59 protein-coding genes (2 of these 59 only partly in view) are annotated in these 55,999 nt (G+C 64.6%); 27 read left to right on the plus strand and 32 right to left on the minus strand.

Translation table 11 applies throughout. The features are described 5' to 3' along the window. From RJ527_10480 to RJ527_10500, 5 genes are all read left to right on the plus strand, one after another. Nucleotides 1-118 carry the 3' portion of a 2-aminoethylphosphonate--pyruvate transaminase gene (locus RJ527_10480; GenBank protein WND74472.1) on the plus strand. The gene continues 1,016 nt to the left of window position 1, outside the view, so only the last 118 of its 1,134 coding nucleotides appear in the window; its start codon lies beyond the left edge, outside the window; the stop codon is at nt 116-118. A gap of 9 nt (nt 119-127) precedes the next feature. Continuing rightward, nucleotides 128-2,581 (plus strand): FAD-dependent oxidoreductase, encoded by a 2,454-nt coding sequence (locus tag RJ527_10485; GenBank protein WND74473.1) that lies wholly within the window; start codon nt 128-130, stop codon nt 2,579-2,581. A gap of 183 nt (nt 2,582-2,764) precedes the next feature. Then, nucleotides 2,765-4,036, plus strand: a complete 1,272-nt coding sequence (phnA, locus tag RJ527_10490; GenBank protein WND74474.1) for a phosphonoacetate hydrolase — start codon at nt 2,765-2,767, stop codon at nt 4,034-4,036. Between the two features lie 51 nt (nt 4,037-4,087). Then, nucleotides 4,088-5,539, plus strand: coding sequence for a phosphonoacetaldehyde dehydrogenase (gene phnY / locus RJ527_10495; protein WND74475.1), 1,452 nt, complete (start codon nt 4,088-4,090; stop codon nt 5,537-5,539). A 163-nt stretch (nt 5,540-5,702) separates the two neighbouring features. Next, entirely contained in the window at nt 5,703-7,415 is a 1,713-nt protein-coding gene (locus RJ527_10500) for a Na/Pi cotransporter family protein (protein WND74476.1), read from the plus strand. Nucleotides 7,416-7,419: 4 nt separating this feature from the next. On the opposite strand, the gene RJ527_10505 is transcribed toward RJ527_10500, so the two are convergent. Genes RJ527_10505 through RJ527_10520 form a run of 4 tightly spaced genes read right to left on the minus strand, consistent with a single transcriptional unit; the run spans nt 7,420 to nt 11,855 of the window. Beyond that, the gene (locus RJ527_10505) at nt 7,420-8,328 is read right to left on the minus strand and encodes an ABC transporter permease (protein ID WND74477.1); all 909 of its coding nucleotides are present in this window, start codon (nt 8,326-8,328) and stop codon (nt 7,420-7,422) included. Between the two features lie 9 nt (nt 8,329-8,337). After that, entirely contained in the window at nt 8,338-9,615 is a 1,278-nt protein-coding gene (locus RJ527_10510) for an ABC transporter permease (GenBank protein WND74478.1), read from the minus strand. Between the two features lie 22 nt (nt 9,616-9,637). After that, nucleotides 9,638-10,729, minus strand: a complete 1,092-nt coding sequence (locus RJ527_10515; protein ID WND74479.1) for an ABC transporter substrate-binding protein — start codon at nt 10,727-10,729, stop codon at nt 9,638-9,640. 34 nt (nt 10,730-10,763) lie between these two features. Next, on the minus strand, nt 10,764-11,855 hold the full coding sequence (locus RJ527_10520; GenBank protein ID WND78048.1) for an ABC transporter ATP-binding protein: 1,092 nt from the start codon (nt 11,853-11,855) through the stop codon (nt 10,764-10,766). Between the two features lie 389 nt (nt 11,856-12,244). Between RJ527_10520 and rpsD the strand changes: the two genes are divergently transcribed. Then, nucleotides 12,245-12,859, plus strand: coding sequence for a 30S ribosomal protein S4 (gene rpsD / locus RJ527_10525; GenBank protein ID WND74480.1), 615 nt, complete (start codon nt 12,245-12,247; stop codon nt 12,857-12,859). A 99-nt stretch (nt 12,860-12,958) separates the two neighbouring features. Continuing rightward, nucleotides 12,959-13,375 (plus strand): ester cyclase, encoded by a 417-nt coding sequence (locus RJ527_10530; protein WND74481.1) that lies wholly within the window; start codon nt 12,959-12,961, stop codon nt 13,373-13,375. 45 nt (nt 13,376-13,420) lie between these two features. Here RJ527_10530 and ahpF read toward each other — a convergent pair whose 3' ends face one another. The 7 genes from ahpF to RJ527_10565 all read right to left on the minus strand — a co-directional run bounded on the left by ahpF (nt 13,421) and on the right by RJ527_10565 (nt 20,401). Further along, the gene (gene ahpF / locus RJ527_10535; GenBank protein WND74482.1) at nt 13,421-15,007 is read right to left on the minus strand and encodes an alkyl hydroperoxide reductase subunit F; all 1,587 of its coding nucleotides are present in this window, start codon (nt 15,005-15,007) and stop codon (nt 13,421-13,423) included. Between the two features lie 99 nt (nt 15,008-15,106). Beyond that, complete coding sequence (gene ahpC, locus RJ527_10540; protein ID WND74483.1) at nt 15,107-15,670, minus strand: alkyl hydroperoxide reductase subunit C; 564 nt, start codon at nt 15,668-15,670, stop codon at nt 15,107-15,109. A gap of 279 nt (nt 15,671-15,949) precedes the next feature. Next, nucleotides 15,950-16,285 carry a Grx4 family monothiol glutaredoxin gene (gene grxD / locus RJ527_10545; GenBank protein ID WND74484.1) on the minus strand — a complete coding sequence of 112 codons (336 nt, stop codon included), beginning with the start codon at nt 16,283-16,285 and terminating at the stop codon, nt 15,950-15,952. A 64-nt stretch (nt 16,286-16,349) separates the two neighbouring features. Beyond that, a complete protein-coding gene (locus RJ527_10550) occupies nt 16,350-16,586 on the minus strand; it encodes a BolA family transcriptional regulator (protein WND74485.1) in 237 nt (78 codons plus the stop codon). 139 nt (nt 16,587-16,725) lie between these two features. Further along, a complete protein-coding gene (locus RJ527_10555; protein ID WND74486.1) occupies nt 16,726-17,214 on the minus strand; it encodes a hypothetical protein in 489 nt (162 codons plus the stop codon). Nucleotides 17,215-17,314: 100 nt separating this feature from the next. Beyond that, entirely contained in the window at nt 17,315-19,519 is a 2,205-nt protein-coding gene (gene purL / locus RJ527_10560) for a phosphoribosylformylglycinamidine synthase subunit PurL (protein WND74487.1), read from the minus strand. A gap of 93 nt (nt 19,520-19,612) precedes the next feature. Continuing rightward, nucleotides 19,613-20,401 (minus strand): rhomboid family intramembrane serine protease, encoded by a 789-nt coding sequence (locus tag RJ527_10565; GenBank protein ID WND74488.1) that lies wholly within the window; start codon nt 20,399-20,401, stop codon nt 19,613-19,615. 226 nt (nt 20,402-20,627) lie between these two features. Here RJ527_10565 and RJ527_10570 point away from each other — a divergent pair, with 226 nt between their 5' ends. From RJ527_10570 to RJ527_10580, 3 genes are all read left to right on the plus strand, one after another. Continuing rightward, nucleotides 20,628-21,653: a TauD/TfdA family dioxygenase gene (locus RJ527_10570; GenBank protein WND74489.1), complete on the plus strand. Its 1,026-nt coding sequence runs from the start codon at nt 20,628-20,630 to the stop codon at nt 21,651-21,653. Between the two features lie 31 nt (nt 21,654-21,684). Continuing rightward, entirely contained in the window at nt 21,685-23,100 is a 1,416-nt protein-coding gene (locus tag RJ527_10575; GenBank protein WND78049.1) for an MmgE/PrpD family protein, read from the plus strand. 85 nt (nt 23,101-23,185) lie between these two features. Beyond that, nucleotides 23,186-23,506 carry a PilZ domain-containing protein gene (locus tag RJ527_10580; protein WND74490.1) on the plus strand — a complete coding sequence of 107 codons (321 nt, stop codon included), beginning with the start codon at nt 23,186-23,188 and terminating at the stop codon, nt 23,504-23,506. On the opposite strand, the gene RJ527_10585 is transcribed toward RJ527_10580, so the two are convergent. The 5 genes from RJ527_10585 to RJ527_10605 form a co-directional block, all read right to left on the minus strand. After that, nucleotides 23,503-24,948, minus strand: a complete 1,446-nt coding sequence (locus tag RJ527_10585; GenBank protein ID WND74491.1) for a TrkH family potassium uptake protein — start codon at nt 24,946-24,948, stop codon at nt 23,503-23,505. The genes RJ527_10580 and RJ527_10585 overlap by 4 nt on opposite strands. Nucleotides 24,949-24,997: 49 nt before the next feature. After that, a complete protein-coding gene (gene purQ, locus RJ527_10590) occupies nt 24,998-25,699 on the minus strand; it encodes a phosphoribosylformylglycinamidine synthase subunit PurQ (GenBank protein WND74492.1) in 702 nt (233 codons plus the stop codon). Between the two features lie 9 nt (nt 25,700-25,708). Further along, a complete protein-coding gene (gene purS, locus RJ527_10595) occupies nt 25,709-25,954 on the minus strand; it encodes a phosphoribosylformylglycinamidine synthase subunit PurS (protein ID WND74493.1) in 246 nt (81 codons plus the stop codon). A 1-nt stretch (nt 25,955) separates the two neighbouring features. After that, nucleotides 25,956-26,723 (minus strand): phosphoribosylaminoimidazolesuccinocarboxamide synthase, encoded by a 768-nt coding sequence (locus RJ527_10600; GenBank protein ID WND74494.1) that lies wholly within the window; start codon nt 26,721-26,723, stop codon nt 25,956-25,958. A gap of 120 nt (nt 26,724-26,843) precedes the next feature. Beyond that, on the minus strand, nt 26,844-27,602 hold the full coding sequence (locus RJ527_10605) for an NRDE family protein (protein ID WND74495.1): 759 nt from the start codon (nt 27,600-27,602) through the stop codon (nt 26,844-26,846). Nucleotides 27,603-27,729: 127 nt separating this feature from the next. Here RJ527_10605 and RJ527_10610 point away from each other — a divergent pair, with 127 nt between their 5' ends. Beyond that, nucleotides 27,730-28,053, plus strand: a complete 324-nt coding sequence (locus RJ527_10610) for a DUF1476 domain-containing protein (protein ID WND74496.1) — start codon at nt 27,730-27,732, stop codon at nt 28,051-28,053. Nucleotides 28,054-28,058: 5 nt separating this feature from the next. On the opposite strand, the gene RJ527_10615 is transcribed toward RJ527_10610, so the two are convergent. Together RJ527_10615 and purB are read right to left on the minus strand one after the other, a co-directional pair. After that, nucleotides 28,059-28,355 (minus strand): hypothetical protein, encoded by a 297-nt coding sequence (locus tag RJ527_10615; GenBank protein WND74497.1) that lies wholly within the window; start codon nt 28,353-28,355, stop codon nt 28,059-28,061. 16 nt (nt 28,356-28,371) lie between these two features. Further along, a complete protein-coding gene (gene purB, locus RJ527_10620; protein ID WND74498.1) occupies nt 28,372-29,763 on the minus strand; it encodes an adenylosuccinate lyase in 1,392 nt (463 codons plus the stop codon). A 137-nt stretch (nt 29,764-29,900) separates the two neighbouring features. Between purB and RJ527_10625 the strand changes: the two genes are divergently transcribed. The 7 genes from RJ527_10625 to RJ527_10655 all read left to right on the plus strand — a co-directional run bounded on the left by RJ527_10625 (nt 29,901) and on the right by RJ527_10655 (nt 35,684). After that, the gene (locus tag RJ527_10625) at nt 29,901-30,899 is read left to right on the plus strand and encodes a hypothetical protein (protein WND74499.1); all 999 of its coding nucleotides are present in this window, start codon (nt 29,901-29,903) and stop codon (nt 30,897-30,899) included. 104 nt (nt 30,900-31,003) lie between these two features. Beyond that, a complete protein-coding gene (locus RJ527_10630) occupies nt 31,004-32,371 on the plus strand; it encodes a Gfo/Idh/MocA family oxidoreductase (protein ID WND74500.1) in 1,368 nt (455 codons plus the stop codon). Between the two features lie 86 nt (nt 32,372-32,457). Further along, nucleotides 32,458-32,952: a CBS domain-containing protein gene (locus RJ527_10635; GenBank protein WND74501.1), complete on the plus strand. Its 495-nt coding sequence runs from the start codon at nt 32,458-32,460 to the stop codon at nt 32,950-32,952. Between the two features lie 129 nt (nt 32,953-33,081). Further along, entirely contained in the window at nt 33,082-33,258 is a 177-nt protein-coding gene (locus RJ527_10640; protein ID WND74502.1) for a hypothetical protein, read from the plus strand. A gap of 110 nt (nt 33,259-33,368) precedes the next feature. Further along, nucleotides 33,369-33,977, plus strand: coding sequence for a diaminobutyrate acetyltransferase (ectA, locus tag RJ527_10645; GenBank protein ID WND74503.1), 609 nt, complete (start codon nt 33,369-33,371; stop codon nt 33,975-33,977). 22 nt (nt 33,978-33,999) lie between these two features. Next, nucleotides 34,000-35,280: a diaminobutyrate--2-oxoglutarate transaminase gene (ectB, locus tag RJ527_10650; GenBank protein ID WND74504.1), complete on the plus strand. Its 1,281-nt coding sequence runs from the start codon at nt 34,000-34,002 to the stop codon at nt 35,278-35,280. Nucleotides 35,281-35,297: 17 nt separating this feature from the next. Further along, nucleotides 35,298-35,684, plus strand: a complete 387-nt coding sequence (locus RJ527_10655) for an ectoine synthase (protein ID WND74505.1) — start codon at nt 35,298-35,300, stop codon at nt 35,682-35,684. 177 nt (nt 35,685-35,861) lie between these two features. On the opposite strand, the gene RJ527_10660 is transcribed toward RJ527_10655, so the two are convergent. The 3 genes from RJ527_10660 to RJ527_10670 form a co-directional block, all read right to left on the minus strand. Further along, nucleotides 35,862-36,296, minus strand: coding sequence for a hypothetical protein (locus RJ527_10660; GenBank protein WND74506.1), 435 nt, complete (start codon nt 36,294-36,296; stop codon nt 35,862-35,864). An 87-nt stretch (nt 36,297-36,383) separates the two neighbouring features. Beyond that, nucleotides 36,384-37,025, minus strand: coding sequence for a flavin reductase family protein (locus RJ527_10665; protein WND74507.1), 642 nt, complete (start codon nt 37,023-37,025; stop codon nt 36,384-36,386). Between the two features lie 33 nt (nt 37,026-37,058). After that, nucleotides 37,059-38,264: an MFS transporter gene (locus RJ527_10670; protein ID WND74508.1), complete on the minus strand. Its 1,206-nt coding sequence runs from the start codon at nt 38,262-38,264 to the stop codon at nt 37,059-37,061. A gap of 121 nt (nt 38,265-38,385) precedes the next feature. Between RJ527_10670 and RJ527_10675 the strand changes: the two genes are divergently transcribed. Both RJ527_10675 and RJ527_10680 read left to right on the plus strand, forming a co-directional pair. Then, nucleotides 38,386-39,633, plus strand: coding sequence for an adenylate/guanylate cyclase domain-containing protein (locus RJ527_10675; protein WND74509.1), 1,248 nt, complete (start codon nt 38,386-38,388; stop codon nt 39,631-39,633). Between the two features lie 81 nt (nt 39,634-39,714). Then, on the plus strand, nt 39,715-40,263 hold the full coding sequence (locus RJ527_10680; GenBank protein ID WND74510.1) for a DUF2062 domain-containing protein: 549 nt from the start codon (nt 39,715-39,717) through the stop codon (nt 40,261-40,263). On the opposite strand, the gene RJ527_10685 is transcribed toward RJ527_10680, so the two are convergent. From RJ527_10685 to RJ527_10710, 6 genes are all read right to left on the minus strand, one after another. After that, on the minus strand, nt 40,260-41,435 hold the full coding sequence (locus RJ527_10685; protein WND74511.1) for a cyclic nucleotide-gated ion channel: 1,176 nt from the start codon (nt 41,433-41,435) through the stop codon (nt 40,260-40,262). The two genes, RJ527_10680 and RJ527_10685, sit on opposite strands and share 4 nt — an antisense overlap. A gap of 82 nt (nt 41,436-41,517) precedes the next feature. Next, on the minus strand, nt 41,518-42,240 hold the full coding sequence (gene radC / locus RJ527_10690; protein WND74512.1) for a DNA repair protein RadC: 723 nt from the start codon (nt 42,238-42,240) through the stop codon (nt 41,518-41,520). Between the two features lie 14 nt (nt 42,241-42,254). Then, complete coding sequence (map, locus tag RJ527_10695) at nt 42,255-43,076, minus strand: type I methionyl aminopeptidase (protein WND74513.1); 822 nt, start codon at nt 43,074-43,076, stop codon at nt 42,255-42,257. 105 nt (nt 43,077-43,181) lie between these two features. Next, the gene (gene sfsA, locus RJ527_10700; GenBank protein ID WND74514.1) at nt 43,182-43,889 is read right to left on the minus strand and encodes a DNA/RNA nuclease SfsA; all 708 of its coding nucleotides are present in this window, start codon (nt 43,887-43,889) and stop codon (nt 43,182-43,184) included. 58 nt (nt 43,890-43,947) lie between these two features. After that, the gene (locus RJ527_10705) at nt 43,948-44,625 is read right to left on the minus strand and encodes an O-methyltransferase (GenBank protein ID WND74515.1); all 678 of its coding nucleotides are present in this window, start codon (nt 44,623-44,625) and stop codon (nt 43,948-43,950) included. A 48-nt stretch (nt 44,626-44,673) separates the two neighbouring features. Next, complete coding sequence (locus tag RJ527_10710; protein ID WND74516.1) at nt 44,674-45,630, minus strand: methyltransferase domain-containing protein; 957 nt, start codon at nt 45,628-45,630, stop codon at nt 44,674-44,676. A 9-nt stretch (nt 45,631-45,639) separates the two neighbouring features. On the opposite strand from RJ527_10710, the gene RJ527_10715 reads away from it, so the two are divergent. The 4 genes from RJ527_10715 (at nt 45,640) to RJ527_10730 (ending at nt 48,879) form a co-directional block, all read left to right on the plus strand. Then, nucleotides 45,640-46,476, plus strand: coding sequence for a ComF family protein (locus RJ527_10715; GenBank protein WND74517.1), 837 nt, complete (start codon nt 45,640-45,642; stop codon nt 46,474-46,476). A 113-nt stretch (nt 46,477-46,589) separates the two neighbouring features. Further along, complete coding sequence (gene grxC / locus RJ527_10720) at nt 46,590-46,853, plus strand: glutaredoxin 3 (protein WND74518.1); 264 nt, start codon at nt 46,590-46,592, stop codon at nt 46,851-46,853. Between the two features lie 8 nt (nt 46,854-46,861). Continuing rightward, complete coding sequence (locus tag RJ527_10725; GenBank protein ID WND74519.1) at nt 46,862-47,704, plus strand: carbon-nitrogen hydrolase family protein; 843 nt, start codon at nt 46,862-46,864, stop codon at nt 47,702-47,704. 107 nt (nt 47,705-47,811) lie between these two features. After that, the gene (locus RJ527_10730; protein ID WND74520.1) at nt 47,812-48,879 is read left to right on the plus strand and encodes an outer membrane beta-barrel protein; all 1,068 of its coding nucleotides are present in this window, start codon (nt 47,812-47,814) and stop codon (nt 48,877-48,879) included. A gap of 68 nt (nt 48,880-48,947) precedes the next feature. Here RJ527_10730 and RJ527_10735 read toward each other — a convergent pair whose 3' ends face one another. Continuing rightward, entirely contained in the window at nt 48,948-49,511 is a 564-nt protein-coding gene (locus RJ527_10735; protein WND74521.1) for a hypothetical protein, read from the minus strand. 183 nt (nt 49,512-49,694) lie between these two features. Beyond that, on the minus strand, nt 49,695-50,585 hold the full coding sequence (locus tag RJ527_10740) for a TauD/TfdA family dioxygenase (GenBank protein WND74522.1): 891 nt from the start codon (nt 50,583-50,585) through the stop codon (nt 49,695-49,697). A 149-nt stretch (nt 50,586-50,734) separates the two neighbouring features. On the opposite strand from RJ527_10740, the gene RJ527_10745 reads away from it, so the two are divergent. Together RJ527_10745 and RJ527_10750 are read left to right on the plus strand one after the other, a co-directional pair. Then, nucleotides 50,735-51,646, plus strand: coding sequence for a LysR substrate-binding domain-containing protein (locus RJ527_10745; protein WND74523.1), 912 nt, complete (start codon nt 50,735-50,737; stop codon nt 51,644-51,646). Nucleotides 51,647-51,716: 70 nt separating this feature from the next. Beyond that, entirely contained in the window at nt 51,717-52,856 is a 1,140-nt protein-coding gene (locus RJ527_10750; GenBank protein WND74524.1) for a hypothetical protein, read from the plus strand. A gap of 4 nt (nt 52,857-52,860) precedes the next feature. On the opposite strand, the gene RJ527_10755 is transcribed toward RJ527_10750, so the two are convergent. Then, nucleotides 52,861-53,463 (minus strand): SAM-dependent methyltransferase, encoded by a 603-nt coding sequence (locus RJ527_10755; GenBank protein WND74525.1) that lies wholly within the window; start codon nt 53,461-53,463, stop codon nt 52,861-52,863. 169 nt (nt 53,464-53,632) lie between these two features. Here RJ527_10755 and RJ527_10760 point away from each other — a divergent pair, with 169 nt between their 5' ends. After that, nucleotides 53,633-54,064 carry a DUF1178 family protein gene (locus tag RJ527_10760; protein WND74526.1) on the plus strand — a complete coding sequence of 144 codons (432 nt, stop codon included), beginning with the start codon at nt 53,633-53,635 and terminating at the stop codon, nt 54,062-54,064. A gap of 24 nt (nt 54,065-54,088) precedes the next feature. Here RJ527_10760 and RJ527_10765 read toward each other — a convergent pair whose 3' ends face one another. Together RJ527_10765 and RJ527_10770 are read right to left on the minus strand one after the other, a co-directional pair. Beyond that, nucleotides 54,089-54,967, minus strand: a complete 879-nt coding sequence (locus RJ527_10765; GenBank protein ID WND74527.1) for an NAD(P)-dependent oxidoreductase — start codon at nt 54,965-54,967, stop codon at nt 54,089-54,091. A 156-nt stretch (nt 54,968-55,123) separates the two neighbouring features. Further along, nucleotides 55,124-55,999, minus strand: the 3' portion of a protein-coding gene (locus tag RJ527_10770) for a HAMP domain-containing sensor histidine kinase (protein WND74528.1). It continues 636 nt past the right edge of the window; only the last 876 of its 1,512 coding nucleotides appear in the window; its start codon lies beyond the right edge, outside the window; the stop codon is at nt 55,124-55,126.

Raw genomic sequence — 55,999 nt, forward strand, 5'->3', positions numbered from 1 at the left:
CCGCGTCGGCTGCATCGGACATCTGGGGGCGGCGGAAATGAAGGCGGCGCTCAAGGCCATGTCGGAAGTCCTGAACGAAATGGGCGTGAAGACCGGCGCGCCCCAGGCCGCCGAATAGGCCGCATCGGTGACCGACGCCGCCAGGACGCCGCCGGCATCGTGTGAGGTCGTCGTCATCGGCGGCGGGGTGATCGGCTGCTCCATCGCCTATCACCTGACCAAGATCGGCATCGCCGATGTGGTGCTGCTGGAACGGCGCAAGCTGACCTCCGGCACCACCTGGCACGCGGCGGGGCTGATCGGCCAACTGCGCGGCAGCGCCAACATGACGCGGCTGGCCAAGTACACGGCGGAACTGTACCGCGAACTTGAGGGCGAGACCGGCCAGGCCACGGGCCTGAAGCAGAACGGATCCGTCTCCGTCGCCCTGCACGCAGGGCGCATGGAGGAATTCCGCCGCAACGCCTCCATGGCCAAGGTGTTCGGCCTACAGGTCGACATCATCACCCCGGAAGAGGTCAAGGAACGCCATCCTCTGGTCAACGTCGGCGACGTGCTGGGCGGCACCTGGATTCCGTCGGACGGGCAGGGCAATCCGGCCGATATCACCCTGGCGCTGGCCAAGGGGGCCCGCATGGGCGGTGCCCGCCTGTTCGAGGACACAAAGGTCACGGAGATCATCGTCGAGAACGGCCGCGCCGTCGGCGTTCGGACGGACACGGGCGAGGTGCGGGCCCGTTGGGTCGTCCTGGCCACGGGCATGTGGGCGCGCGACATGGCGGCCAAGGTCGGCGTGACCCTGCCGCTCCATGCGTGTGAGCATTTCTACATCGTCACCGAGCCCTTCGACGGCATGACGCCGGACCTGCCGGTGCTGCGGGTCTATGACGAATGCGCCTATTACAAGGAAGACGCCGGCAAGATGCTGATCGGCGCGTTCGAGCCCAAGGCCAAACCCTGGGGCATGGACGGCATTCCGGACGACTTCGAATTCGACCAATTGCCCGACGACTTCGATCATTTCGAACCCATTCTGGAAGCCGCCATGGCGCGTCTGCCGGCGCTCGAGAACGCGGGCATCCAGACCTTCTTCAACGGCCCGGAAAGCTTTACCCCCGACGTGCGCTACAACCTGGGCCCGGCCCCGGGTTTGGACGGCCTGATGGTGGCGGCGGGGCTCAATTCCATCGGCATCCAGTCGGCGGGCGGTATCGGCCGCGTGGTCGCGGACTGGGTCAAGTCGGGCCACGCCCCCATGGATCTGTGGGAAGTGGACATCCGCCGCCAGATGCCGTTTCAGGCCAACCGCGCCTATCTGCGGGAAAGGGTGTCGGAAAGCCTGGGCCTTCTCTACGCCACCCACTGGCCGTTTCAGCAGTACACCACCGGGCGCGGCCTGCGCCGCTCACCCCTGTATGAGCACCTGAAGGCCGCCAACGCCTGCTTCGGCGAAAGTGCGGGGTGGGAGCGCGCCAACTGGTTCGCGCCCGCGGGAACGGAGCCGAAATACGAATACAGCTACGGCCGCCAGAACTGGTTCGATGCGTCCGCTGGCGAACACCGCGCGGCGCGGGAAGGCGTCGCCCTGTTCGACCTCACCTCCTTCGCCAAGTTCCGGGTCGAGGGTTCGGACGCGGCCAAGGTTTTGGGCCGGGTCTCCGCCAACGATGTGGCGGGCGAGACGGGCCGCGCCGTCTACACCCAATGGCTGAACGATCGTGGCGGGATCGAGGCCGATCTGACCGTGACGCGCCTGGCCGAGGACGCTTTCCTGGTCGTCACCTCCGGGGCCTGTCAGGTGCGGGATTTCCATTGGCTCAAGGGCCATGTGCAAGACCACGAGCGTTGCACCGTCACGGACGTGACCTCGGGCCATGCGGTGATCGGCGTCATGGGCCCCAGGTCGCGGGATCTGCTGGTTAGGCTGACGCCGGAAGATCTGTCGAACGACGCGTTTCCCTTCGGCGCCAGCCGCGAGGTCGAATTCGCCATGGGCCTCGCCCGCATGACCCGCATTTCCTATGCGGGCGAACTGGGCTGGGAAATCATGGCGCCGACGGAATTCGCGGCCCATGTCTATGAGGCGGTCGTCGCGGCGGGCCGGGATTTCGGCCTGGTCCACGCGGGCATGCATGCCATGAACTCGCTTCGCATCGAAAAGGCCTACCGCCATTGGGGCCACGACATTTCCGACGAGGATACCGTGCTCGAGGCCGGGCTCGGATTCGCCGTCGCCTGGGACAAGCCGGGGGGATTCATCGGCCGCGACGCGCTGCTGAGGCAACGCGAAGCCGGGGTGACGCGCCGCCTGCTGCAATTCCTGGTCGATGACCCAACCCCCCTGCTTTACCACAATGAGCCGATCTGGCGGGATGGCGCGATCGTCGGCAAGGTCACGTCGGGCATGTACGGGCACACCCTCGGCGGGGCCGTCGGCATGGGCTATGTGGCTGTACCGGACGGCGGCCCGGCGGGCCTCGATGGCCACGCCTACGAAATCGAAATCGCCGGGGTGCGTTATCCGGCCCAGGCGTCGCTCCGGCCTCTCTACGATCCCGCGTCGTCCCGCCTACGCGGCTGATTTCCCCCGTTAATTGGTGCCGTTTGATGCTCGATCCTGTCCCGGATCGGAGGGACGTCATATTGATTTAACCTATCAATCACATAGTTATTAGCGATTTGACATATCCTTGGCCGCTCACGAGAATTCCCGAAACCCAGGCACGGACCTGCGTGCCGGACGATTTCAAAGGTGAGCAGCATCATGGATCAGACCCAGTCCCATCCCCGCAGCGTTTCCGTCAACGGCCGCACCTATGCCTGGCCCAGCCAGCCCTTGGTGGTGGTCTGCATCGACGGGTCGGAGCCCGATTACATCGAACAGGCCATCGCCGGCGGGCACATGCCGTTCCTGGAAAAGGCGCTGAAGGGCGGATCGGATCTGCGCGCCGACTGCGTGGTGCCCAGCTTCACCAACCCCAACAACCTGTCGATCGTCACCGGCGTGCCGCCCAAGGTGCACGGCATTTCCGGCAACTTCTTCCTGGACCCGGACACGGGCGAGGAAGTGATGATGAACGATCCCAAGTTCCTGCGCACGGACACCATCTTTAAGGCCTTCCACGACGCCGGCGCCAAGGTTGCCATCGTCACCGCCAAGGACAAGCTGCGCCGCCTGCTGGGTCACGGCCTTGATTTCTCGTCGGGCCGTGCCGTCGCGTTTTCGTCGGAAAAGGCCGATGAAACGACCCTGGCCGAGAACGGCATCGCCGACGCCCAGGCCCTGGTCGGCCGGCCGATCCCCGACGTCTATTCGGCGGACCTGTCGGAATTCATCTTCGACGCGGGTGTCAAGCTGATGGAAACCATGCGCCCCGACATCATGTACCTGTCGACCACCGATTACATCCAGCACAAGCACGCCCCCGGCACGCCGGTGGCCAATGCCTTCTACGCCATGATGGACGGGTACTGGGCCAAGCTGGATGCGCTCGGCGCCGTGCTGGCCTTGACCGCCGACCACGGCATGAACGCCAAGTTCGGTGCCGACGGCCAACCCGACGTGATCTACCTGCAAGAAGTGCTCGACGGCATTCTGGGGGCCGGCAAGGCGCGGGTGATCCTGCCGATCACCGACCCCTATGTCGTGCACCACGGGGCCTTGGGCTCCTTCGCCACCGTCTACCTGCCGCCGGACGCGGATACATCCGCCATCATCACCAAGCTGGCCGCGGTTTCCGGCGTGCAGAAGGTTTACGACAGGAAACACGGCTGCGCCGAATTCGAGCTGCCGGAAGACCGCCTGGGCGACCTGATCGTGGTGTCCGACAAGGCCAAGGTGCTGGGCACCTCGTCCGACCGCCACGACCTCAGCCAGTTGAAGGAGCCCCTGCGCTCTCACGGCGGGGTGACGGAACAGAAGGTGCCGCTGATCGTCACCCGCACGGCCTCCGTCGACAGCGGCCGGCGGCTCCGCAACTTCGACATCTTCGACGTGGCGCTCAATCACACGGCGCTCGCCCAGAATGCAGCCTAACTGAAGCCGCTTTAATCAAGACCCCCACCGGGGCGTTTGGAGGAAAATTCCATGGACAGTGCCGCTCTCAAAAACGAAGTGATCCACGAAAAACTCCGCATCGTCGGCGACAGCGGCGTGCGCGACGAGCGCATCGAGGTCATGAACCCCTACACCAACAAGGTCGTCGGCACGGTGCCGAAGGCGTCGGTCGCCGACGTCAAGAAGGCGTTCAAGACCGCCGCCGAGTACAAGCCGACCCTGACCCGGCATGAGCGCGCGGAAATCCTCAAGAAGACCGGCGAAATCCTCTATTCCCGCCGCGAACAGGTGTCCGACCTGATCACCGCCGAATGCGGTCTGTCGAAAAAGGATTCGATGTACGAAGCCGGGCGTTCCAACAGCGTGTTCAACCTGTCCGCCGCCCTGACCCTGATGGACGACGGCGAGGTGTTTTCCTGCGACGTGTCGCCCTCGGGCCCGAAGCGCAAGATCTTCACCACGCGCCAGCCGCTGCGGGCGATCAGCGCCATCACGCCGTTCAACCATCCGCTCAACCAGGTTGCGCACAAGATCGCGCCCTCGGTCGCGACCAACAACTGCATGGTCCTGAAGCCGACGGAAAAGACGCCGCTGACGGCGCTGCTGCTGGCCGACGTTCTTTATGAAGCGGGCCTGCCGCCGGAAATGTTCCAGGTCGTCACCGGCGATCCCAAGGACATCGCCGACGAGATGATCACCAACGAACACGCCGATCTGGTGACCTTCACCGGCGGCGTCGCGGTCGGCAAGTACATCGCCGAACACGCGGGTTACCGCCGCATGGTGCTGGAACTGGGCGGCAACGATCCCCTGATCGTCATGGAAGACGCCGACCTGGAAAAGGCCGCGACCCTGGCCGTCGCGGGCGCCACCAAGAATTCGGGTCAGCGTTGCACGGCGGTGAAGCGCATCCTGGTGGTCGATGCGGTCGCCGACGAATTCGTCAAGATCGCCCTGGAAAAGGTCAAGGCCATCAAGTACGGCGACCCCATGGACCCGGACACGGACGTCGGCACGGTGATCGAGGAAAAGGCCGCCATGCAGTTCGAACGGCGGGTCAACGATGCCGTCGCCAAGGGGGCGGAGCTTCTCTACGGCAACAAGCGGGACGGGGCGCTCTATTCGCCGACCCTGGTCGACCGCGTGCCCTTCGATTGTGAACTGGTGCGCGAGGAAACCTTCGGTCCCGTGGTGCCGATCATCCGCTGCCCCAACGACATCGCCGAGGTCATCAAGATCTCCAACTCCACCGCCTTCGCCCTGTCGTCGGGTGTGTGCACCAACAACATGGAATACATCACCCGCTTCATCGACGGCCTGGTCGTCGGCACGGTCAACGTCTGGGAGGTTCCCGGCTTCCGTATCGAAATGTCGCCCTTCGGCGGGATCAAGGATTCGGGGCTCGGCTACAAGGAAGGCGTGATCGAGGCGATGAAGAGCTTCACCAACGTGAAGACCTTCTCCATGCCTTGGCTCAGTTAGTAGACGTATTTCCATAGTCATCCGATTGTAGAGACCGGAGTTTCAGGCTATAAGCGCACTCAGTGCGTCTATTGAGGGGTGGTCGAGTGTTACGGCGGCCGCCGGGTGAAACGTCTGTCCGGTCCCGCCGCCCTGAAACCTGCACTGGAAAGCGCGACAGCACGTGGAAACCATCATCAACATCGTCGGCGGCGTCGCCCTTCTGTTGTGGGGCATCCGCATGGTGCGCACGGGGATCACCCGGTCCTTCGGCGCCGATCTGCGCCATGCGTTGGCGGCGTCATCGCGTAACCGGGTGACGGGGCTGGCCGCCGGTTTCGGCGTCACCACCATCCTGCAAAGCTCGACCGCGACGGCGTTGATCGTCTCGTCCTTCGCCGGGCAGGGGCTGTTGGGCGGTGTTGCCGCGCTCGCCATCATGCTGGGCGCGGACGTCGGTTCGACCATGATCGTGCAGGCCCTGTCGCTTGACCTGCAGTGGCTGTCCCCGGTGTTGATTTCCGCCGGCGTGTTCCTGTTCCTGTCGACGGAGGCAAGCCGCCGCCGCGCCATCGCCCGCGCCCTTCTCGGGCTCGGCCTGATGCTGCTGTCCCTGCGCCTGATCGCCATGGGCTCCCTGCCGTTCCGCGAGAGCGAGGCCATGGCCGTCCTGGTTCATCCCCTGACCAGCGAGCCGCTGCTGGCCGTGGTGTTCGCGGCCGCCCTGACCTGGGCGTCCCATTCCTCGGTCGCCGTGGTGCTGTTGATCCTGTCGCTGGCCGGCATGCAGGTGCTGAACGTGCAATTGGCCATGACCATGGTGCTGGGCGCCAACCTGGGCGGCGCCTTGGCCGCCGTCGGACTGACGGCCAAGTCCCTGCCGGCCGTGCGCCGGGTGCCGCTCGGCAATCTTTTGATGCGCATGGTCGGCGTGTTCGCCGTGCTGCCCTTCGTGCCTTATCTGCAACCCTATCTGGCGGTGCTGGGCGACACGCCCGCGCGGCTGCTCGCCAATTTCCACACGGGCTTCAATCTGGCCCTGGTCGTGGTGTTTCTGCCGGCCCTTGCCCTGGTCGACTGGGCTGCCCGGCGCATCGCCCCCGACCGCCCGGCGACCGACGATCCCGGCAGTCCCCGATACCTGGACGAAGGGGCGCTCGACACGCCCTCCGTCGCGCTGACCGGGGCGGCGCGAGAGGCCCTGCGCATGGGCGACGCCGTGAAATCCATGCTGTCCGCCACGCGCGACGTGCTGCGCACCAACGATGCGACCCTGCGCAAGACGGTGGAAGCCCAGGACGACGTGGTCGACCGCCTGCACGAGGCGATCAAGCTTTACCTGACCCGGCTGACCGAAGAGGAAATGGACAAGGCGGAAAGCCAGCGCAGCATCGAAATTCTCAGCTTCACCACCAACCTGGAACATGTTGGCGACATTATCGACAAGAACCTGATGGAACTGGCGGGCAAGAAGATCAAGGGCCACATCAACTTTTCCGACGAAGGCTACCGGGAGTTGGAAGCCTTCCACAACCGCATCATGCAGAACCTGGATCTGGCGCTGCACGTGTTCGTGTCGGCCGACGAGGACGCGGCCCGCCGGTTGCTGCACGAGAAGACGGAAATCCGCGATCTGGAACGCCGCTATGTGGAAAATCATTTCCGCCGCATGGGCGAACGGCGCCCGGACACCCTCGATTCCAGCGCCCTGCATCTGGACGTGCTGCGCGACCTGAAGCGGGTCAACAGCCACCTGACCTCGGTCGCCTATCCGATCCTGGAACGCATGGGGGCACTCACGGAAAGCCGCCTGATCGAGGACGCGGCGGAAAAGCAGAGCCGGGACAGGGACACGGCCCTGCCCCTGGGGGTCCAGCCCAGGCGCGAAGACGGCTGACCGTCTAGCCGGACAGCCCGCGCAGGCGTTCCGTGCGCCGGCGCAGCAGTTCCAGCGTCGTCAGCAAGGCAATCGAAAACAGGATCAGGATCGTCGCCGCCGCCAGGATGGTTGGCGATATCTGTTCACGGATGCCGTTCCACATCTGTAACGGGATCGTCTGCTGGTCGTAGGACGCGACGAACAGGACCACGACCACCTCGTCGAACGAGGTGACGAAGGCGAACAGCGCCCCTGAAATCACCCCGGGCAGGATCAAGGGCAGGATCACCTTGCGGAAGGTCGTCACGGGCGAGGCCCCCAGGCTGGCCGCCGCATGGATCAGCGAGCGGTCGAAGCCGGCGAGCGTCGCCGTCACGGTGATGATGACGAACGGGATGCCCAGCATGGCATGGGCCAGCACGATGCCGACGTAGGTATGGGCCAGCCCGGCCTTTGAATAGAAGAAGAACAGCCCCGTCGCCGAGATGATCATGGGCACGATCATCGGCGAGATCAGCAGCGCCATGACGGCGCGGCGAAACGGCATTTCCGGGCGTGACAGGCCGAGCGCCGCGAGCGTGCCCAGCCCCGTCGCGATCAGGGTCGAGGAAATGCCGATGATGAAGGAATTCTTGGCCGCGTGAATCCACTGCGAATTGGCCCAGGCATCCGCCCACCATGCGCCGTCGCGTACCGCGTCGGGCGCGGTCATGCCATAGGTCAGCAGCCGGTCGTACCAGCGCAGGGAGAACCCGTCGGGGTCGAGCGCCAGCATGTCACGGGTGAAGGTGAAATAGGGCTCGGCGTTGAACGACAGCGGCACGATGACGATGATGGGCGCGATCAGGAACAGGAACACCCCGGCGCAGAACGCCAGATACAGGCGGCGCCAGATGCGTTCGAACGTCGTCGCGTGCGGGGGCATCGCCATGACCGTTTCCTAACCCAACTTCATGTTGTCGACGCCGACCAGCCGGTCATACAGCCAGTACAGCAAAATCACGCCGCCCAGCAGCAATGCCCCCAGCGCCGCCGCCAGGCCCCAGTTGAGGCTTTGCAGCATGTGAAAGGCGATCTGATTGGAAATCAGCTGGCCGGACGAGCCGCCGACCAGGGCCGGGGTGATGTAGTAGCCGACGCTGATGATGAACACCAACAGGACGCCCGCGCCGATGCCCGGCACGGTCTGCGGCAGGTAGACGCGAAGGAATGCCGTCACCGGCCCGGCCCCCAGCGAGCGTGCGGCGCGCACGAAATCCTTGGGCACGGTCTTCATCACGGAATAGAGCGGCAGGATCATGAACGGCAGCATGATATGGGTCATGGCGATGACCGTGCCCCATTGATTGTACATGAGCTGCAATCGTCCGTCGTCGCCGAGAACGCCGAGGGAGACCAGCATGTCGTTCAGCACCCCCTGGCTTTGCAAAAGCGTGATCCAGGACGTCGTGCGCACCAGAAGCGATGTCCAGAACGGCAGCAGCACCAGGACCATCAGCAGGTTGGAATACTTGAGCGGCAGGCTGGCCAGAAGATGCGCCGCCGGATAGCCCAGGATCAGGCAGAGCCCCGCGATCAACGCCGAGAGAAACAGGGTGCGCAGAAACAAATGGCCATAGATGCGCCGGTTTTCGGGTGCGCGGACGATATCTCCCTCGGCGTCATAGGAAAGGTCCAGGGCCTGGGCGTAGAAGGCGGCGGTATGCGGGGAGGCGGCGCGGGCCATCACGGTCCACAGGTGCAGGTCGCCCCATTCTTCGTTGAGGGCGAGAAGCTGGTCCTTGTAGGGCGGGCCCTTGATCCGCTTGATCTTCCGCGCCGTCGACTTGAACAGGCTGGTGGCGCCTGTGCGTTCGTAATTGATGCGCGTGCCGACCTGGGCATGGGTGCGGTTGGCGCGCGCTTCCGTCAGGTCGAGGACCAGGGCCTTGAAGGCGTCTTCCCCCGGCACCTGCGCAACGTCGTGGTCCCGCAGCCAGGACGACAGGCGCGGCATGTTGTCGGAAAACACGGGGTTGTAGATGCTGAGGTAAAGCATCTGGCCGATCGGCACGGCGAAGGTCACGATCACGAACAACAGCAGGGGCGCGACCAGAAACAGCGCCTTCAGGCGCGCGCGCCGGGTCGCCCGCGCCAGGGCGGTCTTCAGCGGCGTGCCGTCGCCGGTGGTCAGCGGGCCAAGATCGCCCGCCGCCACGGTGTCGGCTGCCGTCGTCATTGCCCGTTCCAGCCTTCGGCGCCTAGTTGGACGAGATCCAGGCGTTGAACCGTTCGTTCAGTTCGGAATCCCGGTCGGCCCAGAATTCGAAATTGTTGACCAGCGCGTTGCCCATGTTGGCTTCCGCCGTCGGCATGTGGGGGGCCATCGGGGTCTTGCCGTCCTGGTACAGGCCGACCAGCTTGCCCGACGATTTGCGCGCCGGGCCGTAAGCGATGTACTTGGCCTGATCGGCCAGGCGCTGGGTGTCCGTGGCGAACTTGATGAATTCCAGGGCCAGGTCCTTGTTGGGGGCACCCTTGGGGATGACGAACAGGTCGAAATCCAACACTTGGCCGTCCCAGACGATCTTGAAGGGTTTGTCCTCGCCGATGGCGGCATTGAAGATGCGGCCGTTGTAGGCGGTGGTCATGGAAACTTCGCCGTCGGCCAGAAGCTGCGGCGGCTGGGCGCCTGCTTCCCACCACACGACGTGTTTCTTGATGGTGTCCAGTTTCTTGAACGCGCGGGCGACACCCGCGTCCGTGGTCAGCATCTTATAAACGTCGGCCGCCGGCACGCCGTCGGCCATCAACGCCATTTCCAGGTTCGGCTTGGCCCCCTTGCGCAGGCCGCGCTTGCCGGGGAATTTCTTGACGTCGAACAGGTCGGCGATGGTCTTGGGCTCGGCCCCCTTGAACTTGGCGGCGTCATAGGCGAACACGGTCGACCATACGATGTTGGCGACGGCGCAGTCGGTCAAGGCACCTTCGATGAAGTCCTCGGTCGCGGGCGTGCCGTCGGGGGCCGGCGGCAGGACCGCCGGGTCGATGGTTTCCAGCAACCCTTCGTCGCAGTAGCGCACGGCGTCGGAATATTCCACGTCGGCGACGTCGATGGACACGTTGCCCGCCTTGACCTGGGCCTTGATGGGGGCGGCCGGGTTCGGGGCGTCGACGGATTTGATCTTGTGCCCGGTCTTGGCCATCCAGGGCTTGTGATAGGCCTCGACCTGGCTTTTGGTATAGGCGCCGCCCCAGGACACGACGGTAATCTCGCCGGCATTCGCGGGCACGCCGGACAGCATCAGCCCCGCGGCAAGGGCGGCGGCGGCAATCGGTTTCATGGCGGTCATCTTCGATTCTCCTGCTTTAACCAAGCTATTCATTTCAGATATCGACGGGGTCGAGCGCGCGGCAGTCGGCGGCCTGCCAGCCGACGGTGACGGTATCGCCCATCTTGACCGATGGGCGTTCCCCGTCATTGCGCAGCTTGACCACGAAGGCGTCGTTGCCGGCCACGGTCATGCGCACGCGGATATGGTCGCCCAGATAGATCAATTCCTCGACGCGGCCGGTCAGGCGGTTGGGCAAGCCGTCGTCCGTGGGGCCGACCAGTGCCACCCGTTCGGGGCGGATCGACAGGGTTGCTCTTTCCCCCGCGCCGCCGACATTGACGGCCAGCGCCGTGACGCTGCCGCCGCCGTCCAGATCGACGCGGCATTCGCCGCCCTGGATGTCCGCAATACGGCCGGACAGGCGGTTATTCTCGCCGATGAACTGGGCGACGAAGGAATTGGCGGGCTTTTCATACAGCTCGTCCGGCGTCGACAACTGCTGCACCACGCCCCGGTCGAACACGCAGATGCGGTCGGCCATGGTCAGGGCTTCCCCCTGATCGTGGGTGACGTAGACCACGGTGACGCCCAGGTTGTCGTGGATATGCTTGATTTCGTACTGCATCTGCTCGCGCAGTTGCTTGTCCAGGGCGCCCAGGGGTTCGTCCATCAGGATCAGGTCCGGCTCGAACACGAGCGCGCGGGCGACCGCGACGCGCTGCTGCTGGCCGCCGGACAACTGCGCCGGGCGGCGGCCGCCGAAATCGGGCAGTTCGACCATCTCCAGCGCGCGGGCGACCTTGGCCGCGATCTCGGCCTTGGGCATTTTGCGCACGCTGAGCGGAAAGGCGAGGTTTTCCGCCACGGTCATATGCGGGAACAGGGCATAGTTCTGGAACACCATGCCGATGCCCCGCTTGTGGGGCGGCACGGCGTTGATGGGGTTGTCGTTGAGGAATATCTCACCGTGGGTCGCCGGCTCGAACCCGGCCAGCATCATCAGCGAGGTGGTCTTGCCCGATCCCGACGGCCCCAGCATGGTCAGGAATTCGCCCCGGGCGATATCCAGGTTCAGGTCCTTGATGACCAGGGTTTCGCCGTCATAGCTCTTCTGCACGCTCTCGAAGCGGACACTGGCGCCCATGCCGCCGGTGGCGGGGGCGTCTGTTCCTGTGGGTTCGCTGCTGCGTTGAATGTTCAATACCGATCCGTACGGTCTGTTTCCGCGGTCAAAACCTTTAGATGTGCCGTGATTCCGGCCAGGGTAGAGGACCGGGCCGGGCCCCGCAACCGCCCGCCGGGAGAAAACCGGCACGGGGCGCGGAAATCCGCCGCATGCGTTGACAAAGGGGGCGTAATGCCTATACTCCCGCGCTTCCTTTCCGGGAACGTGGATGTCGCTGCATATCGGGCCCATCCCGCCCCCTCCTGACGCCCGCAAGGGCCAGGGAGGGATCAAGGCCTACCGGGACAACGTAGACCGCCGCGGCGATAAAAACCGGCCGCCGGCAAAGCAAAAAGGACTGAGAAGTCATGTCGAAGCGTCTTGCCTCGAAGTACAAGATCAACCGCCGCCTGGGCGAAAACCTTTGGGGTCGCCCGAAAAGCCCCGTCAACACCCGCGAATACGGCCCCGGCCAGCACGGTCAGCGGCGCAAGAAGCCGTCCGACTTCGGCACCCAGCTGATGGCCAAACAGAAGCTGAAGGGCTACTACGGCAACATCTCGGAAAAGAAGTTCCGCAAGTATTACGCCGAAGCCTCGCGCCGCAAGGGTGACACCTCGGAAAACCTGATCGGCCTGCTGGAGCGCCGCCTGGACGCCGTCGTCTACCGCATGAAGTTCGTGCCGACCGTGTTCGCCGCCCGTCAGTTCATCAACCACGGCCACGTGAAGGTGAACGGCAAGAAGGTCAACATCTCCTCCTATCAGGTCAGCGAAGGCGACCTTATCGAGGTCAAGGACAAGTCCCGGGAAATGCCCCTGGTGCTGCTGGCCATAGAATCGTCCGAGCGCGACGTGCCCGACTACATGGAAGTGAACCACAAGAAATTGGCCGGTACCTTCCTGCGCACGCCCAAGCTGGCCGACGTTCCCTATCCGGTTCAGATGGAACCGAACCTGGTCATCGAATTCTATTCCCGCTAAGGGAATTTACGAATTGGCGCGGTTTTCTCCGCGCCGGAAAAGGGGCACCATCGGGTGCCCCTTTTTTGTTGTCCGGGGAACGGGACGGAGAGATCAGCCATGACACCGACGGAAATCGTCGAAAGTTTCTATGCCGATGTATGGAACCGCCGGGATTACGATCAGGCACGGCGCATCATCGCCAAGGACTTTAAATTCCGCGGCTCCCTCGACGATGAACGTCAGGGCGTCGAGGGCTTCATTGATTACAACAAAGGCGTTCACAAAGCGCTCGGCGGCTATACCTGCACCATCCGCGACATGGTGGCGGCAGGGGGGCGTATCGCCGCCCAGATGTACTTTGAAGGCGTCCATCAGGACGACTTCTTCGGGGTGCCGGCCACGGGAAAAACGCTGCACTGGATGGGTGCCGCGTTCTTCGAGATATCGGAGGGCCAAATTCAGAGCCTCTGGGTGCTGGGTGATATTGACGGCCTGAAGCGTCAATTGGGCCTGACGGAAAGCGCCTGGGCGTGACCGTGGGCGCCGCCGCCCCGGAGCAGGGGGCGGCGGGCCATTGGGTCAGGCTGCGGCCGCGTTTTCGGCGGGCGCCTGGCGGATCAGGTAATCGAAGGCCGACAGGGCTGATTTCGCCCCTTCGCCCATGGCGATGATGATCTGCTTGTGCGGCGTGGTCGTGGCGTCGCCGGCGGCGAAGACGCCGGGGACGGAGGTCTCGCCCCGCTGATTGACCTCGATCTCGCCGCGCGGGCTCAACTCCAAGGCGCCCTTCAGCCATTCCGTGTTGGGAACCAGGCCGATCTGCACGAAGATGCCTTCCAGCTCGACCCTGTGCGTCTGCTCGGTCGCCCGGTCCTGATAGGTCAGGCCGGTGACCTTGCCGCCGTCGCCCAGGACTTCCGTGGTCAGGGCCTGGGTGATGACGGTGACGTTGGCCAGACTGCGCAGTTTGCGTTGCAGGACCTCGTCCGCGCGCAGCTGCTTGTCGAATTCGATCAGGGTGACATGGGCGACGATGCCGGCCAGGTCGATTGCCGCCTCGACGCCCGAGTTGCCGCCGCCGATCACCGCCACGCGCTTGCCCTTGAACAGGGGGCCGTCGCAGTGCGGGCAGTAGGCGACGCCATGGTTGCGGTATTCGTCCTCGCCGGGCACGTTCATCTGCCGCCAGCGCGCTCCCGGGCTCAGCACGATGGACCGGGCGTCCAGCGTGGCGCCGTTTTCCAGGGTGATCCGATGCAGGCCACCCGGCTGTGCGGCGGGGGTCAGCGCCGTCGCGCGCTGCAGGTTCATGATGTCGACGTCGTAATCCCGCACATGGGCTTCCAAGGAGGCCGCCAGGGCGGGGCCTTCGGTGTGGGGCACGGAGATGAAATTCTCGATCGCCATGGTGTCCAGCACCTGGCCGCCGAACCGTTCGGAGGCCACGCCCGTGCGGATGCCCTTGCGCGCGGCATAGACCGCGGCCGCCGCCCCCGCGGGGCCGCCGCCGACGATCAGCATGTCGAAGGGGGCCTTGGCGCCGATGGTTTCGGCGGCACGGTCGGCGGCACCCGTGTCGATCTTGGCCAGGATCTGTTCCAGTTCCATGCGGCCCTGGGCGAAGGGCTCGCCGTTCAGGTAGACCGAGGGCACGGCCATGACCTTGCGTGCCTCGACCTCGTCCTGGAACAGGCCGCCGTCGATGGCGACATGGCTGACGTTCGGATTGAACACGGCCATGATGTTGAGCGCCTGCACCACGTCGGGGCAGTTCTGGCAGGACAGGGAGAAATAGGTTTCGAAGCGGAATTCGCCCTTCAGGCCCTTGACCTGGTCCAGGACGTCCGGGGCGATCTTGGGCGGATGTCCGCCCGAATGCAGCAGGGCCAGGACCAGGGAGGTGAATTCGTGACCCAGCGGGATGCCGGCGAACCGCACGCCCGTCTCGGTGCCGTCCCGCAGGATCGTGAAGGACGGCACGCGCTCTCCGGCCGTATCCTCGGCCAGGCGCCAGGACACCTTGTCCGACAGCTCGGAAATGTCCGCGAGCAGGGCCGCCATGTCTTCGGAGGCCTTGCCGTTGTCCAGCGCGGCGACCAGTTCGATCGGCGCGCGCAGGTTTTCCAGATAGCCTTTCAGCTGGGTCTTCAGGGTGTCGTCCAACATGGTCCTGTCTTTCGTTCTTGGGTCAATTCTGGGGAGAGGCGGAAGGGACGCGCCCCCGGGGGAGGGGAAGGGGGCGCGTCCGCTTGCCGGGGTCGGGGTTTAGATCTTGCCGACCAGCTGCAGGGACGGGGCCAGGGTTTCGGCGCCTTCTTCCCATTTGGCCGGGCAGACTTCGTCCGGGTGGGCCCGCACGTACTGAGCGGCCTTGACCTTGCGCAGAAGCTCGGTCGCGTTACGGCCGACGCCTTCGGAGGTCACCTCGACGATCTGGATCACGCCGTCCGGGTCGACCACGAAGGTGCCGCGGTCGGCGAGGCCCTGGCCTTCGCGCATCACCTCGAAGTTGCGGGTGATCGTGCCGGTCGGGTCGCCGATCATCGGGAAGGCGATCTTGCCGATGGCGGGCGAGGAATCGTGCCAGGCTTTGTGCGAGAAATGGGTATCGGTGGAAACCGAATAGATCTCGACGCCCATCTTCTGGAATTCGGCGTAATTGTCGGCCAGATCCTCGAGTTCGGTCGGGCAAACGAAGGTGAAGTCGGCCGGATAGAAGAAGAAGACGGCCCATTTGCCTTTCACGTCGGCGTCGGTGACGGTGGCGAACTTGCCGTCCTTGAAGGCTTCGGCCTTGAACGGCTTCATTTCGGTGTTGATGAGAGACATATCGGCTCCGTTGGTTGGTGTTGTTGGGTACACCCCCTAGATAGCCAATTGCGAATGACTATTAAAATGAATTTACTAATTAAATTAAATCGATAAATACGATTAATTTAAATTCATAAGGATAAAGTGACGATTTTCAGGTGGGCGGGCCGCGAGAGCCGCGAACGGAAACCCCAACGAAAAGGACCGCCAAACGGCGGCCCTTCCCTCAAGCCCTCCCTGGAAACTCGGGGGCCTCATTTTTATGGGGTGATTAAACCCGGACAAATAAGACGAAATTCAAGCGGCGTTTTCAATGCCTTTTTCGTCGAGAAGCTGCTTCAGCTCGCCGGTTTCGTACATTTCCCGGATGATGTCGCAGCCGCCGACGAATTCGCCCTTCACGTAAAGCTGGGGGATGGTCGGCCAGTTGGTGTAGGCCTTGATGCCCTCGCGAATTTCCATGTCATCCAGGACGTTGATGCCCTTGAACTTGACGCCGATGGTCGACAGCGCCTGCACCACGGCGGCGGAAAAACCGCACTGCGGGAACATGGGCGTGCCCTTCATGAACAGCACCACGTCGTTGTCGTCCACTTCCTGCTTAATCTGGGCGAAAACGGGATTCTCGCTCATCTGTGTGTCCTTTCGTTGGGCCCGGGGCAAAATTTCCGGGCGAATCGCCTGAGACGGCCTTGGGTCAGCCGGCCGGGGCCGATGTCTGCAGGGCCAGGGCGTGCAGTTCGTTGCCCATGCGGCCCTGAAGCGCCTGATAGACCATCTGGTGCTGCTGAACGCGGGATTTGCCCCGAAAGGCCTCGGACACCACGACGGCGAGGTAATGGTCCCCGTCGCCGCGCAGGTCCTCGATGGTCACCTCCGCGCCGGGAATTCCTTCCCGGATAAGCGTTTCGATGTCGCCGGCGGCCATGGCCATGGTTAGGTCCCCAAATTCAGCAATCCATTGGGTGAAGATATGGCGCGCCACGGGCGCAAGGTCAACAGTCGGGATCGATGTTGCCGTACAAGAAGATTATGAATGACCGGCCGCCCGGCCCGGCCTTCGTTCGGATTGGTTATTGGGGTTCGGGTGGTGCTTTCCGCGCGGCCTCGGCTTTTTCCCAGTCAAGCTTGGCTTCCTGCCACTTCTTCTCATCATCGGAGGACCCGAAGGTGATCGGCTTCATCCAAACGACAAGCTTGTCCGGATAGCGTTGGGCCGCCCCGGACGCCGCGTCGATCAGCAGGCCGATGCCGCCGCCGATCAGGATGTTCCCGAGGGTCGCTCCGGCAAACTCCTCGTCGATCAGGGTGTTCGTTTTCTCGTAACCGTCCTTTTCGCAGACGACGGTCATCGGCCCGTCGCCTTTTTCGACGACCAGCGACGCAGGCGTGGAAACGACGTGATAGGTCCGCTTTTCCATATCGGTCAGCGAGCATTTCGCCCCGCTCATCAACGGCGTGTCGACGGTCACGGTCTGGGTCGTGCCGGTGGTGACGGTGGAGCAGGCAGACAGGACGGTTCCGGCCGCCAGGACGGCAGCCAAACGATGGATCACGCGCATTTTGAAAGTCCCCCAAAGAGCAAAGCCAGATAACGCTATTAGCAAGCAATACTGGTATTTCCCAGAATTAATTCTAGGGCCGCCTGAAAGGGGGCGAGGCTTACGGAGCGGCCATGTAGGCCGGCATCCAGGTTTCGTGGATATCCCTGAGGTCACCCAGGGCGACCCGGCCGTGGCCGTCCACGTCGATATGGTCGCCGCCGCAGGTGCCGAGAACCAGCGCCGGCACGCCCGTGTCATGGGCGGCGGCAGCGAGTTGTGCCGCGTCGCCGGTGGTGACCAGATAGCGCGCCTGATCCTCGCCGAACAGGAAGGCGGTCGCATTAACGCCGTCGGGCAGGGTCATGCTGGCGCCCAGGCCGCCGGCCAGCGCCATTTCCGTGAGCGCCACCAGCAGCCCGCCGTCGGACAGGTCGTGGCAGGCGGTGATCTGGCCCCCTTCGATCAGCGAGCGCACGAAATCGCCGGTGCGCCGCTCCACCCCCAGGTTGACCGGGGGCGGTGATCCGGCCTCGCGGCCCTCGATCTCGCGAAGATAAAGGGATTGGCCGAGGTGACCCTTGGTCGCGCCGATCAGAACCAGGGCCTGTCCTTCGCCCGGAAGGGCGGTGCCAACCCGCTTGGCCGCGTCCTGCAACAGGCCGACGCCGCCGATGGTGGGGGTCGGCGGGATACCGGTGCCGTTGGTTTCGTTGTACAGCGACACGTTGCCGGACACGACCGGGAAGTCGAGCGCCACGCAGGCCTCGCGGATGCCTTCGATGCAGCCGACGAACTGGCCCATGATTTCCGGGCGTTCCGGGTTGCCGAAGTTCATGTTGTCGGTGATGGCGATGGGCTTGGCGCCGACGGCGACCAGGTTGCGCCAGGCTTCGGCCACGGCTTGCCGCCCGCCCTCGACCGGATCGGCCAGGCAATAACGCGGTGTGCAGTCGGACGTCATGGCCAATGCCTTCTTGGTGCCGTGCACGCGCACGACCCCGGCGTCGCCACCCGGTCTTCCGATGGTGTCGCCCATGACCATGTGGTCGTACTGTTCCCAGATCCAGCGCTTGGATGCCAGATGCGGACAGCCCATCAGGGTTTTCAGCGCGTCCAGGGGGGGCACGTCCTTCGTCAGGTCCGCCGGGGTGATTTCCGCCTGTTTCGGCGTCGGCACCCAGGGCCGGTCGTATTCGGGGCTGGCCAGCGCCAGCGGGTCGATCGGCAGGTCGGCGACGATCTCGCCCTTGTGGCGCAGCACCATGTGCCCCGTGTCGGTCAGCTTGCCGACCACGGCGAAATCCAGTTCCCACTTGTCGAAAATCTTGCGGGCGTCGTCCTCGCGCCCGGGCTTCAGCACCAGCAGCATGCGTTCCTGGCTTTCCGACAGCATCATTTCATAGGCCGTCATGCCGTCTTCGCGCTGCGGCACCTGATCCAGGTCCAGTTCGACCCCGGTGCCGCCCTTGGACGCCATCTCGAAGCTGCTGGAGGTCAGCCCCGCGGCGCCCATGTCCTGAATGGCGACGATCATGTCCGTGGCCATCAGTTCCAGACAGGCCTCGATCAACAGCTTCTCGGTGAATGGGTCGCCAACCTGCACGGTCGGGCGCTTTTCGTCCGAATCGTCCGTGAATTCGGCCGATGCCATGGTCGCGCCGTGGATGCCGTCGCGCCCGGTCTTCGATCCCACATAGATGATCGGATTGCCGATGCCCGTGGCGGCGGAATAGAAAATCTTGTCCTGGTCGGCGACGCCCACGGTCATGGCGTTGACCAGGATGTTGCCGTTGTAGCCCGGGTGGAATTCGCATTCCCCGCCCACGGTCGGCACGCCGACGCAGTTGCCGTAGCCGCCGACCCCGGCGACCACGCCCGCCACCAGATGGCGGGTCTTGGGATGATCGGGTGATCCGAAGCGCAACGCGTTCAGGTTGGCCACGGGCCGGGCCCCCATGGTGAACACGTCGCGCAAGATGCCGCCCACGCCGGTCGCCGCCCCCTGATAGGGTTCGATGAAACTGGGGTGGTTGTGGCTTTCCATCTTGAAGATGGCGGCCTGGCCGTCGCCGATGTCGATTACGCCCGCGTTCTCGCCGGGCCCGCAGATCACGCGCTTGCCCTCGGTCGGCAGGGTTTTCAGCCATTTTTTCGAGGATTTGTAGGAGCAATGCTCCGACCACATGACGGAAAAGATGCCCAGTTCCGTCAGGTTCGGCGCGCGGCCGAGGATTTCCAGAACCTTTTCGTACTCGGCAGGGCTCAGGCCGTGCTCGGCGACGATTTCAGGCGTGATTTCCGGGGAATTCTGGGGAGCGTTCATGGCGGACTTCTTAGCAAATCCCCGGCGTTTGGCAATGTTTTATCGGCCCGGAGGGGGCTTGCGGCGGGGAATTCCGTGATTAATGGGGCCCGCCTAGCGCCAGGGCCGCCGGGCGGGTGGTGTTCCGGGGCGGCGCAGGCGGATTCTCGGGCCGTCCACGGCCGCGGCGGGCAGGGGCCTGCCCCCGACACCGGCCAGAAGCGGCACGTCACGGCGTTTGAAGAAGGGGACCAGGATCATGCCGGCGACAGCCCCGCCGATATGCGCCCAGAAGGCGACGCCGCCGCCCGTGCCGGGGGTGGCCGCGGCGTTGACGAATTGCAGGCCGATCCAGGCGGCCAGGGCGATCCCCGCCGGCACGGGCACGACGCGCACGAAGATGAGAATCCAGATCAGCACGTTGATCCGCGCGGTCGGATGCAACAGCAAATAGGCCCCCATGACCCCGGATATGGCCCCCGACGCGCCGACCAGCGGCACGGTCGATCCGGTGTCGATCAACATATGGGTCCCCACGGCGGCCAGGCCGCAGACCAGATAGAAAATCAGAAAACGGACATGGCCCATGCAGTCCTCGACGTTGTCGCCGAGAATCCAGAGATAAAGCATGTTGCCGATCAGGTGCATCCAGCCGCCGTGCATGAACATCGAGGTCAGCAGGGTCATTTCCGCCGGTATCCAGGACAACTCCGGCGACAGGGTCCGTTCGCCGAACACCACGGCGGGGATGGTGCCCAGCGCATAGACCGCTTCCTGGGCGCGGCGCGGGTCCAGGCTCGCCTGCCACAGGAACACGGCGACGCAGGCGACGATCAGGGCCACGGTCACGTATTGGAAGGAAATGCGGTGCCGGGGGTTGGAATCGGATATCGGCAGCAGCATGGAATGGCGGTCTCCTCGGGCGGGGACGTCGAGCCCCCATCGGTACGTGCCGATTATGGCCAAAGCCGGGCGTCCCGGCCAGCATGCGCGGGTCTGGTAACGGCCGACGCGTAAATCTGTTGTCCCTGAGGGGCGTCAGATTGTATACAATGTGCCGCCAAGCCGCCCGGGGCCGTCCGGCCTCGACGATCCTCATGCGCGGCGGAAAACAAGGAGACACGCATCCATGACCGAGATCCTGCGCACGCCCGTGACCGACGCCTCCGCCTGGCGCGGAACGGATTATCCCGATGCGGCGGCATGGACCCTGACGCTGACCGTGGACCAGATCGCCGAACTGAACGCGGCCCTGGCGGTGGTCAAGGCGGCGGGTGGGACCCTTGGCTTCGCGCGCGAGGATTTTCCCCTGCCGGCCCTGGGTCCGGTGCTGGACGAGGTGTCCGACGAAATCCAGTACGGCCGGGGGTTCCAGGTGATCCGGGGGCTCGATCCCCAGCGCTATGAACTGGACGACCTGAAGATGATCCTGTGGGGGATCGGTCAGTACCTGGGCATCGGCATCGTCCAGAACAAGCAGGGTGACTTGATCGGCCAGGTCATGGATCACGGCGACAAGTTCGACGGCAAGGACCCTTACCTGTCCGGCGTGCGTTTCTACCGCACCTCGTTGGATCTGCCGCCCCATACGGACAGCTGCGACGTGGTCGGCCTGATGTGCGTGCGCCGGGCCAAGACGGGGGGCGAAAGCTCCGTGGTCTCGGCCACGGCCATCTACAACGAAATCCTCAAGACCCGCCCGGATCTGATCGATCCCCTGTGCGGCGGCTTCCACGTCGATCTGGCGTCCAAGACCGGCAACATGACGGAAGTCACCCAGCAGCGCATCCCCGTGTTCGCCTATTACGAGGGTGCGCTGGCCTGCCGCTACAACAAGCGTCAGCTTGAACTGGGCGCCGAAAAATCGGGCCATCCCCTGACGCCGTTGCAGCAGGAAGCCATCGATTATTTCCGCGAACTGTCGATCCGTCCCGATCTGCGCCTGGACATGATGCTGGAGCCGGGGGATTTTCAGATCCTCAACAACCGCACGACGCTGCATTCCCGCCAGGAATTCGTGGATCACGCCGAGGCTGACCAGAAACGCCTGATGCTGCGCATCTGGATGATCACCCCCGAAGGCCGTCCGGTGGCGCCGGAAATGCTGAACCTGCTCAACACCGGCCCGCGGGGCGGCGTCGCCGCCCAGCAATAAGGGCGCGCACCCAATGAAGGATGGAGACGTGATGAAGGACGCCGACAAGGCGGTGCCGGGGGCGACCGCGGTTCTGGCGGATTTCGCCGCCGGATTGACGTTCGAGGACCTGCCGGGAGATGTCGTCGAACATCTGAAGCTGGCGGTGCTCGACGGATTGGCCTGCTGCCTGCACGGCGCCACCCTGCCGTGGACGCGCATGGTCGCCGACCTGGTCGACGCCGACGGCGGCACGCCCGAGGCGTCCCTGATCGGCATGCTGCGCATGGTGCCCGTGGCCAACGCCGTGCTGGTCAACGCCACGGCGGGCCATGCGTTTGAGATGGACGACATCCACCGCGACGCCATCACCCATCCCAATTCCATCGCCGTGCCGGTGGCGCTCAACATGGGCGAGCGCCTGCTGGGCACGCGCCGCGCCGGGGTGCCGGGGGCGCTGGTGCTGACCGCCATGGCGGCGGGATACGAGGTCGCCTGCCGCGTCGGGGCCGCCGCCGGGACCGACCTTCTGTTGCGGGGGTTCCACCCCCAGGGCACCGTCGGCCCGCTGGTCGCCGCCGCCACGGCGGCGCGCATGATGGGCCTGGACGCCGCCGGCATGGCCAACGCGCTGGGCATCGCCGGATCGCTCGGCGCCGGGCTGATGGCGGCTCAGGAAGGGGCCATGGTCAAACGCCTGCATTCCGGCCGTGCGGCCGAGGCCGGGGTCCGGGGGGCGGAGTTGGCGGCCAAGGGCTTCACCGGTATCTCCGACATGGTCGAGGCCGAATACGGCGGCTTCCTCGCCGCCTTCGCCGGCAAGATCAACGTGGACCGCGCCGTGCAGGGTCTGCTGCCCGGCCAGGACATGCAATGGGAAGTCCTGCGCACGGGGTTCAAGCCCCATGCCATGGTGACCAGCATTCACGGCGCCCTCGACGCGCTCCGCACCGTGATGACGGACAACGATCTGGCCGCCGGCGACATCGCCCGCATCACGGCATATGTCAGCCATCCGACCTATGTCCATTGCGCCTGGCCCTACAAGGCCCAGGGCATCACGGCGGCGCAGATGAACCTGTATTACGGGCTCGCCATGATCGCCCTGGACGGCGAGGCCTTCACCGCCCAGTTCACCGAGGACCGCATCAAGGCGCCCGAGGTGCTCAGGTTCATCGACCGCATCGACGCCGAGGTCGATCCCGCGATCGAGGCCGAGGGTCCGGGTGCGCGCCACATGGCGCGGGTCACGGTGCGCACCACGGACGGGCGGGAGTTGTCCCATACCGAGCGCAACCGCCGCGGCAGCCCGGAAAACCCCGTTTCGGCGGCGGACCTGGACCGCAAGTACGATGCGCTTGCGATTCCGGTGCTGGGCGAGGCCAAGGCGGCGAAGGTGAAGGACTTCGTAGCCGGCCTGGACACCGCCGAGGACATCCGCCCGCTGATGAATCTGTTGACGGCGTAAACAGCCGCGCGGTGGCGGCGCGGGGCGGGTTGGTGTAGAATCGACCCGTTCAGGGGGATCAACCCTTAAGGTGGAGGTCCTGACCATGCCTGAAGAACGCCGCGCCGCGCGCCGGTTCGATATCAGCGAGCTTATCTTCGTATCCTCCAAGGCGGAGACGAGAACGGGGCTTCTGCGGGACATTTCCCGGCAGGGGGCGCAGGTCGAATTTTCCGATATTCTTGGCCGGACCCAGCATGCCTTTGCCGCGGGCGACGCGGTCGATCTTCGCATTGACGGGCTGGGTGAATTGCCCGGCGTCGTCTCGCGCCTGACGGGCAAGGGGGTTGCCATCGAATTCCGGATCGACGGCGAGCGGCAGGAAATGCTGCGGGCGGAAATTCAGGAAGCCTTCGACGCGGCTTAGTAGCGCCAGAAATCCCGGTCGAACATGACAAGCAGGGCCAGCACCTCAAGCCGCCCGGCCAGCATGGCCAGCGTCAGAATCCATTTCGCCGCGTCGGGCAGGGGTTCGAACGTGCCGGACGGGCCGATGATCGGGCCCAGGCCCGGGCCGACGTTGGTGATCGCGGTCACCGTCGCCGAATAGGCCGTCAGGATATCCAGTTCCAGGAACGACAGCGCCACCGTGAACACGGCGATGGTCGCCACGAACACGGCCAGGAAGGCGAGGATGGAATAGGGCACGTCGTCCGGCACGGGGGCCCCGTTATAGGTCAGCTGGATCACCCGGTTGGGGCTGAACAGGCGCTTCACATGGGCGCGCACCAGTTTGTAGAGGATCTGGTGGCGGTAGATCTTGATCGCGCCCGAGGTCGACCCCGAACAGCCGCCGATGTACATGAGGGCCAGGAACACCCCGACCCCGCCGGGACCCCAGGTCGTGTAGTCGTCGGTGGCGAAGCCCGTGGTGGTCACCACCGAGGTCACGTTGAACGCCGTCAGGGTCAGGGCTTCGGGAAACGAAATGCCGCGCTCCCAGGTCATCCAGCCGGCCAGGCCGAGGCTGACGACGACCAAAAGGGTGATGAAGCCGCACACCTGTTCATCGGAGAATATTTGGCCCGGGCTTCCGCGCGCGGCCTTGATGTACAGGTAGAACGGAATGGCGCCGGCGGCCATGAACGCCGTGGCGACCCAGTGCAGGGCCGGGTTCTTGAAAAACCCGAAGGACGCGTCGTGGGTCGAATAGCCGCCCGTCGATACCGTCGCCATGGCATGGGTCACGGCGTCGAACAGGGACATGCCGAAGATGAAATAAAGCAGGGCGCAAAGCACCGTCAGCAGCGTGTAGAAGGCCATCAGGTAGATGACCATCTGGAACGCGCTGGCGCTGAACTTCTCGCCCGTGTCCGAACTTTCGATCTTGAACAGCTGCATGCCGCCGACCCGCATCAGCGGCAGCATGAGGATCGCCATGGCGATGATCCCGATGCCGCCCAGCCATTGCAGGATCGCCCGCCACAAAAGGATGCCCGGCGGCAGGTGATCCAGGCCGGTCAGGATGGTGGAGCCGGTGGTGGTGATGCCGGACATGGATTCGAACACCGCGTCGGTCAGGCTGATGCCCAAGCCCAGGAACGGGATCGCCGCGATGGCGGCGACCGTGACCCAGCCCAGGGCCGTGACCAGAAACGCCTGGCGCAGATTCAGCTTGATGCCGTCCTTGGGCCAGGCGGCGATGGCCAGGGCGAAGCCGATGAAGCCGGTGACCAGGGCCGCCGTGATGAACGGTTTCCAATCCTGGTCGTGGTAGATGGCATCGGTCAGGGCCGGGATGCAAAGAAGCACCGCGACAAAGCAGGACAGCAGCCCCAGAAGGTGCACGACGGGCCGAATGTTCAGCATCTCGTGACCCTCCTTTAAGGGTCGGCGGAAACGGCCGGGCAGGTGCGGCCTAGTGCAGGGCGGCGACCAGCCCGTCGAACAGGGGTTTGCCGTCGGTGCCGCCAAGCGCGGCTTCGGCAAGGCGTTCGGGGTGCGGCATCATGCCCAGCACATTGCCGGCCTCGTTGACGATGCCGGCGATGTTGTTGCGGCTGCCGTTGGGATTGGCCTCGTCCGCAACCTTGCCCTTGGGGTCGCAGTAGCGGAAGGCGACGCGGCCTTCGCCCTCAAGACGGTCCAGGGTCGCGTCGTCGGCGAAATAGTTGCCGTCGTGATGGGCGACGGGGATGCGGATCACCTGATCTGCCGAATAGGCGCCGGTGAACGGCGTGTCCGTGTTCTCGACCTTGAGCCACACGTCCTTGCACACGAATTTCAGGCCCGCGTTGCGCATCAGGGCCCCCGGCAGCAGGCCGGCCTCGGTCAGCACCTGAAAGCCGTTGCACACGCCCAGCACGGGCACACCCTTGTTGGCGCGCTCCACCACCGTGCGCATGACCGGCGAATTGGCGGCCATCGCACCGGAGCGCAGATAATCGCCATAGCTGAACCCGCCCGGCACGGCGATCAGGTCGACGTCGGGCAGTTCGGTGTCGCGGTGCCAATGCATGATGACGTCCGTTCCCGTCACCGCTTCCAGCGCGACCTTCATGTCGCGGTCGCAGTTGGAGCCGGGAAAGACGATGACGGCGGCTTTCGTGTTGGTCGGCATGGCGGGGGATCAGCCTTCGGCGATATCGACGGAAAAGTTCTCGATCACCGTGTTGGCCAGCAGCTTCTGGCACATGGCCTCCACGGATGCCTTGGCCTTCTTGGGATCGGTTTCGGCCAGTTCCAGTTCGATGTACTTGCCCTGGCGCACGTCGTTGACGCCGGCGAAGCCGAGCCCGGCCAGCGAATGCTGGACCGCCTTGCCTTGCGGATCGAGAACGCCGGATTTCAGGGTAACGTGGACGCGTGCTTTCATCTTACTGAACGGTCTCCGGTTCCTTGATGTCGACGGGGCCCGATTCCGGCAGGATGCCGAGGCGCCGGGCGACCTCCTGATAGGCCTCCGCGACATTGCCGAGATCGCGGCGGAATCGGTCCTTGTCCATCTTTTCGTTGGTCACGAGGTCCCACAGGCGCATGGAATCGGGGCTGATCTCGTCGGCCAGCACGATGCGCATGGTCTGGTCGTTTTCCCATAGGCGGCCGAATTCCAGCTTGAAATCGACCAGTTTCAGGCCGATGCCCATGAACAGGCCCGACAGATAGTCGTTGATGCGTAAAGACAGGGCCATGATCTCGTCCATGTCCTGCGGCGTCGCCCAGCCGAAGGCGGTGACGTGTTCCTCGGCGATCAGGGGGTCGCCCAGTTCGTCCGACTTGTAGCAGAATTCGATGATCGAGCGCGGCAGGGCCGTGCCTTCCTCCATGCCGAAGCGCTTGGAGAACGTGCCGGCGGCGACGTTACGCACGATGATCTCGACGGGGATGATCTCGACCTCGCGGACAAGCTGCTCGCGCATGTTGAGGCGCCGCACGAAGTGGGTCGGCACGCCGATCTCGCCGAGGCGGAGCATCAAATACTCGGAAATCCGGTTGTTGAGCACCCCCTTGCCGGTGATGGTGCCCTTTTTCTGGTTGTTGAAGGCGGTCGCGTCGTCCTTGAAGTACTGAACGATGGTGCCGGGTTCCGGGCCCTCGAAAAGGACCTTTGCCTTGCCTTCGTAAATCTGTCTGCGTCTTGCCATGGGTTTGTGCCCTCGTGAAGTTCCCCTTTGTGGTCGCTCCGAAATGGGGCGTCGCCTGCGGGGGAGGGGTTAGACGCACCATATAGCAGCGTCGGAGAGCCCGCTCAACAGAATAGGGGATCAGTTGGTGATTGGCCGGAACCCGCCGGGCCGGGGCCGCTCGGGACAGAACAGCCACTGGGGCTTCAGGGCCGGATCGAAGGGTTTCGGCAGGGCGATCAGCGACGACGACACGGTTTGGAACCCGAAATCCGTCGTGAACGCCATGGAATCGCGCTCGCTGCCGCCCCGCCATTCCTTGAACTCCGACATCAAGGCGACCCAGGCGTCCCAGCCCTCGGCCCCTTTGGCCGGTTCGGGCGGGGGGGCGGCCTCGAACAGCGGGCGGTAACGGCCGATGCGCGCCGACGCGTCGTCGTTCAGGTCATGGGCCGTGATCATCGACAGGCCCGGATCGATTTCCTGGGCGGAAACCTTGGGATTCGTGCCGTTGCCGGAAATCCAGAAGGCGCGGTTCACGTCGGCGACGATCAGGTTGAAGGATCGATAGGCGCTGCCGTCGAGATGGGCCAGGGCCTCGGCGGCGGCCTCGGCCTCGCCGTGGCTCAGGGCTTCCAGCGGCAATTCGCCGCGTGACCGCTTGCCGGCTTCCTGGCCCAGCGATCCGTGGCGGTTCAACACGCCGGCCACCATGCGGTCGTCGTTGACGCCCAGCCAGGTGCCGCCGGCGGTTCTATCCCGCCCGGCCGTGACATGGGGGGCATCCGGCCAATGGCGGCCCGGCGGGTCGGAAAGCCGGTCGGCCATCTCGTCGCGGTTGGCGGCGACGATCAGTGGCCAGTCATGGCCCGGGCGGCGTAGAATGACGAGTGTGCACATGATCGTTACATAAGGCCTGTGGACAGATTGCGCCAGCAGTTGCACGGGATGTTGCGATGACGCGCCAACCCGCGTAAATAAGCCCAGCGAAACCCATTACTCATTGGCCAGAACGGGAGCCCAGGACATGTCTGACGCCTTCAAGGACCGGGAAAAAGGTTACGAAGCCAAGTACCAGTTGGACGAAGAACAGCGGTTCAAGGCGGAATCCCGGCGCAACAAGCTGCTGGGCCTGTGGCTGGCCGAGGCCTTCGGGCTGAAGGGCTCCGACGCCGACGCCTACGCCCGCGAAGTGGTCCTGGCCGATCTGGACGAACCCGGCGTCGACGACGTGGTCCGCAAGGTCATGAGCGATATCGAAACGCGCGGCCTCGCGATCACCGAAGACCAGATCCGGCGCAAGCTCGACGACCTGCTGCACACCGCGGCCGAGCAGATCAAAAGCGAATAATTTTCTCAGCTGTCTTTGTCAGGATACCGGCCGTCGCCTTTTAGGTGACGGCGGACCAGCGTCGCGTCCGCCTCGCCGCGCGACGGCAGGTTCAGGCTGCTCGAATGGCCGAAGCAGCGGATTCGGCCGTCCGCATCCATCTCGACGAATCCCGCCGACACGGCCTTCAGGGGCCGTAGTTCCCCCGCCACCCAGCTATGGGTGAAGTCGTGGGGAAACAGCACGGGGGCCTCGCCCCGCGCCGAGGTGAACACGATGTATTTCATGGGAAAGCCGGGCAGGGGATCGGGCTGGTCCGGCATTCCTTGACCCTCCGGTCTATTCGCCGAACACCCGGCGGAACACGGTATCGACCTGGGCCGTGTGATAGGCCAGGGACGAGACCTCGAACAGCGCGTTCAGTTCCTCGGGCGTCAACAGCTTCTTGATGTCCGCATCCCGTTCCAGGAAGAACATCAGGCGGTTGTCGTAGGATTGCGCCTGTTCGTCCTCGGCGTCCAGATGGGCCGGCTTGTCTGGATCGTCCGGGTCGATGCCGAAGCTTTTCCACACCCGCATGGCGTTGCGCTGCACGATGCGGTAGGCGTCCTCGCGGGAAACGCCTTTCTGGGTCAGGAACAACAGCACTCGCTGAGCGTCGTGGATGCCGCCGAACTTGTCGATATGTTCCTTCATGTTGGCCGGATAGATGACCAGTTTTTCAACCACGCTGGCCAACCGCGCCAGGGCAAAATCAAGTGTTACCGTGGCGTCCGGGCCGATCATGCGCTCGACCGAGGAATGCGAGATGTCGCGTTCGTGCCACAGCGCCACGTTTTCCAGGGCCGGAACCACGGCCATGCGCACGATGCGCGCCAAGCCCGTCAGGTTTTCCGTCAGGATCGGGTTGCGCTTGTGCGGCATGGCGCTGGAGCCCTTCTGCCCCGGCGCGAAATATTCCTGGGCCTCGCGCACTTCCGTGCGCTGCATGTGGCGGATTTCCGTGGCCAGGTTTTCCATGGACGCGGCGACCACGCCCAGGGTCGCGAAGAACATGGCGTGGCGGTCGCGGGGGATGACTTGCGTCGAAATCGGTTCCGGCGTGAGGCCCATCTTCTCGGCCACGTATTCCTCGACGAAGGGGTCGATGTTGGCGAAGGTGCCGACGGCGCCGGAAATGGCGCAGGTCGCGATCTCGTCGCGGGCGTTTTCCAGGCGCCAGCGCGCGCGCTGGAATTCCGCATAGAACCGCGCCAATTTCAGGCCCACGGTCGTCGGTTCGGCATGGATGCCGTGGCTGCGGCCCATCACCGGGGTCATCTTGTGTTCCATGGCGCGGGTCTTCAGCGCCGCCAGAACCTTGTCGACGTCGTCGAGCAAAATCGTCGCCGCCTGTTTCAACTGCACGGCCAGACAGGTGTCCAGCACATCCGACGACGTCATGCCCTGGTGAACGAAGCGGGCGTCGTCGCCGATATGCTCCGCCAGTTCCGTGGTGAAGGCGATGACGTCGTGCCTGGTCTCGCGCTCGATCTCGTCGATGCGGTCGATGCGCGCCCCGTCATAGGGCTTGTCGCCCTTTTCCCAGACGGTCTTGGCGGCCTCTTTCGGGATCACGCCCAACTGGGCCTGGGCGTCGCAGGCGTGGGCCTCGATCTCGAACCAGATGCGGAACTTGTTGGCGGGCTCCCAGATGGCGGCCATCTGGGGGCGGGAATAGCGCGGGATCATGGAAACTCCGTTTCAGGCGGGAAATTATAGTCTGCACGGCGTCGCGGACAAGCGGACATGCCAGACTGGGGCGGATTTGAAAAGACCCGACCGCCTATTTCCGGGAATTTACGGCATTCCGGGGATATATTCAGGCCATGGATGAGCTCAGCACTCCGGCCGATCTTCCGGTGATTCCCCTGATCGACGCCGGGCGGGGCGGGGCGCCCGCCGTGGCCGAGGCCGAACGGGCGCGCTTCGAGGACCTGTTCCGCGCGGGCCGCGATCATTACGGCCCCCTGTTTTTGGGCCTGGGCGACCGCGTGACGCGGGCCTGGCTTGCCGATTGCCCCACGCCTTACCGCGCCGATCTCGACGCCTGCGCCGGGATGCTGGGGGCGGCCGGCGTCTACATGCTGAACCTCTCCTATGAATGGTCCTGCACCACGGCCGTGGGATGCCCGCCCTCGGGCCGCGGCAACCGCATGTTGCGCGCCCTCGACTGGCCGCTCCACGGCCTGGGCCGCAACGTGGTGGTCGCGCGTCAGGCAGGCGGCGCGGGGGGGTGGCTCAACGTCACCTGGCCGGGGTTCGTGGGGGCCGCGACGGCCCTGGCGCCGGGGCGGTTTTCGGCGGCGCTCAACCAGCCACCCATGAAGACATGCACCGCCAGTTGCTGGCTCGACTGGGCGATCGAGCGGACCCGGGTGTGGCGGCGGCGTCTGCTGCCGCCGACGCATCTGCTGCGTCTGGCCTTCGAGACCTGTCCGACCTATGACGCGGCGAAAATCCTGCTTGCCGAAACGCCGATCGCCGTGCCCGCCTTCTTCTCCCTGTCGGGGACGGAGCCGCATGAAGGCTGCGTCATCGAACGCACGGAAACCGACGCCTTCATCCGTGACGGCGGCGCCGCGGCCATCGCCAACCACTGGGTCGCCGGGCCCTTCACGGGCCGCCTGCGGGGGATCGACAGCCCGGGCCGCCTGGCCCGGATGGACGCCTGCCGGGACGAGGTCGAGGACGGCTTCGGCTGGGTTGTTCCGCCGATTTTGAATTCGACCACGCGGCTTGCCGTCGTCGCCAACGCGGCCACGGGGGGCCTGCGCGTGCGGGGTTACGAGGCGGCGGGGGTGGCGACCCGCGACTTCATCCTGTGACTTTATCGTGTGACTTTGGTCATTGACGGTCGGACCCGGTTTACTAGACTGCCGGACCCGGGGGGGCTCCTGGAACTGCGTGACGCAAGTTGAAGGAGACATCCATGAATCTGTTCACTCTGCTGAAGGTCCGTGCGGCCGAAGGCCGGCCGATCCGCGTCGGGCTGATCGGCGCCGGCAAGTTCGGCTCCATGTATCTGGCCCAGGCGCCGAAGACGCCGGGTGTGCACGTCGCGGGCGTGGTTGACCTGAACCCGGCCAACGCCCGGGCCAATCTGGACCGGGTCGGCTGGTCGGCGGCGCGCACCAACGTGGCTTCTCTCGACGCCGCCGTGAAATCGGGCCAAACCTATCTGTTCGACGACTGGCGGGCCCTGGTCACTCATCCCGCCATCGACATCGTCGTCGAATGCACCGGCAATCCCGTGGCCGCGGTCGATCATTGTCTGGCCGCCTTCGCCGCCGGCAAGCATGTCGTCAACGTGACGGTCGAGGCCGATGCCTTCTGCGGGCCGCTGCTGGCCGCCAAGGCCGGGGACGCCGGAGTGATCTATTCGCTCGCCTACGGCGATCAGCCGGCGCTGGCGTGCGAGCTGGTCGACTGGGCGCGCACGGCGGGTTTTCCCGTGGTCGCCGCCGGGCGCGGTCATAAATGGTTGCCGCATTTCCGGGAATCGACGCCGGACACGGTATGGGACCATTGGGGGCTGAGCGCCGAACAGGCCAAGGCCGGGGGGCTCAACCCCAAGATGTTCAACGCCTTCCTCGACGGCTCCAAGCCCGCCATCGAAACCGCCGCCATCGCCAACGCGACGGGGCTCGAGGCGCCCGAGGACGGCCTCGCCTTCCCGCCCGGTTCCATCGACGACATTCCGACCCTGATGCGCCCCCGCGACGAAGGCGGGATTTTGGAAAAGAAGGGCCTGGTCGAGGCCGTGGCTTCGCTGCGCACGGACGGCACGCCGATCCCCCACGACATCCGCAAGGGGGTGTGGGTCTGCGTCGAGGCCGATACGGACTACATCCGCCGCTGTTTCGAGGAATACCAGGTCACCACCGACCCCTCCGGCCGCTACATGTGCAACTACAAGAAATGGCACATGATCGGTCTGGAACTGGGGATCTCCGTCGCCTCCATCGGCCTGCGGGGGGAGCCCACGGGGGTCGCCACCTGCTTCAACGCCGACGTGGTGGCCACGGCCAAGCGGGCTCTCGCCCCCGGCGACATGCTGGACGGCGAAGGCGGGGCGACCGTGTTCGGCAAGTTGCAGCCGGCGGCCAAATCCATGGCCGAGGGGCGCCTGCCGCTGGGCCTCGCCCATCAGCTGAAGGTCGTCCGCCCCGTGGCCAAGGACGCCATGCTGACCTGGGACGACGTCGCCGTGGACGAAACCCAGAGCGCCACGCAAATCCGCCGCGAGATGGAAGTCATGTTCGGCGGCGGCGCGGCGGGCGCGCGGCTGGCGGGCTGACAACGGGCGGGCCGACAATTCGGCGGACTTGTCAGGATGCGGTCACCCGGCGGACCTAGAACGGGGTGTGTTTGAAAGGAATCTTGATGGTGTCACCACTGCCCGGGGACGGGGGAAGCATCCCCAAGTCCGTCCGCCGTCTGGTCGAGGAAAAGGGCTCGGCCGTCTCGACCATTTCGCCCGACGATCTGGTCGTCGACGCGGCCCGCATGATGGCGGAAGAAAAGATCGGCGTGCTGGTCTGCTGCGACGACCCGACGATCGTTTCGGGCGTCATTTCCGAACGCGACATCGTGCGTGTGTTCGCCGAACATCCCGAAGGCGTGGGCGCGATGCTGGTCCATGACGTGATGACCAGGGACGTGCGGACCTGCCACATGGACGACGACATCGCGACGGCCATGGCGATCATGCAGAAGGGCGGGTTCCGCCATCTGCCCGTCGTCGACGACGGCCGCCTGCGCGCTCTGATCAGCGCCACCGACATCCTGATGTTCTATATGAAATACGCCAACCTGAACGACCGCCAGGTCATCCTGGCGATCATCCTGGAATCAGGCCTGGTCTATCCTGGCGGCTGAGTGGCGGCCCGGCGGAAAACGTCCGAAAACAGCGGAAACCAGCCATTTGTGGATGCCGGCGGCGTGTATCACGGGGGCGTAATTTGACATTTCCGATAAAAACAGTAGGGTTTGGCCCGATGTTTGAGAATGATTTCAGCACCTATGGAAGTGATTGACCTGATCGCCCGAGATAAGGTTTTCACCCTGCGCGAACAGGCCGCAGAGGTGCCTCAGTGCATCCGCAGCACCGTCGCCCCGACCTGGGTGTTCATTGGCAAATACGCCATGCCGGATTCCGAACATCTGATCCCCTTCCAGGACTGATACCGACACCAGTCGGTCCTTTGGGCCGACAATTGAACCACCGTGCTCGCGGATGTGAGCACGGTTCTTTCCGTACGTTCATATCTCCAGAAAAATAACAGGAAAAATTCATGCCCGACCAAGCACTGACAACTGAACCCTCGGATCCTGCAACTAGGAATGGCGGGGGCTCCCTTACACCGATCGAGGTCAAAGTCGCCGCCACTGAAGCCGTACTTGACGTCGATGGTGTTGGCATACGTGCCCCGTCCTTAGGCGAGGGCGCGTTGATGTGGGAACTGGCGCGCGACGCGGGCGGGTTGGACCTGAATTCCCCTTACGCATACATGATGGCGGGCCGCCATTTTCAAAGCACCTGTGCCATTGCCGAGGTTTATGGAAAACCCGCCGGTTTCGTCATGGCGCACCGCATTCCGTCGCGCCCGGATGTCCTGTTTATCTGGCAGGTCGCCGTGTTGCCGGATTTTCGCGGCCTCGGCATCGCGAAACGGATGTTCGACCATCTCCTCGAGCGAGAAGAAAACGCAGGCGTGCGCACCATGGAAGCCACGGTGACGTCGTCGAACAAGGCCTCCGCCGCGCTGTTCGCGGCTTTCGCCAAAAGCCGCAATGCTGAATTGGACGTGCGCACCGGCTTCACCGCCGCCGATTTCCCCGATGGTCATGGTCACGAGGCGGAAGACCTCTACGTGATTGCGCCCATCGCCGACATTACCTAAAGCCCAGAACGAGGATTACCCGATGAAAACCTTCGAAAAGCATGAATCCAATGTCCGTGGCTATATCCGCAACTTCCCCACGGTTTTCGCCAAGGCCAAGGACGCCAAGCTGACCGACAAGGACGGCACGCAGTACATCGACTTTTTCGCTGGCGCGGGTGTGCTGAACTACGGTCACAACAACGCCGAGCTTAAAGAGGCCGTCATGGATTACATGGCCCAAGACGGCATCATACACGGCCTTGATATGGGGACCGAAGCCAAGGAAACGTTCCTGAAGACCTTCCATGAGGTGATCTTGAAGCCGCGCGGAATGGACTACAAAATCCAGTTCCCCGGCCCCACCGGCACCAATGCGGTGGAAAGTGCGCTTAAGCTTGCGCGCAAGGTCACGGGCCGCACCAACGTGGTGAGTTTCACCAATGCCTTTCACGGCATGACGGCGGGGGCTTTGGCATTGACCGGCAACGCATCCAAGCGTGCGGGCGCGGGCATGCCGCTGAACAACGTCACCACCATGCCCTTTGACGGCTATATGGGCAAAGACGTCGATACGCTCGATTACTTCGAAAAGACGTTGACGGACGCAGGCAGCGGCATCGACAAGCCCGCCGCCGTGATTGTCGAAACGGTCCAGGGCGAGGGCGGCATCAACCTCGCTGGTTGGCAATGGCTGCGCAGGTTGCGCGCCATCTGCACCCAGTACGATATCTTGATGATCGTTGACGACATCCAGATGGGGTGTGGGCGGACCGGCCCGTTCTTCAGCTTCGAGCCCGCCGCCGTCAAACCGGATTTGATCTGTCTGTCCAAGGCCATCAGCGGATTGGGCCTGCCGATGGCTCTGGTTCTGATTCGCCCGGACTTGGATATCTGGAAACCCGGCGAACACAACGGCACGTTCCGGGGCAATAACCTGGCCTTCGTATCGGCGGCCAAGGCCCTGGATTACTGGCGTGACGGCGCGTTGGAAGAAGACGTCGCCATCAAAGGGCGGCGCATTCGCGAACGTCTTTCTGAAATCGTCGACGCTCACCCGGAAGCCAACTTGCGTGTCCGTGGACGTGGGATGATCCAGGGACTGGTCAGCGAAGAGGACGGCCTTGCCGTCGATATTTGCCAAGAAGCTTTTGAAAACGGCCTGGTGATGGAAACAGCCGGCGTTGATGACCAGGTCGCCAAGGTCATGCCGCCGCTGACCATCGATGATCTGACCCTTGATAAAGGGCTGGATACGCTGGTTGAAGCCGCGGAGCGCGTCATCAAAAAGCGTGCTTCTGAAAACGCGACGGACGCGGCCTAAAGAAAGATCAAAAAAACATGATTGTGAAGAAACTCGACGACGTGCTCGGCACCGAGCACGAAGTCAAAGGCGGCACTTGGACCAGCCGCCGCCTGATCCTGCGCGACGCCGGCATGGGCTTTTCCATGCACGACACCTTGATCCACGCCGGAACGGAAACGCTGATCTGGTACAAAAACCACCTGGAAGCCGTTTACTGCATCGAAGGCAAGGGCGAGATCGAGGTGCTGCCCGATGGCCCCGTCTACCCGATCGAGCCCGGCACGCTCTACGCCCTGAACGGCAATGAAAAGCACTTGCTGCGGGCCGAGGAAGAGATGCGCATGATCTGCACCTTCAACCCGCCCTTGACGGGCCTTGAAGTGCATGATGAGGACGGCGTGTATCCGGCCCTCGCCGAGTAACGCTCTCTTCGCCAAAGGGTGCGATGGGTCAAAGGCGGCCGTTTATCAACGACGATTGCGGTCTCCGCGTTGGCCCCGAAGGACCACGGAGTGATCGGTGGATCGACGGGGGGCCAGAACCCGAAACTCCGTTTTGGTCCTGCCGAATGTATCGCAGGCCCCGGGGTGGCGGGTCGCTCAATGGCCGACGGTTTCCCCGCCCTCGCCGCCGAACCGGGTGGCGGCCCAGCCGATGGCGAGGCCGACCACCGCACCCTCGGCCGCGAACCACCAGGGGGAGGTCAGCGGGCTGCCGAAGCCGAAGATGTTGATCAGCACGGCTTCCATGAAATCGTAGGCGAAGAAGGTCAGGACGAAGTTCATCCAGGCCCCCAGGATCGTCGCGCGCGCCCACCAGGGCAGCGGCAGGTGCAGCACCGGGTGCCAGGTGATCACCCCCGCCAGCCCGATGATGGCGCCCAGGGTCGTGTACCAGAACAGGATGCCGAAACGCACCAGCCAGCCGACATCGGCCATGAAATAGGGAAAGCTGAGAAAGCCGGCGAGCCCGACCAGGAAGCCGAGCGCCTTGCCGATGGCGATCCGGGTGACGAGGGATGGGCGGTCGAACATGGGGGCGGGCCTCCTTCGGAATGACGAAGGGTCAGCCTAGCATCCCGGCAAGGCGCCGCCTTGATCTGGATTAAGTTTCGCCGGCGATCACGTATAGGGGTGAAAGCCCGGCCGTTCCATGGTGAACAGGGTGTCGGCGGTGACTTCCGAATAATCTTGATAGCCCATGCGTGCGATGGGGTGCAGCTTGCCGATGTCGATCTGGCCGTTATCCATGATCAGATCGTCGGCGATGTGGATGCCCACGACCTCGCCGAACACCACGGTGTAAAGGTGTTCGCCCTTGGTGTTGGGCAGTTCCACCGACTGCACGACCTTGCATTCGAAATGGATGGGCGATTCCTTGACGCGCGGCGGCTTGACCAGGGTGGACGGGATCGGCGTCAACCCGGCCAGCGCCAATTCGTCCTGGTCCGGGCCCAGGTCGGCGGAGGTCTGGTTCATGGCGTCGCGCGTGTCCCAGGTCGCGAAGTTGTGCACGAATTCGCCGGTTTCCAGCGCGTTGCGCAGGGAATCCTTGCGGCCGTCGGCGCCGTCGACCCGGCTGGCGCCGGCCGAAAACATCACCGTCGGCGGGTTGTAGGCGACGCCGTTGAAAAAGCTGTAGGGCGCCAGGTTCACGTTGCCCGCCTTGTCCACGGTGGTGATCCAGCCGATGGGCCGGGGCACGACCAGGCTGTTGAAGGGGTTCTTGGTCAGGCCGTGGCCGTCCTTGGGTTCGTAAAACATGGGTGTTTCCTTAAAGGCTGGGTCGCGTGGGCGTCAAAGGCGGGCTTTGCGGTACAAGGCATACCACAGTAGGCCGGCCGCCTGCATCCCGGCGACGATCAGGAAGGCCGTGCGGTAGCCTTCGGGCGCGAAGTGGCCGGGCGACGTTTCGGGCCATTGATAGATGACTTCGCCGACCCCCCACTGCACGGCGAAGGCGCCGAAGAACACCATGACGTTAAGACCGGTGACGACCCGCCCGGTCAATTCCTTGGGGAAGGTCTGGGACAGCACCGTATAGGGCAGGATGCCGAAGGTCCCGAACAGGCCGAAGGCGTACCACACGGGCGTGGTGTCCTCGAACGGGTCGAGGGCGATGACCGTCAGCGAAATGGTGAACATGATCATACCGAACACGGACACGGCCATGGTGCGGATGCCCGCGCGGGCCAACCGGTCGGCGATTCCGCCCATGGACACGAATCCGACGACCATGAAGGCGGCGATGAACAGAAGCCCCGTCGCCATTTCCGATTGTTCCAGGCCCGCGACGTCGCGCAGCCAAGGCCCGGACCATAGGGACTGCACCCCCAGATAACCGCTTTGCACCAGGACCGAGGCCGGCGCCACGCGCTTGAACGCCGGGTCGGCGAACACGCGCTTGATGCCGTTCACCATCTCGCTCAGGGTTTCCGTGCTTTCCGTGCGGTCGCGCTTGGGCACGGCAAGGAACAGATAGGCCGCCGCCGTCAGCGTGACCGCGGCCAGAATGAAGAACACGCCGCGCCAGTCGGTGAATGACAGGGCCATTTCCACGGGCTTCGTCGCGGTCAAGGCCCCCATGCCGCCGAACGCCATGTGGATGCCGGTGACCAGGGACTGACGCTGCGCCGGCACCCAATGGGAATAGGCCTTGAACGCCGCCATCAGGCAGGCCGAGGTGCCGAAGCCGATCATCGCCCGCCCGACGACCAGGCCAGGCGTGCTGCCGGCCATGCCGAATACCAGGGCGCCGGCGGCGGCGACCACCAGAAGCGCCGCCTCGACCTTTCTCGGGCCGTAGCGGTCCAACAGAATGCCGAGCGGTAATTGGAAGGCCGCGAAGGCGAAGAAATTGGCGCTGGTCAAAAGCCCCAGATCCGCCGCCGTCAGACCGAGGTCGGCAATCAGGTTGGGCGCGATGACGGCATTCACCACCCTGAACAGGTAGCTCAGGAAATAGCCGAAGGCGAAGGGAAGAAAGACCTGAAAGACGATCATGGATGGGCCTATATTATCGTTGAATTCCTGCCGGGAGGCCGCCGGCGGGGGCGGAGACCTTGCGCCAAACATTTGCCGAAGGCAAGCGCAGGGCGGGAAAACATACATAGGTAGGAAGCACATGGGGCCTGGCGGCGGCTTTCCGTACGGCGACTGGGAACGGGACGTTCAGGCGATCAGCGACTGGCTGGTCGCCGAGGCCCTGGGCCGTGTCCAACTGCGCCCCTTGTTGGCCGGATTGTGCGATGCCCTGAACGCGGCCGGGTTGCCGGTTTTGCGTGCCATTTCGGCGCTCAGCACGTTGCACCCCATGTATGTGGCGCATACCTATACCTACGTGCGCGGGCGTGGCAACGTGACGTCGGATATTCCGCATGGCGCGCATAACACCGACGCCTGGCAGAAAAGCCCTTTGAAAACCATGTTCGACAACGACGTCACGGAATGCCGCTTCGACCTGACCGATGACAAGCAGGTGACGCCCTATCCCCTGTTGGGCGAGGCGCGGGATTTGGGCGGCACTGATTACGTCGGTTTTCTGACGCCCTTCGTCACGGGGGTGGACGTGCCGGATTCCGTCCATGACCTTGACGGTCTGATGACGTCCTGGGTCACCGATCGGCCGGATGGCTTCGCGGCCAAGCATCTGCGCGCACTCCGGCGTCTGGTGCCGCGCTTCGCGCTTGCGGCCAAGCTGGCCAAGCGGGAGGAGACGGCGCTTAACATCGTCACCGCCTACATGGGCCGGGACGCCGGCTGCCGGGTGCTGAACGGCCAGATCAAGCTGGGCGACGGCGAGGTCATTCCCTCCGTCATCTGGTATTCGGACATGCGCAACTCGACCGAACTGTGCGAAAGCCTGAGCCATGGCGACTACCTGGCTGTGCTTAACCAGTATTTCGCCTGCACGGCGGGGGCGGTGATGGAGGGCGGCGGCGAAGTTCTGCGTTTCGTCGGCGACGCGGTACTGGCGATCTTCCCGATCGGCGAGGACGGCGGCTACAGCCCCGAGGATGCCTGCGCCAAGGCCCTGACCGCCGCCGGCCGGGCCGAGGAAAAGCTGGAAAAGGTCAATGCGGAACGCCGCGCGGCAGGTCAGCCGGAGTTGGATTTCGGGCTCGGCCTGCATGTCGGCGAGGTCATGTACGGCAACATCGGCGTGCCCGCGCGGGTCGAGTTCTCGGTCACCGGCCCGGCCGCGAACGAGGTCGCGCGGCTGGAAAACCTGACCAAGGAAACGGGCAACCGGGTCGTTGTCTCGGCGCGGTTTTCCCGACACCTGGACGTCGACTGGCGGCCCCTGGGTGCGCATCGCCTGCGGGGCGTTTCCGGCGAACAGGAAGTGTTTGCCCCGCCCAAAGCGGGCTGATAAAGCAAATCCGGGAGCAAGAAACTGGGCATCAACAAAAACGGCAACGGGACGGGATACTGGCATGGCGCCAAGCGCTTCATGCGCTACAAACTCCTGGTTCCCATGAAACGCAGTCCGCATTCGCCGGAATACACCGCGCGCGGCGTGTTCTGGGGCGTGTTCTGGGGCCTGACGCCGCTGGTCGGCATCCAGATGCCCCTGGTCACCGCCCATTGGCTGCTGTTTCGTCTGCACCCCAAAACCAGCTTCCACCTGATCCAGGGCCTGGCCTGGGTGTGGATTTCCAATGTCTTCACCATGGTGCCCATGTATTACGGCTTCTACGTCACCGGGCAGGTGATGCTGGGCCGGATCAAGCATGTGTCGGGTTACGATTCCTTCGCCAAGCTGTTTAATTTCGACGCCTGGCAGGAAGAGACGTTTTGGGAAACCGTGACCCATTATTTCGAATACGTGTGGGAACAGTTCGGCCTGCCGTTGGCCGTGGGCTGGATTCCCTGGGCGCTGATCGGCGGATGGGTCGGCTACCGGCTGTCGCTGAAGATCATTCGCGACCGCCGCCAGCGCATCCTGGCCAAGCGCCTGCGCGATTCCTTGGCGGCGGACGACACTGCCCCTAGCGCCTAGGCGCGGGGGTCCTTCGCGATCTCGGCTTCCTGTTCGGCCCGGCGTTCCCTGACCGCCGTCTCGATCTTATGGCGGAAGTCGGCGTCGTCCTCGGACAGCCTGTCGAAATCACCCTTGGCAAGACGCAGCAACCGGCAGTCGGTCAGGCAATGAACGCGGACCAGCCGCGGCGCATCGCGGTACAGCGCCATTTCGCCGAAGAATTCGCCGACGCCCATGTCGATGGCCCGGCCCGGCAGATGGACGCGCACGGTGCCGCTCAGGATGAAATACATGGCGTCCGCCGGGTCGCCCTTGGTGAACACGGTGCTGCCCGCCGGCAGGCGGCGGGATTGCAGCCTGCGGACGATCTGTTCGATCTGAACCGGGTCCAGGTGGGAAAATGCCGGTACGCCCGACACCATGCCGAACGAGATGACGAAATCGCGTTGATGGATATCGCGGGAAAAGGCGGAGGCGATGATGCCGATGGGAATGGCGAACATGCCGAGCCCGAAGATCATCATGGTCCCGCCGACGATCTTGCCCAGTGCCGTGACCGGCACGACATCGCCGTAGCCGACCGTGGTCAGGGTCGCCAGGCCCCACCACATGGCATGGGGGATCGAGGCGAATTTGTCCGGCTGCACCGCGTGCTCCAGGTGAAAGACGATGGTCGAACAGACGACCAGAAGGCCCAGCATGACGACCAGGGCGGCGCCCAGGGCGCGCCGTTCCTCGGCGAGGACGCGCATCAGGGTGTTCAGGCCCGGCGAATAGCGTGCCAGCTTCAGCATTCGCAGCAGGCGGAAAATCCTCAGCACCCGCAGATCCGCCGCGGGCATGAGCAACGACAGATAGAAGGGGATGATCGCCAGCAGGTCGATCAGCAGATAGGGGCCCATGGCGAACCGCAGGCGGCCCAGGAAGGCGCCGTGACGGGCGACCGGGGGATGTTCGACGGCGACCCACAGGCGCGCCAGGTACTCGGCGGTGAACACGGCGACGGAGACGCGGTCGAAGGTGTGAAACAGGTCGCCATGGGTTGCGTCCAGCCCGGGCACCGTCTCCAGGATCACCGACAGCACGTTGGCGACGATCAGGGCGACCATGACGATGTCGAACATCCGCGATCCGGTATGGTCCGGATGGCTGGCCTCGATCAGGTAATAGATTCGGCGCCGAATGGTCACGATCGCCCGCCTTGTTCCCTTGCGAAAAGATATCCGTGCCAGCCTATCCCCTGCCGGCGCGCCGTGGATTGACCGGCGTCAATCAAAGATAGCCCATGTCGCGGAACGACGTATGCCCCGACTTGGCGACGATCAGATGGTCGTGCAGGACGATGCCCATGCTGTTCGCGGCCTCGGCCACCTGGCGGGTCATCTCGATGTCGGCCTGCGACGGCGTCGGGTCGCCGGACGGGTGATTGTGCACCATGATCAGCGCCGCCGCCTGAAGTTCCAACGCGCGCTTGACGACCTCGCGCGGGTACAACGGCGTGTGGTCGATGGTGCCGCGCCATTGAACCTCGTCCTTGATCAGCACGTTCTTGCGGTTGAGGTAGAGAACCCGGAACTGTTCGCGGCCTTCGCGGCTCATGGCCGTGCGGCAGTATTTCAAAAGCTTGTCCCAGTTGGCCAAGACCGGCGCCGCTGCCAGCTCGTCGCGGGCCAGGCGTTCCGCCGCCGCCGCCACGGTCTTCAGCGCCACGACCACCGCGTCGCCCGCCCCCGGCACCTGTCGGATCAGCGACGCTTCCGCCGTCGCGACCCCGGCGAACGAGCCGAAACGGTCCAGCAGGTCCTTGGCCAGCGGCTTGACGTCGCGCCGGGGCAGGGCCTGAAACAGCACCAGTTCCATGAGCTCGTAATCGGCAAGCTGGTCGCCGCCGGTTTCGAGGAAACGGTCCTTCAGGCGTTGCCGGTGGCCGTGAAAATGTGGGGTTCTGGCCGAGCCGGGCGCCGTGTCAGGTTGGTCGTCGTCGCCCGTCGCCACCGTTCTGCCCCGGATCAGGCCTTGTAGGGCGGCCGGTCCAGACCGGCGGGGGACAGGGTGAAGACCTCGAAGCCGTCCGCCGTGACGCCGATGGAATGCTCGAACTGGGCCGAGAGGGAGCGGTCCTTGGTCACGGCGGTCCAGCCGTCGGCCAGGATCTTCACGTCGAATTTGCCGGCGTTGATCATCGGCTCGATGGTGAAGAACATGCCTTCGTGCAGGACGTCCCCGTCGCCGGCGCGCCCGAAATGCATGATGTTCGGCGCGTCGTGGAACACCTTGCCCAGGCCGTGGCCGCAGAAATCGCGGACCACGGAATAGCGCCGGGCCTCGGCGTAACTCTGAATCGCCTGGCCGATGTCGCCCAGGCGGGCCCCCGGGCGCACCATGTTGATGCCTTCCCACATGGCCTCGAAGGTGGTGTCGACCAGCTTCTCCGCCTTCACCTTGGGCTTGCCGACATGGAACATGCGCGACGTGTCGCCGTGCCAGCCGTCGACGATGGTGGTGACGTCGATGTTCACGCAGTCGCCGTCCTCCAACACCTTGGTTCCGGGAATGCCGTGGCAGACCACATGGTTGACCGAGGTGCAGATGGATTTCGGGAAACCGCGATAATTGAGCGGGGCCGCGATGGCGCCGTGATCGGCGATGAATTGGTGGCAGAGTTCGTCCAGGCGCTCCGTCGTCACGCCCGGCTGAACATGGGGCGTGATCATGTCGAGCGTTTCCGCGGCCAAGCGGCCGGCGGCGCGCATCCCGGCGAAGCCCTCGGGCCCGTGGATCTTGATCTGGCGGCCGTCGCGGGACGGCACGGTTTTGACGATCTCTTTCATGGCGTCTCAAATAGGCGGTGAATTCGCAAAAACAACCCAGGCGTGGTGTACGGCGACCGTTTTACCAGACCTTATCCGTGGGCGCGACCAGTTCCGCGCGTGCCGTTAAGGGGCGATCGGCACGGGTTCGCTCAGCGATATGTCCTCGGGCGTCACGGTGCAGCGGTAACATAAGAGCTCGATCCCCTTCATGCGCGCCTCTTCCAGGCCGTCGGCATAGGCGGGGTCGATGTCGCCGGCGATCTCGAAACGGTCTCCGTCCTCGCGCTGAACCAGATAGAGCATCACCGCGCGGTGGCCCTGATCGACCATGTCGGCCAATTCGACCAGATGCTTGGCACCGCGCGAGGTGACCCCGTCGGGAAATTCCAGCGGCCCGCCCTTCAGGTCGCGGCGCATGGTGACGTTCTTGATTTCGACGTAACACAGGCCCTTTTCGGGATCTTCCAGCAGGATGTCGATGCGGGAATTCTGGCCGTATTTGACCTCGCGCCGCAGCGTCGCATAGCCGGTCAGTTCGGGCACCTTCCCGGCTTCGACGGCCTCGGCGACGATGGCGTTGGGCAGGGCCGTGTTGATGCCGACCAGGGTCTTGCCGACGCGGATCAGCTCCCAGGTCCATTTCAGCTTGCGGTCGGGGTTGGCGGCCGGGCTGATCCAGACTTCCGATCCCGGCTCGTTCACGGACAGCATCGATCCGGAATTGGCGCAATGCGCCGTGACGACGGTGCCGTCTGCCAGGGTCACGTCGGCCATGAAGCGCTTGTAGCGCTTGACCAGGGTGCCTTTGACCAGGGGGGCGTGAAACTTCATGGCGGGGAAGCTACTCCCCACCCCCGAACATTTCAATGTTGCGGTGACGATGGTGGGCTCAGTCGCGGATGCGCGCGACCGCCAGGCCATCGTGGCCCTTGATCCCGACCTGTTGCAGGATCACCGCCTCAAGCCTGGGGTTGCGCGCGATCTGGCGGTTGAAGGCGGCCGCGCCCAGGGCCGAGGGGTCGTCGTCGTCTGGGGCCAGCACCTTGCCCGCGCGGATCACGTTGTCGGCCAGGATCAGCGCCCCAGGGTGGGCCAGCTTCAAGGCCCAGTCCAGGTAGCTTGGAAAGTTCACCTTGTCGGCGTCCATGAACACCAGGTCGAAGGGGGGCGCGCCCGCGCCTTCCAGGGTCGGCAAGGTGTCCAGCGCCGGGCCGGTGACGACGGTGATCTTCGGCGCCAGACCGGCGGTGGCCAGATTGTCCCGCGCCACCCGGGCATGGTCCGGGTCCAGTTCCAGGGTGATCAGGCGGCCGTCGTCGGGCAGGGCTCGGGCCAGCCAGATTGTCGAATAGCCGGCCAGGGTGCCGATCTCCAGCACATGCCGGGCGCCGATCAGCTTGGTGAACAGGTAAAGCAGCTTGCCCTGGTTGGCGGAGACCTGAATGTCCGGCAGGCCCGCGTCCCGCGCACGCGCCTGGGCCGCCGTCAGCACCGCGTCCTCGGGCGCGAACAGGGCGTCGATATAGCCATCGACCCGATTGAACATATCGCCGATCATCACGTTCATGGCCGGGACTCTAGCGCCAAAATGTTGCGGCCAAGTGACGCGGTGGCCTCAATCCCTGGGCGGGATTTTGGGTTGCGCTTTCTCGCCCAGGCTGATTTCCGCCGTGCCCAGGGCGTCGGCCAGGCGGGTTTGGGCGCTGCCGGGGCGCAAGGCCTGCTGCTGGGTCGGCGCCGGGGCCCAGGCGGTCAGGGTCAAAATCCGGAAGGTCGCGGGGAAGCGGCCGTCGCCGTCGCGGTGGCGCTCCTCGTACATCGCCATGGCGCGGGCCAGCAGATCGCGCCGGGCCAGCCCGCCCTTGGCCTCGGCAACCGCGTTGCTTTCGCCCATGGCGCGCAGGTCGTACAGCAGCTTCATCGGCGTTTCGTAGCTGACCGTGACCTGATCGGCGTCGACCACGGGCAGGGAAAAACCCGCGCGTTGCAACAGCCCCCCCAGATCGCGCACATCGGCGAAGGGCGACACCCGGGGGCTCAGGCCGCCGCAGATCTCGATCTCGGCCTCGGCCAGACAGTCGCGCAGTTCGGCCAGCGTGCCGCCGCCCAGCATGGAGGCGAGGAACAGGCCGTCCGGCTTCAGGGCCCGGCGGATCTGCAACAAAGCCCCCGGCAGGTCGTTGACCCAATGCAGCGACAGATTGGACAGCACGGCGTCGAAGGTGGCGTCGGCGAACGGCAGGAACTCCTCGTCGGCGGCCAGCACGGGCATGCCGGAGGTTCCCCCGCCGCGGGCGCGGCGGGCCATGGCGGGCGACAGGTCGGCCTGGATCAGGGTTTCGATCCCGCCGCGGCCCATGGTGCGGGGCCCGAACACCAGCCGGCCCATCTCGCCGCCGTGGCAACCCAGGTCGAGAGCCAGCGGGAATCGGTGGGTGATGTCGTCCAGCCGGTCGGCCAGCCGGTCGGCGGTTTCCTCGAACAGAAAACCGTGGGCGTCGAGCAGGGCCGCCGCGCGGTCGCGGTGATGGCGCACCTTGGCGCGATTGAACACATGGATCGTTTCGGTCATCGTATCTGTATGACACATCGTTCGCCCGGCATAAACGGCGCCTTGGACGGCGCCGCATCGGACGGTGGCGGCGCGCTTGCCGCCGGGCTGAGGACGGCCGGGCGGCGGCTTCTGGACGTCATTCTACCTCCCCATTGCCTGGCCTGCGGCGGGATGGTGGACGAGCCGGGCAACCTGTGCCCGCCGTGCTGGGACGCGGTGACGTTTCTGGGCGCGCCCGCCTGTGCGTGCTGCGGCACGCCCTTCGAATACGACGCGGGTGACGGGGCGCTCTGCGCCGCCTGTATCCGCCGCCCGCCGGTTTACGAGCGGGCCCGCGCGGTGCTGGCCTATGACGACGCCAGCCGCGGCATGGTCCTGGGGTTCAAGCACGGCGACCGGACCGAGGCCGCGCCCGCCTTCGGGCGTTGGCTGGCCCGCGCCGGGGCGGACGTGGTCGCCGAGGCCGATATCATCGCCCCCGTGCCGCTGCATTGGACGCGGTTCTGGCGGCGGCGCTACAACCAGTCGGCCCTGTTGGCCCAGGCTTTGGCCCGCGCGGTACGGCCCAGGGGACAACAGGGGGGGCATCACCTTCCGGTCATTCCGGATTTATTGGTGCGCCGCCGCCGCACGCCGTCCCAGGGCGGCCTGGGGGCGGCGGGGCGGCTGCGCAACGTGCGCGGCGCCTTCCGCGTGAAGCCCAAGTTCCAGGCGCGGCTGCGCGGTGCCCGCGTGCTGCTGATCGACGACGTGTTCACCACCGGCGCGACGGTCGAGGCCTGTGCCCGGGTGTTGCTGCGCGCCGGAGCCGGCGCGGTCGACGTGCTGACCCTGGCCCGGGTCGCGCGGCCGCGCGCGGATTAAGGCTTGGCGGCCGCGCGCGGATTCGTGATCGGCGGCTGCATCTTCCCTCCACCCGGCCGACACCTATATAAGGGAGGCGGAATGACCCGCGGTTGAGTTTGGGACCTGACAACGTGGCCAAGAAAATCGAAATCTATACCAGCCCCTTCTGCCCCTATTGCCATGCGGCCAAGCGCTTGCTGACCGCCAAGGGCGTGGCTTTTGAAGAAATTGACGTGATGATGGTCCCGGCCAAGCGCAAGGAGATGTCGGCGCGGGCGGGCGGGGCGACCTCGGTCCCGCAGGTGTTCGTCGACGGCGACCACATCGGTGACTGCGACGGCATTCATCAGCTCGACGCCAAGGGAGCCTTGGACGTCATCCTGGGCCTCGGCTAGACCCGCCCATGAGCGCGACCTTCACCGCCGCCCTGGTGCAGACCAATTCAGGCAACGATCCCGCCGCCAACGGCGACATGATCGTCGCCCGCATCAAGGAGGCGGCGGCCATGGGCGCCGATTTCGTGATGTTTCCCGAGGTCGTGACCCTGGTCGAGACGGGGGCCAAGAACGTGGCCCCCAAGGTGACGTCCTTCGACGCCGACCCCAACCTGCCCCGGTTCCGGGCCGCCGCCAGGGAGGCGGGGGTATGGGTGCTGATCGGCTCCATGGTGGTCGAACACGAAACCCAGGACCGCAAGTTCGCCAACCGTTCGGTGCTGATTTCCGACACGGGCGAGATCGCGGCGACCTACGACAAGATCCACATGTTCGACGTCGATCTGGAAAACGGCGAAAGCTACCGGGAAAGCAAAAGTTATGAGCCCGGGACCCGCGCCGTCGTCGCCGACACGCCCTGGGGCAAGCTGGGCCTGACCATCTGCTACGATCTGCGTTTTCCGCATCTTTATCGCGGCCTGGCCCAGGCGGGGGCCGTGATGATCGCCATCCCGGCGTCGTTCACCCGGCCCACGGGCCGCGCCCACTGGCATGTGCTGATGCGCGCCCGGGCGATCGAAACGGGCTGCTTCGTGTTCGCCCCGGCGCAGACCGGCGAACATATGGACGGGCGCAAGACCTACGGCCATTCGCTGGTGGTCGACCCCTGGGGCGAGATCATCGCCGACGGCGGCGAGGACACGGGGATCACCCTGGCCGAGATCGACCTGGGATTGGTCGAGAAGGCGCGGGCCAAGGTGCCGTCGCTGACCCATGACCGCCCGTTCGACGGGGCGGGCACGCCCAACTAAACCGCCGCCGGGTTGAAAAAATTTGCAATTGTTGCAGCGCGGCAACAGTAGATCGGTTATACTGTCGGCCAATGAGCCCAACGTACAACCGCATGCTTAGGATGACCGTGTACCAACTCAGAAAAATTCTCGCCGCCGGCGCAGTGGCGCTCGCGGCCTTCGCTGTAACCGGAACCGCCCAGGCGCAGTCGCCCGGCCCCTATATCTCTGGCGCGCTCGGGGTGACCCAGCCAAGCGACTGGGACATCACCGGCGGTACCGTCAACACGAAGCAGGAATCCGATCCGGGCTTCGCCGGCGCCATTGCGCTGGGCACGACGTTTTCCGACAACTGGCGGGCCGAGGGCGAACTGTCCTACAGCAACGCCAACGTGGATTCGTTCTCCGGCACCAATGGGTCGGGCGAAACCTCCATGTTCGGGCTGATGTTCAACGGCTTGTACGACTTCAAAACGAATTCCCGATGGACGCCTTATATCGGCGCCGGTATTGGTGCCGCGGTGATCAAAGCCAGCGATCTGTCGCCGGTCGGCGGCTCGCGCATTTCGAAAAGCGATCAGGTGTTCGCCTACCAGGGCATCGCCGGTGTGAGCTATAAGATCGACGATCAACTGGGCCTGTTCACGGAATACCGATATGTCGGCACCGCGGACCGCGACCTGCGGACCGATTCCGGTATCGACGTAGAGTCCGATTCGGGTGAACACCGCATCATGGTCGGCCTGCGCTGGTCCTTCGGCGCGCCGAAGCCCATGCCGAAGGCCGAACCCCAGCCGGTTCCCGTTCAGGCTCCGGCCCCTGCGCCGAAGCCCATGGCCGCGCCGGCCCCCGCGCCGGAAGCGCCGCGCAATTATCTGGTGTTCTTCGATTGGGACAAGGCGGATCTGACCGCCGACGCCCAGGCGATCATCAAGGCCGCCGCCGCCAACGCCAAGACCATGACCGTGACCCGCATCGAAACCACGGGCCATGCGGATAGGTCGGGCACGGACGCCTATAACCTGCGTCTGTCCAAGCGCCGCGCCGAAGCGGTGATGGGCGAACTGGCCCGCCTGGGCATTCCCGCGCGCGAGATCGTCGTGCGCTGGAAGGGTGAGCGCGAACCCCTGGTGCAGACGCCGGATGGCGCGCGCGAGCCGCAGAACCGGCGCGTCGAGGTCATTCTCAGCAAATAAAAAAAAGCCGCCCGTTGGGCAGCTGACGATGGGGTGGGCTTTTTCCGCTTGCCTCGGTCGTCCTTGCCTCAGTCGTCGAGGACGGGCTTCCCGGACTTGCCGGCGGCGGTATCCATGGCCGCGAGCGCTTGCGCGCCGGGCGGCGGCGTGACCGACGCCATCATGGAGGTGGCCGTCGGCGTGCCGCCCTGGACATAGGCCAACAGACCCTGGCGTGGCTGGGCCTGGGCCTCGCGGAACACGCGGGCCATGGTCTGGCAATAGGTCGGCTGCGTCAGGCGTTTCAAGGACGCCCGATTGGCCAGATGGGTGATGAAGCGGTTCAGTTCCCTTTCCGCCCCGGCGCGGTAGACGCGCTGGAAAATGCCGCGCAATGCGCGGCCTTCGCGGACCAGTTCATCCTGATGGCGGGTCACCACGGTGTTGTACTGGGATTGCTGCTGGCAGCTAAGGGCGGCCACGGCCAGTTCGGCGCGGAACATGCGCATCTGAACGGCTTGGCTTTCCTGCGCGCTCAGGCAGGTCGTGGGCAGACGGACATCGGCGAAGTCGCCGGTCGGGGCGCAGGCGGCGTGCGCCGACCGGGGAGCGAATGCGACAACGGCCAGGGCGCCCACAGCGGCGGCCGCCATAAGATGTCGTTTCCACGATTTCGCTACGGATATTGCCAAGTCCCCGGAAGCCCCTTTTGGTCCCCAAAATTCCTTAATTGCCCCGATCATGCCATCAAGGAAGTTACCATGCAACTAACGAACGTCGCCGCCGCCCAGTGTTGAAACCGGCGCGGCGGCGCGTTTGGTCGGGAAATTGATGGGTTACGCGGTCTTCTGGGCGGCGTTTTCCATGTAGTCAGGGTCCATGACCGTGGCGCGGCGCATGTCCCGGCGATAAGTATCCAGATCGTAGGGCCGGGCCCGGTGCATGGTGCAGCGGTTGTCCCAGATCACCACGTCGCCGACCTGCCAGGTATGGGTATGGACGAACTCGGGCTGGGTTGCGTGCTCCATCAGGTCGCGGATCAGCATGCGGCCCTCGGGCAGGGGCATGCCGACGATGTGCGAGGCATGGGACGCGAGATAGAGCGCCCTGCGCCCGGTCGCCGGGTGGACGCGGACCAGGCTGTGATGGACCGGCGGCAGGGCGGCGCGCTCCTCGTCGGAAAATTCGGTGAAGCCCAACTGGGCGCGCGAGGTGGCGATGCAGTGCTCGGCCACCAGATCCTCGATGCGGTCCTTCATCTTCTGCGGCAGGGCGTCATAGGCGGCGCGCATGTCGGCGAACTGGGTCTCGCCGCCCTCGGGCACCACCGTATGGGCATGCAGCAGGGAATATTTCGCCGTCACCTTCTTGAACGAGGCATCCGTGTGCCACAGTTGATTGGCCAGCCCGAACATGCGCCGACGGTCACCGCGGTCCATGGTCTCGTTTTTCTCGTTCAGGTTCGAGATATCGACCAGTTTGGGCCCGATGCGGTCCTTGAGCCCGGTCTTGAGCAGCCGGTTGTCGGCGTAAAGCGGCCCGAACCGTTCGGCGAAGGCGGCTTGGGCATCCTCGTCGAGGGTCGGCCCGTGGAAGATCAGCACGGCGTTGGTGTCGATGGCGGCCTGGATCTCGGCGAAGGTGGCGTCGCTCATGGGTTTCGACAGGTCGATGCCCTGGATCTCGCCCACGAACATGGGATGCAGTTGTTTCACGGTGACGGCCATGGTTGGCTCCTTGGATCGGCGGTTTCCCCAAATCGCGGCGCCCGGTTCGTTCCGGGTGGCGATGTTCCCGATTTGACAATGGGTCATGGATAATGTCGAATTCAAAATATTAGTCTTCTATAACAAAATATTATGGAGCGTTGCCGCCCATGCGCCTCAATCTGCGTCAGGTCGAAGCCTTCCGCGCCGTGTTCCAGACCGGCAGCATGACCGCCGCCGGGGACCTGATGGGAATTTCCCAGCCGGCGGTCAGCCGCCTGATCCGGGACCTGGAGGCGGAAATCGGCCTGCCCCTGTTCGAACGCGCGGCCGGGCGGGTGATCGCGACTCCCGACGCCGTTGCCCTGTTCCGCGAGGTCGAGCGCAGCTTCCACGGCCTTGACCGTGTCGCCCGCGCGGCGGCGGAATTGCGTCAGCGCCGCCAGGGCGAATTGCGCATCGCCGCCTCGGTGGCGCCGTCGTTCTTTTGTCTGCCGCCGGTCATCCGGGCCTTTCACGCGGCCTGGCCGGGGGTGGCGTTATCGCTCAAGACCGGCACCTCGCCCGAGGTGCTCGATCTGGTCGCCATGCAGCAATGCGACCTTGGCGTCGCCGTGGTGCCGACCGACGCCCCCGGCGTCGTGACCCGCGCCCTGCCCGTGCACGAGGCGGTCTGCGTGCTGCCCGATGGTCATGGGCTGGCCGCCAAGCCGGTGATCGGGCCCAAGGACCTGGACGGCGTGCCGCTTCTGGTGTTGTCCGACTACAGCCGCCTGCAACAGCAGTTCATGGCCTGCCTGGACGCGGCGGGCGTTTCTCCGAACGTGGTGTTCGAATCCTCGTTCTCGGCGTCGATCTGCCCGCTGATCGCCGACGGCGTCGGCGTCGGCGTGCTCGACCCCCTGACGGCGCGGGCCCATGCGGACCGGGGCGTGGTGCTGCGCCCGTTCCGCCCGGCGGTAACGTATGAATTGAAGGCGATCTTCCCGGCAACACGGCCCATGGGCGAACGCGCGGCGGCGTTCACCAAACTTCTCGACGGCCACCTTTCGGCAATCGGACCTTTAGATGGTTCGCGATAAGGGAAATTCTCCACTTATATACAGTTTTTTCTAATATAATGGACGCAGAACCAATTTTAGGGGCGCGCCAATGGACCTGGAAACGTTAAATCTGGCTATCGGACGCGCCCTATCCGCGTCGTCGCTCGACGAATACCTCGGCATCGTCTCGTCCGTGGTTTTAGAAATCGAAGAAGAGATCGAAGGTGAGCGAGGCGAGCAAGTCCAGGCGACCGTGCAGGGCGTGTTCTCGATTATTTTATCTCCTCAGCCCGCGCCCATGAGTATCGATATTCCTCGCCGCCGCCTCGGCGCGGAAATCCTCAGTGCCGTTGAGCATCCCCTCACGCTGGAACTGTTGCCGAAACATCTGGATGCGCTTCCTGCCATGTTGGAGCCTGAGGCTCTGCGCCAAGTCTGCTACGGGTTTGCAGCTAGTTTGATTTCCATCGCCTTCGCCCTGCGCGAAACGTTCGATATGGGGGCGCCGCACCATCTCCTCCAGATTTTCGGAAAGGTTTTCGACAACGACAGCCTGATGTCCCGCTACGTAGCCGAATGCGTCGAAACCGGGGAGGCACCGGAACAATTCGGAGCTAAATTCATGGCCATCGCGGACGACTATCTGGATGCCGCCGAGGGTATCGACCCGGACCGCATCACCAATGCAAAGCCGGGTGACGTCCTGTTTCGGGATCTAAGCCTGAAAGGCTGTCGGCAGTTCGGCCACTCCGCGATCTATCTTGGCCCTGGCCCCGACAACGACCATGCCGATGACCTTGGGACGCACTGTATCGTGGAGATGGAGCCCTGGATGGGGCGAGGGTTAATTCCCGGAATCCTGATCAACCGGCGGCAGAATTGTGTCATATCCACAGTTCGCGATTTCAAGGCCCATGGCGGCTTCTGGGGTGCCTATGCGGCCGATGTGACGCCCTGCCAGCCGTTGACCCGTAACGAGCGGCGCCAGATAGTTCAGAAGGCGCTCAGCTACGTCGGCAGGTGCCGCTACGGCACGGTCGCAAATACCTACAAGAATCACAACGCTCGCCAGTTCCGCTGCGATGGCTTCGTCGAGCACTGTTACGAATCCATCCAGCCTATGGCGCCTCGGCTAAAGCATCGTGAGGGACTATTCGAAGTGGACACTTTCGCAACGTTGTCGCCGAATAGCCTGAGGAGTTGCTTGTTCGAGAAAAGGGCGTTCGGAGACGATACCGACACGCCTTAGATATTTAGGGCATCAGGGGATGGGGAGACGGTTCGCCGTCGTCGCGTTCCGACAGTCCCAGGTCGTTGACGGCGCAGATCCGCTGTTTCACGCCGGGGGGGGCTTCGTCGGTCTGCCCGTGTTCATAGGCGACGACTTGCAGTCGCCCCCGCACCAGGTCCAGCAACTCGCCTGATTTCAACAGATGGTCCGGATTGCGCGGCCGCCCGAAGGTCTCGTTGCCGCGGGCGAAGGTTTCGTACAGCAGCACGCCGCCGGGCGCCAACGATCCGGTCAGGCCGTCGAAATGCGAGCGGAACAGATAGTTGCTGACCACGATGCCGGCGAAGGCACCGGGCGGGAAGGGCCAGGGCTTGCCGTCCTCCAGGTCGATCTCCACGACCTCGGCCCGTTCGTCGCGGGCCAGGTCGGCCAGCGCCGAGACGTCCTTGTCCGCGACGATCACCGGATGGCCCCGCTCCAGGAAATGGCGCGCGTGGCGGCCGCCGCCGGCGGCGAGATCAAGCACCCTGCCGCCGGAGGGATCGTTCAGGGGCACCAGGGGGGCGAACCGGGTCACCCAGGTCGAGGGCACCTTGAACTTCAGGTGGTGGGGGGTGTCTGACATGGCGTGTTTCCAGGAGTTCCGGGCCGGGGCGATTCGGATTTTGTTAAGCGTTTCATACTATGTTTCAAGGTTCAAAACGCCTATAACAGGCGCGTTCGGCCCCGAAACCTGCCTTAACTGCTGATTTTACGGGAAATTCGGCGCCGTCGGCACAGAAAGAGTCCGAGCGATGATCCGCTATCGACTGATTTGCAGCCAGGACCACGAATTCGACGCCTGGTTCCGTGACGGCGCCGGTTACGAACGCCAGGTCAAGCGCCAGCAGGTGACCTGCCCCCATTGCGGCGACGTCGATGTGACCAAGGCGATGATGGCGCCGGGCATCGCCAAGTCAGCCAACACGGACAAGTTCGCCGAAGCCAAGGCGCACGAGGTCGCACGACGCATCCTGACCGCCGTCGGCAAGCTGCGCGACAATGTCGAACAGGAATTCGACTATGTCGGCGACCAGTTCGCCGACGAAGCCCGCGCCATTCATTACGGCGACGCCGAGGAGCGCGGCATCTACGGCGAGGCGTCGGACGATGACGCCGCCGAGCTGGAGGAAGAAGGCATCGAATTCTTCCGCCTGCCGAACCGCCCCCAGCGCCGCGACAACTGATCCCGAATTTACGGGCTGCCTGCGTCAGTCCGTGAACGAGACCCCGGCATTGCGCTCCAGAACCTTGATGATGTCGTCGCAGCTCGCCTTGGGGCCGAGCATCTGCATGCCCGCCTGAAAGAACTCGCGCGTCAGGTTCGACGCCATCATGGGTACGCCGGAATCGTTGCCCAGCTGACAGGCCAGACGCACGTCCTTGTGCATCAGATCCATGGCGAAGGTGCCGGGCGCATGGTCGCGGATGCGCACCAGGGAGATTTTGGACGCGTTGCTCTGCCCAGATCCCTTGCTCAACACCTCGATCATAGTGTCCAGGCTCAGCCCGTTCTTCATGCCCATGGTCACCGCCTCGAAGGTGGCGATGCGGATCGACGCACTTGTCACGTTGTTGACCAGCTTCATGGTGTGCCCGGCGCCGACGTCGCCGCAGTGGAAGATGTTGGGGCTGATGGTTTCCAGATAGGGGCGGACCTTGTCGAACTGGTCCTTGGGGCCGCCGGCCATGATGGCGATGGTGCCGGCCTCGGCCCCGTGGGGGCCGCCGGACACCGGCGCGTCGATCAGGCCGATGCCCTTTTCCGCAAGCTCCGCGGCCATGGCGCGGGTCTCGTTGGGGTCGCCCGTGGTCTGGTCGACGATCAGCTTGCCGGGCGTCAGCCCCTCGATCAGGCCGCCGGGGCCGAAGATCGCCTGCCGGACCTCGGTCGAGGTCGGCAGGCAGGTCAGAATGATGTCGCATTCGCGGGCCAGGGACGCGGGATCCTGGACCGGCTGGGCGCCCTCGGCGGCGAAGCCGTCGACGGCCGCGCGGTTCAGGTCGAACACGCGCAGCTTGTGGTCCCGCATCAGCCGCCGCGCCAGCGCGCCGCCCATCATGCCGAGCCCGATGTATCCCAAATTCATGTCAGATGTCCTCCCATGGACGTCCGCGCGCGGGTTGCCCCGTCCGCGAACGGATTGGTTTCTTGTTCCTTGGTGATGCGCGCCCGGGCGGGCGGGATCGTGAAGGGGTCGGGCGGGATGATAGCGAATATGGATTGGGTCTAGAAGACCCGGCGTTCACACCACGGTCAGGCGCGGCAGCGAAGGGCGTTGCGCCGCCGCCTGGGCGGACACCCGGGACGGCGGAAAGTCGACGTTCACGCGTGTTCCCCTGCCCTTGGCGCTGACGACCTCGGTGGCCGCGCCATGGATTTTCGCCAGCTCGATGGCGAGCGGCAGGCCGAGGCCCGTGCCCTGATGGTCGCGGGTCATGGTATGGCCGACCTGCCCGAACCGCGACAGGGCGGTTTCCAGTTCCTCCCCGTCCATGCCGATGCCCGTATCCGCGACGGCAAGGCGCAATCCGCCGCCGTCCAGCGGCAGAGCCTCGACCGTGACCCGCCCGGCGGTGCCGGTGAACTTCACCGCATTGGACAAAAGGTTCAGCAGGATCTGCTTGATCCGCCGTTCGTCGGCGATCAGGCCGGGCAGGTTGGGCGCGATGTCGGCGTTCAGGTGGATGCCCTTGCGCGCCACGTCGCCGTCGACCATGCGGAAAGTTTCGAAGACCACCCGGTTCAGATCGATCTCGGTCTCGCTCAGGTGCAACTGCTGCGTCTCGGCCGCCGACAGATCCAGGATGTCGTTGATCAGGGACAGGAGATGGCTGCCGGAGGCATTGATGTCGCGCAGGCAATCTTCCTGGCGGTCGTTGGCAAGCGGCCCGTAGACGCCTTCCTTGAGCGAACCGGAAAACCCGATGATGGCGTTCAGCGGCGTGCGCAGTTCGTGGCTCATGTTGGACAGGAACTCGGTCTTCGCCCGGTTGGCGCGCTCGGCGCGGTTCTTCTGGCGTTCCATCGCGGTCTGGGCCTGGGCGATGTCCATGATGGTGCGGCGCAGCTCGTTGTTTTTGGTTTCCAGTTCCAGAACCGTCGCGCGGACCTTCGATTC

The sequence above is a fragment of the Thalassospiraceae bacterium LMO-SO8 genome (assembly GCA_031655335.1).
Classification (GTDB): domain Bacteria; phylum Pseudomonadota; class Alphaproteobacteria; order Rhodospirillales; family Casp-alpha2; genus UBA1479.

Bases quoted from the DNA above. Each gene is read 5' to 3' on its own strand.
- phnA (WND74474.1), top strand. From the start codon at position 2,765: ATGGATCAGACCCAGTCCCATCCCCGCAGCGTTTCCGTCAACGGCCGC.
- phnY (WND74475.1), top strand. From the start codon at position 4,088: ATGGACAGTGCCGCTCTCAAAAACGAAGTGATCCACGAAAAACTCCGC.
- RJ527_10505 (WND74477.1), bottom strand. From the start codon at position 8,328: ATGGCGATGCCCCCGCACGCGACGACGTTCGAACGCATCTGGCGCCGC.
- RJ527_10510 (WND74478.1), bottom strand. From the start codon at position 9,615: ATGACGACGGCAGCCGACACCGTGGCGGCGGGCGATCTTGGCCCGCTG.
- RJ527_10515 (WND74479.1), bottom strand. From the start codon at position 10,729: ATGACCGCCATGAAACCGATTGCCGCCGCCGCCCTTGCCGCGGGGCTG.
- RJ527_10520 (WND78048.1), bottom strand. From the start codon at position 11,855: ATGGGCGCCAGTGTCCGCTTCGAGAGCGTGCAGAAGAGCTATGACGGC.
- rpsD (WND74480.1), top strand. From the start codon at position 12,245: ATGTCGAAGCGTCTTGCCTCGAAGTACAAGATCAACCGCCGCCTGGGC.
- RJ527_10530 (WND74481.1), top strand. From the start codon at position 12,959: ATGACACCGACGGAAATCGTCGAAAGTTTCTATGCCGATGTATGGAAC.
- ahpF (WND74482.1), bottom strand. From the start codon at position 15,007: ATGTTGGACGACACCCTGAAGACCCAGCTGAAAGGCTATCTGGAAAAC.
- ahpC (WND74483.1), bottom strand. From the start codon at position 15,670: ATGTCTCTCATCAACACCGAAATGAAGCCGTTCAAGGCCGAAGCCTTC.
- grxD (WND74484.1), bottom strand. From the start codon at position 16,285: ATGAGCGAGAATCCCGTTTTCGCCCAGATTAAGCAGGAAGTGGACGAC.
- RJ527_10550 (WND74485.1), bottom strand. From the start codon at position 16,586: ATGGCCATGGCCGCCGGCGACATCGAAACGCTTATCCGGGAAGGAATT.
- RJ527_10555 (WND74486.1), bottom strand. From the start codon at position 17,214: ATGCGCGTGATCCATCGTTTGGCTGCCGTCCTGGCGGCCGGAACCGTC.
- purL (WND74487.1), bottom strand. From the start codon at position 19,519: ATGAACGCTCCCCAGAATTCCCCGGAAATCACGCCTGAAATCGTCGCC.
- RJ527_10565 (WND74488.1), bottom strand. From the start codon at position 20,401: ATGCTGCTGCCGATATCCGATTCCAACCCCCGGCACCGCATTTCCTTC.
- RJ527_10570 (WND74489.1), top strand. From the start codon at position 20,628: ATGACCGAGATCCTGCGCACGCCCGTGACCGACGCCTCCGCCTGGCGC.
- RJ527_10575 (WND78049.1), top strand. From the start codon at position 21,685: ATGAAGGACGCCGACAAGGCGGTGCCGGGGGCGACCGCGGTTCTGGCG.
- RJ527_10580 (WND74490.1), top strand. From the start codon at position 23,186: ATGCCTGAAGAACGCCGCGCCGCGCGCCGGTTCGATATCAGCGAGCTT.
- RJ527_10585 (WND74491.1), bottom strand. From the start codon at position 24,948: ATGCTGAACATTCGGCCCGTCGTGCACCTTCTGGGGCTGCTGTCCTGC.
- purQ (WND74492.1), bottom strand. From the start codon at position 25,699: ATGCCGACCAACACGAAAGCCGCCGTCATCGTCTTTCCCGGCTCCAAC.
- purS (WND74493.1), bottom strand. From the start codon at position 25,954: ATGAAAGCACGCGTCCACGTTACCCTGAAATCCGGCGTTCTCGATCCG.
- RJ527_10600 (WND74494.1), bottom strand. From the start codon at position 26,723: ATGGCAAGACGCAGACAGATTTACGAAGGCAAGGCAAAGGTCCTTTTC.
- RJ527_10605 (WND74495.1), bottom strand. From the start codon at position 27,602: ATGTGCACACTCGTCATTCTACGCCGCCCGGGCCATGACTGGCCACTG.
- RJ527_10610 (WND74496.1), top strand. From the start codon at position 27,730: ATGTCTGACGCCTTCAAGGACCGGGAAAAAGGTTACGAAGCCAAGTAC.
- RJ527_10615 (WND74497.1), bottom strand. From the start codon at position 28,355: ATGCCGGACCAGCCCGATCCCCTGCCCGGCTTTCCCATGAAATACATC.
- purB (WND74498.1), bottom strand. From the start codon at position 29,763: ATGATCCCGCGCTATTCCCGCCCCCAGATGGCCGCCATCTGGGAGCCC.
- RJ527_10625 (WND74499.1), top strand. From the start codon at position 29,901: ATGGATGAGCTCAGCACTCCGGCCGATCTTCCGGTGATTCCCCTGATC.
- RJ527_10630 (WND74500.1), top strand. From the start codon at position 31,004: ATGAATCTGTTCACTCTGCTGAAGGTCCGTGCGGCCGAAGGCCGGCCG.
- RJ527_10635 (WND74501.1), top strand. From the start codon at position 32,458: ATGGTGTCACCACTGCCCGGGGACGGGGGAAGCATCCCCAAGTCCGTC.
- RJ527_10640 (WND74502.1), top strand. From the start codon at position 33,082: ATGATTTCAGCACCTATGGAAGTGATTGACCTGATCGCCCGAGATAAG.
- ectA (WND74503.1), top strand. From the start codon at position 33,369: ATGCCCGACCAAGCACTGACAACTGAACCCTCGGATCCTGCAACTAGG.
- ectB (WND74504.1), top strand. From the start codon at position 34,000: ATGAAAACCTTCGAAAAGCATGAATCCAATGTCCGTGGCTATATCCGC.
- RJ527_10655 (WND74505.1), top strand. From the start codon at position 35,298: ATGATTGTGAAGAAACTCGACGACGTGCTCGGCACCGAGCACGAAGTC.
- RJ527_10660 (WND74506.1), bottom strand. From the start codon at position 36,296: ATGTTCGACCGCCCATCCCTCGTCACCCGGATCGCCATCGGCAAGGCG.
- RJ527_10665 (WND74507.1), bottom strand. From the start codon at position 37,025: ATGTTTTACGAACCCAAGGACGGCCACGGCCTGACCAAGAACCCCTTC.
- RJ527_10670 (WND74508.1), bottom strand. From the start codon at position 38,264: ATGATCGTCTTTCAGGTCTTTCTTCCCTTCGCCTTCGGCTATTTCCTG.
- RJ527_10675 (WND74509.1), top strand. From the start codon at position 38,386: ATGGGGCCTGGCGGCGGCTTTCCGTACGGCGACTGGGAACGGGACGTT.
- RJ527_10680 (WND74510.1), top strand. From the start codon at position 39,715: ATGCGCTACAAACTCCTGGTTCCCATGAAACGCAGTCCGCATTCGCCG.
- map (WND74513.1), bottom strand. From the start codon at position 43,076: ATGAAAGAGATCGTCAAAACCGTGCCGTCCCGCGACGGCCGCCAGATC.
- sfsA (WND74514.1), bottom strand. From the start codon at position 43,889: ATGAAGTTTCACGCCCCCCTGGTCAAAGGCACCCTGGTCAAGCGCTAC.
- RJ527_10705 (WND74515.1), bottom strand. From the start codon at position 44,625: ATGAACGTGATGATCGGCGATATGTTCAATCGGGTCGATGGCTATATC.
- RJ527_10710 (WND74516.1), bottom strand. From the start codon at position 45,630: ATGACCGAAACGATCCATGTGTTCAATCGCGCCAAGGTGCGCCATCAC.
- RJ527_10715 (WND74517.1), top strand. From the start codon at position 45,640: ATGACACATCGTTCGCCCGGCATAAACGGCGCCTTGGACGGCGCCGCA.
- RJ527_10725 (WND74519.1), top strand. From the start codon at position 46,862: ATGAGCGCGACCTTCACCGCCGCCCTGGTGCAGACCAATTCAGGCAAC.
- RJ527_10735 (WND74521.1), bottom strand. From the start codon at position 49,511: ATGGCGGCCGCCGCTGTGGGCGCCCTGGCCGTTGTCGCATTCGCTCCC.
- RJ527_10740 (WND74522.1), bottom strand. From the start codon at position 50,585: ATGGCCGTCACCGTGAAACAACTGCATCCCATGTTCGTGGGCGAGATC.
- RJ527_10745 (WND74523.1), top strand. From the start codon at position 50,735: ATGCGCCTCAATCTGCGTCAGGTCGAAGCCTTCCGCGCCGTGTTCCAG.
- RJ527_10750 (WND74524.1), top strand. From the start codon at position 51,717: ATGGACCTGGAAACGTTAAATCTGGCTATCGGACGCGCCCTATCCGCG.
- RJ527_10755 (WND74525.1), bottom strand. From the start codon at position 53,463: ATGTCAGACACCCCCCACCACCTGAAGTTCAAGGTGCCCTCGACCTGG.
- RJ527_10760 (WND74526.1), top strand. From the start codon at position 53,633: ATGATCCGCTATCGACTGATTTGCAGCCAGGACCACGAATTCGACGCC.
- RJ527_10765 (WND74527.1), bottom strand. From the start codon at position 54,967: ATGAATTTGGGATACATCGGGCTCGGCATGATGGGCGGCGCGCTGGCG.